A 57,671-nucleotide genomic window follows, 5' to 3' on the forward strand; every position below is an offset into this window, starting at 1 on the left:
GGCCATCCCCGGTGAGCCGCACCGAGGTGAAAGCGCCCTCGCCGGTGAGGCGGCGCACCTTCCCGGAGGCCACATCGATGGCGAACACCGGGGAGTCACCGTCCTCGTCGGCCACGGCGTAGAGCGTCCCGGCATCGGGGCTGAAGGCCACCGGCGTGCCCCAGCGATCCCAGTCAGGGGCAAGTTCCCTACTCTCGCCGTCCTCCCCGACCAGCCACAGGCGCTTCACCGGAGCGGTTTCCGGGGTGGAGCGGGTGATGCGTACGCACGCGATCAACTGGCCATCACGGGAGATGACAGGACTCGTGAACTCGTCGGCGTCGTCGGAGGCAACCATCCGGCGTTGCCCCGTCGTCACGTCGATGACCGCCACGGACAGGGCCACCTCCGCGACTCCCCGCGGTGAGGCCCAGCTTGCGGCGAGCCTCTGACCGTCGGCGCTCAGCGACAGCGTCGTCTCCTCCAAGGCACGTCCCACATCCCCGGTCAGCGGTTCGCAGCCGCCGTCGAGATCCAGAACCGCGAGCCTGTCGGCTACAGGCCCCAGATCGTGGTCCCAGTATCGAACCGGGTAGCTGTCGTGAAGGATGGCGGTCACCTTGCGTTCGCGGCGGGCCTTGCGTGTGGCGGCGTCGGTCTCGTCGTCCGCGGCACCGATATGGGCCGGGGTACGGGCGATCACCGTGCTGGAACCGGTCGCGGCGACGACCCCGTTGAACCCTCCGGAGCGACGCGCCACCGGATAGGCTTCACCACCTGCGGCTGGCAGCAACCAGACCACACCGTCGTCCTCCTCCGGTTTCGTCTCGTCGGTGCCGGGCACGGGTCGTTTCGAGCCGAACAGGAAATCCCCGTCCGCGGTGAAGGCGCCGAAGCTCTCGCCCTCCTCCGAACGGGTCAAACGCCGCGCGGGTCGCTGGCCCTCGGGATCGAGTTCCCACCACGACGACCGGTAGCCGGTGTGTTCCCGGTTCTGGTGGGCGACGGAAACCACCACCCGTCCCTGCGGGGAGATCTCCAGCGATCCCAGCCTCGGCAGGTTGGTGTAGGCATCAAGATCACTCCATGCATTGGTCATTTTCTTCTCCGATCTTGCGCAGCCAGGTGGCTGCCAGGTCCACCCAGGAAGCCACATTGACCGGCAGCGATTCCCGGTCGGCGCTGCACAGCTCGTCGGCGATCGACAGGCCGTGCCGGCCCCACTGGAAGTGGTGGTATTCGAACGGTACCCCGGCCTCAGCCAGCGCGGTGACGAAACGCAACGACTGCGAGGGCGGCACCACCTCGTCCTGACCGGTGGTCCACACGAAGGCGGGCGGGGTCTCCCCGGTCACCGCCGAGATGCAGTCCACACGGGCCGCGGTACGCAGGATCTCCTCGTCACCGTCCACCCAGTCGACGCTGAGCGCCCCGTAGCAGATCACGAGCGCGTCGGGTCGCGGACCGTGACGCAACAAGTCACCCCGACCGGTGGCCTCGTACTCGGCGCGTTCGGCTGCCAGCAGATCGTCGCGGTTCCAGTGGGTGCCCAGCAGTGCGGCGACGTGCCCGCCCGCCGAGAACCCCAGGAGGTTCACCTGCCGTGGATCGACACCCAGCTCGCCGGCATGGGCGCGTATCCACCGCACGGCCTGTGCCGCGTCGACGGCGGGGTTGGGATAGGCGGCGTGTTCCCGCAGCGAGTAGCGCAACACGAACACGTTGAATCCGCGACGCAGGAAAGCAACCGCCACCGGATCAGATTCGCGTTGCGACAGCATCATGTAGCCCCCACCCGGGGCGATGATCACAGCGGGCCGGGGATGCTCCAACGGGGTCGGTTGTTCCTTGAGAGAAGGAGCATCGAAGAGGACCGCCTCCAGGGTGGCGGATCTCTCCTGGTTCAGATCAACGGTGACATGACGCATGCGCATCATCGTATGACCCTCAGGGCGCTGACCTTCCAGGAATTCAGCGCCCAGAGCACGCACCTCGTGCAGTGCAATCGTCAGAGGACCGCCGCGAATGTCCCAGACATCTTCTACCCCGCGTCTTCATTCCACGACCTCCGGGAAGTCCTGTGTGTAGCCGAGGAACAAGAACCTGGAGTCAGCCAGCACCGACAACAGTTCCTCCCACGCACCGGTTTTCTGTCGATACAGCAACTTCAAGTCCTCGACCAGCACCGGAGTTGGCTCCGCGGTCCGAATGAATCCCAGCAGTCGAGCCCCGATCCCGAAAAGCTCGTATCCGTGCGTCAGCATCCGCCGGGCGATGGCCACGGTACCGAACGGGCCGATATCGCCGTCAAAATAGCCGTTGGGGATGTTTGCCAGCAGATCCACCGGATCACTGGTCGGCAGACACTGGACGACGTGAGTTTCCTCCAGGATTGCCTCAGAATTCCGTTGGATCCTCACCAGCGCCGACACGACGTCTTCGTCGATGTCCAGTTCCTCCCCAGCGCTGTCGAACCCGACCGCCCGGTCGGGGTCGCTCAGAACGTCGCGGATCAGTTTGAACCTCGCCACGTCATATGCCCGAAGCTGCGCGGGGTCCTCATCCTCAGGGACATCCAGGGTCAGTTCATCGTCCATGTCGTGCTTCTCGACGGCGTGCATGGACGTATAGACGCACTGGTCGAGGGAATCCAGGCTCAGGAAACACTTCCCCGTCCGCCCAGCGGCCACGTTCCGGAAAGCGTCGTACAGCTCGGCGAAGGTCAGCGGATCATCGATGTACGCGACACTGAAGGTGTCGATCTGCTGACGATCTTCTGCGGGTAACAGAACAATTTCCACAGCCTACCTCCTCCACAGGGTCCTCACTGCTCCAATCGAACGATCCGGGGCAGCGTATCAAGCCCACTCTCCCAACCCGTTCGCGTGGTCGCAGCACATGATCTCGCTCGCAAGACCTGCCCCCTCCATGGGGAAGAACGAAGGCCATGTTCCTTTCACCCGGCGGTTTACCTCGTGACCTTGCTGACAGGACTCGTCGTATACAGCTACATGCCCGGCGTTTATGAGCTGAGCAGCAGGGCCACCGGATCGGACTCGCGTTGCGACAGCATCATGTAGCCCCTGCCCGGGGCAATAATCACCGCCGGCCGGTGACATGGCGCACGAACTCATCGTAGGGCCCGGGAAACCCAAGCCTCGAAAACCGTTGACGCTTCCAGTTTCCTTCTTGATCACCGAATCCAGCGCTCTTATGTAGGAAATACTGGGCCCATGCAATCGAGGATGCCACATCTTGACGACCAAGAGGGTCGCAATGATTCCTCACAGAAGAACACAAACACTGCTCCCGCTCTTCGTGTCCATCGAATTGTCCTGCCTCATGCTGATCCCCGAGCTGCATGCCCACAAAACCCTCATCGCCGTGCTACTGCTCCTGTTCCTCGCGCTGGCTCTCGTCGGGTGATGCGCACCAGGGAGGATCACCCGGATCCCGCACCGTGAATCCTGCTCGCAGTCAGCTCCTCCTCCGCGAAACCGTCACCAGCCATGACCCCCTGGGCGACTACCATTCCCGCTCAGAAACAGGACCGGACCACGAGCAGCAAGAGCGGAGGCAGTGATGACAGCAACGGATGCGATGCATCGGACACGTGTGAAGAAAGCAATCCCGTGGCGCTGCGGTCGTCTGCCGCGGATCGCCGTGGCAGCAACCTGCGCATCGCTCCTGGTCGGCTGCTCGGCAGAGCCTGTGGCGAATTCCCTGGCACCACACGCCATCACGGAGGCCTCACACACAGCCACTCCCAACGGGCTACCCGATTCGTCGCCCTCCCCCTCACCCACGCCTGACGCGATGAAATGCCGAGCGAAGGCGGATTCCCTGACCACCGAGCAGCAGGCGGGACAGTTGTTCATGATCGGGGTGAGCACCTCCGGGTTGGACGACAAGACCCGCAAAGCCATCGAGTCGGGAAGCATCGGGGCCGTGGTGCTGCTCGGCAACAGCACCGAGGGCGCCTCCCGGATCAGCGCGATCACCTCCGAGCTGGGAGAGATACAGTCTTCCGGGATGCCGCTGCTGATCGCCGTCGACCAGGAGGGTGGTCACATACAGCGCCTCAAGGGACCGGGATTCAGCGACATCCCGAACGCCGTCGAGCAGGGGTCGCTGGCGGACGGCCAGTTGCGGAGCCGAGCCCAGACGTGGGGCACGGAGTTGGCGGACGCAGGTATCCACTACGATCTCGCGCCGGTCGCCGACGTGGTGCCCAAGGACAAGCAGGACAGCAACGCGCCGATCGGGAAACGCAACCGCAACTTCGGCAATGACGCCACCGCGGTGAGCAGGTCGGTGGTGGAGTTCACCCAGGGAATGCAGGACGCCGGAATCGCGACCTCCCTGAAACACTTTCCCGGGCTGGGTGAGGTGACGGTCAACACTGACCACGGGGTGGCGAAGGACAGCGACATCACGGCCGATGGCGAATCCCTGGAACCGTTCCGCAAAGGTATCGAGGCCGGAGCTGATTCGGTGATGATCTCGTCGGCGATCTTCACCCGGATCGACCCGGACCAGGAGGGGGTTTTCAGCAAGAAGATCGTCACCGACATGCTGCGTGGCGACCTCGGCTTCCAGGGTGTGGCCATCAGCGACGACCTGGGCGCGGCGGTCGCCGTGGGGAATGTCAAACCCGGCGACCGGGCCGTCCGGTTCTTCGCAGCGGGTGGGGATCTGCTCATCAACGCCGATCCGTCGCTGATGGACGAGATGCTGAAGGCCACCATCGCCTGGGCGGCTGAAGACCCAGGCAACGCCGATCGTCTGGCCGAATCCGCCGGTCGGGTGCTGGCGCTGAAGGAGTCGGCGGGGCTACTGACCTGCGAGTGAGTTCAGGTCCCGAGACCCGGTTCCCCACTCGGCGAACCGGGTCTCGTGGTCCGCGGCCAGCCGGGGCAGGTCGGCCCGAGCCCGCGACATCGCACACCGCCCGTCGACCGCAGGGGTCCCCTCCTCGGCCCAGTACCGGGACGCCTCCGCCGTCAGATGATCGGGCAGGCGTCCCGCCGCATTGACCACCCGCCACCACGGCACCCCCGGCCCGGCGGAGGCCATGACTGCCCCCACCCGCCGGGCAGACGTGCCCACCAGCTCCGCGATGTCACCGTAGCTGACCACCCGCCCAGCAGGTATGCACTCCACAGCGCACAACACCCGCTCGATGGTCAGTTCGACGGCTGCATCCGGCATCGAGCAGGTCTTCTCCCGCCTCAGGAATGCCGTGCGAGGCGCTGCTCCAGCACGGCCCGGAGTTCACGCACGATGAGATCGATCTCGTCCTCGGTGATCACCAGCGGGGGCGCAAACCGGAGGGTCTGGCCGTGGGTGTCCTTCACCAGAATGCCGTGATCGAGGAGATCCAGGCTCACGTCCTTGGCGGTGCCTATCGAAGGATCGATGTCGACGCCAGCCCACAGCCCAGCGCCCCGAACCGCGGTCACACCGTGACCGACGATAGTCTCGAGTCCGGCGTGCAGGCGCTCGCCCAGCTCAGTGGAGCGACGCTGGTACTCGCCGGTGGCCAGCACGTCACAGACAGCCGACCCGATGGCGCACGCGAGAGGGTTGCCACCAAAGGTCGATCCGTGCTGGCCCGGCTGCAGCAACCCGAGGATCTCGCGGTCGGCGATCACCGCTGACAGCGGCACGATGCCCGCGCCCAGGGCCTTGCCGACGGTGATGATGTCGGGCTCGATACCCTCGGCCTGGAACCGGAACGTGGTTCCGGTACGGCCCATACCGGTCTGTACCTCGTCGCAGATCAGCAGGACGTTGTTCCTGCGGGTGAGTTCCCGCACTTCGCGGAGGTATCCCGCCGGCGGCACGATGATGCCGGCCTCGCCCTGGATGGGTTCCAGCAGCACGGCGACGGTCTCGGGTGTGATGGCCTGCTGCAGGGAGTCGACGTCACCGAAATCGGCGAGCCGGAACCCGGGGCTGTAGGGGCCGAAGTCGGCGCGCGCGGTCTCGTCGTCGCTGAAGCTGATGATCGTTGTGGTGCGGCCGTGGAAGTTACCGTGCATGGCGATGATCTCGCCGCGTTCCTGCGGTAGTCCCTTGACCTGGTGACCCCACTTGCGGGCCACCTTGATGGCGGTTTCGACCGCCTCGGCGCCGGTGTTCATCGGCAGGACCATGTCCTTGCCCGCGAGGCGCGTCAGTTTCTGGGCGAACGGACCGAGCCAGTCGGAGTGAGCGGCCCGGCTGGTGAGGGTGAGCCGGTCCAGTTGGCGTTTCGCGACATCGATGAAGGTGGGGTTGCCGTGCCCGAAGTTGAGGGCCGAGTAGGCGGCAAGGCAGTCCAGGTAGCGGCGACCGTCCACATCCGTCAGCCATGCGCCGGACGCCTCGGTGACGACGACGGGCAGCGGCGAGTAGTTGTGTGCCGCGTAGGTGTCGACGAGTTCGATGGCGGTGCGCGTGTTCTCGCTCATGGCGTGATGGGTCACGGTATTGCCTTCCAGAATTTATCGCCGGGTATTGGGTGACGTCCCGGCCGGGTTGTTCTGCTCGAAGTGCCTTGGGCGCTGAGCATCGTGCGAATGGTGCAAGGACCAAACGCTACCACGGAAGCTGGCAGGCATCTTCGGGACCGGTGAAGCAGGGACGCTGCTCGGCCTTTGCCCAGGGTCCGCGAGCCCTCCTCACATCCTGTTGTTCGCAGCTGGTTCACTCCCTGGGCCAGTGCCGCCCGCACGTGTGACGAACCAGCCTCCGACCGCTGCAAGCAGGGCCGTCAGGGCGAAGGTACTGGAGAGTTGCATTGCGATCTCGGGCACCGTGAACCCGAGCGCGACCACCGCGACCACCGCGACCAGGGTTGCCCAGGACAGAGCCACCGGGAAACCCGTGGACGAGGGATTGCCGTCGCGGACGGCACGGCGGCGCAGCGCCAGGTGCGAGACGATGATCCCCAACCAGATGACGATCATGGTGGAGCCGACCATGTTCAGCAGGAATTTCAGCACCTCCTCCGCCCAGAAGTAGTTCAGTGCCGCCGCGATAAACCCGAGGAACGAGGTGGACAGCACGGCTGCCACGGGCACGCCGCGAGCATTCGTGCCACGCATCATCGCAGGCCCCATACGTCGCTCGGCGAGCGAGAAGATCATGCGCGACCCGCCGTAGAGATTCGCGTTGAGCGAGGACAGCAGCGCGACGACGATCACGATCCCGATGAGTGCCGCGATGGCGGGCAGTCCCGCCGCGTTCAAGACCGCGACGAAGGGCGCTTCCTTGAGGGCGGGGTCGTTCCAGGGCAGGGCGAGCAGCATGATCGTCACAGCACCCATGTAGAAGATGAGGATGCGCCACAGGATCGTGTTGACGGCCTTCCTGATGCTGCGTTCCGGGTCGGCGGTCTCAGCGGCGGCGACAGCGACTATCTCCACGCCCCCGAAGGCGAAGATCACGACCAGCAGAGCCGATGCGACTCCCTTGAATCCGTGGGGCATGAAGTCGCTTCCCAGCAGGTTCCCCCACCCGGGTGAGGGCGCTGGAGAGAAGCCGAGAAGGAAGGCCATTCCGAGCACCAGGAAAACCGCCACGAAGGCGATCTTGATCAGCGAGAACCAGAATTCGAATTCACCGAAACTTCCCACCTTGAACAGGTTGATTCCCGTGAAGACCACCATGATGATCAGCGCGAATCCCCACTGCGGGAAACCGGGGACGAGCGTATTGAGGTATCGTGCCGCCGCGGTTGCCTCGGTCGCGACCACCAGCCCCATCTCGATCCACCACAACCAGCCGATCGCGAATCCGGCGGCGGATCCGAGGGCCTTGTCCGCGTAGTAGGAAAACGCCCCCGGGTTCGGGTCTTCCGCCACCATCTCGCCGAGCATGCGCATCACGGCCAGGACGATCGCCCCGGAGATCACATAGGACAGCAACACCGCGGGTCCTGCCGTCGCTATGCCCTCACCGGACCCCACGAACAGCCCGGCTCCGATGGCTGATCCGAGGCTCATCATCACGAGGTGACGGGGTTTCATCGCGACCTTCAGGTCGCCTTCCGGAGAGGACACCGGGTTTCCTCCTACATCTTCTGCGTCGCCTTCACGAGTCGTGTGAACAACGCGGCTCACTATGTCACATCCGGGACCTCTGACCTCCGATCTCGCCCGCGACGAGACCCGACCACACCACGGGACCCCGGTTCAGGGCCGCCTCCACGCGATATCCTCCGTTCGACCGTCACAACTGGAGGAGCTTTGCAGGACTGGGTGAACAATGGTCTACTCGCCGCGATCATCGGAGCCGTGGCATTCGCGGCGCTGTTCCTGCCAGGCCTGGTCTGGCAGTACCGCCGCTTCGGTCGGCTGAGTTTCGCCCGTCTGCTCGGGCTCGCAGCGGTGTGTCTCTACGCCACCGCACTGCTCACCTACACCCTCCTGCCGCTGCCGGAGCGTTCCGTCGAGTGGTGTCGGCTCCACGCCCAGGGAATGAACCTGCAGCCGTTCGCCTTCATCGACGACATCCGCAAGGCCGCGCCGGGACGTTCACTGCGAGGTCTGTTGACCAGCTTCACGGTGCTGCAGGTGGCCTTCAACGTGGTGCTGTTCGTACCGTTCGGGGTGATCCTGCGCCGCTATTTCAACCGCTCCGTTCTCGTCACAACCCTTCTGGGGGCGGGCACCAGCCTCCTCATCGAACTGACCCAGCTCACCGGCTTGTGGTTCATCTATCCCTGCGCTTTCCGGACCGCTGATGTGGACGACCTCATGACCAACACCCTCGGCACCATCCTGGGAGCGGTCCTGGCTCCGGTGCTGCTGTGGTGGATGCCGCGCGCCCACCAGCTGGCGCAGGACAGGCTGACTCCGCGCCCGGTGACGATGTGGCGACGCTGGATGGGCATGCTCATCGACGCCGTCCTCGTGGCCCTGGTGGCCGGGACCACCACGGTGGTCCTCCGCGCGGTGATGATGCTGTTGCTGAGGGATGCTTCCGAGGAGTGGATCCCGTTGATCAGTCCTGTGGCCTTTGCGGTGGCGACCATCGCGGTGTTCGTCTGGCCTGCCTGGAATCATCTCGCCGCATCCGTCGGGCAGACCGTGGTGTGGCTCACCCCGAAGTGGCGCAACGCGGACGGCACCCTGCACGATGGTTCCCGTTTCCGTCGGGTTATCAGGTCGCTGGTGGTGCCCGCATCATTGCTGATCCCGATGTGTCTGGCCCTCTTCTTCACTTCCTCGCCTTTCATCTGGTTGCTGCCCCTGGTGGTGCCGCTGTCCCTGGTCATGGTTCCGTTCACCCGCACCCATCGCAGCCTGTCCTGTTGGTTGACCGGCGCACAGATGGTCGACATCCGGGCGGAAGAAACCGACAAGGCCCTCCCCGTCCACTGAACTCCCCGGTCGGGGCATTTCTCCCGGTTGCGCGGTATTCAACGCCCGCAGCAGCCCATCCGTCGAACCGAAGAGGAGCCAGCATGAAAGCGGCCACCCACTCCCCCAAAGCCGCGACGAGACCCGCCTCCAGATGGCGACTTCGCGGGGCCACAGCCCTGATGGGTGCGGTCCTGTTGACCACGTCCTGCTGGGGAACGGGATCCGAGACGCCATCGTCGGCCCCCACGGTCCCGTCATCACCCGAGTCCTCTCCGCCGCTGACTCCCCCAGCCCAGATCACGACCACCTGGGAGGTCACGGTTGCAGGGTCCGGCCCTCTTCTCGAGGCTCACGAGGGCCTGGTGGTAGCTCCGGACCTGGCCGCGGGCGGCAGCAAACTGAGAATGCTCAACTGGGCCGATGGCTCCGAGGTGTGGTCGGTCGATGTCTCCAGCGACCTCGCCGGTTTCGACATCCTCAGGAAAGTACCCGACACGCCGCCCGGGCAGGTGGCGATGTGGGCCGAATCTTCCCAGCAGCAAAGAACCCTTTTCGTCTACAGCACCACCGATGGCAGCCTCATCGGTCGACTCGATGAAGAGCCCGAGCGCTACCTGGCCATGGCCGCATCGGGCGCGATCTACGAGATGGACTCGTCCAATGAGGGCACCGTCCGAATCAGCCGCGCATCTTCCGTCAAGGAGGCACACACCAAGCAGTGGTCCTTCGACCTGCCTGAGGAGGACCGGGAATGGTTCTGGGTGAGGGAACACGACGGCGTGACCGATTTCTGCGTCGACGGACAGGCCGGCCCCGTCCACGAGTACGCCTGCTATCTGAGCGTTCACACCGACGACGGCAGCCCGGTGGTGAAGGACGGGGTGCGGTACCGCTCGGCCTGGGTGGGCAACGTCCTGGCAGGACGGAAGAACGACGGGCCGTTGAAGGGTTTCGACCAGCAGGGCAAGGAGCTGTGGACGGTCGAGGTCGAGGACGGTTATCCATTGGGTTGGGGAGACGACCTCATATACGTCACGGAGGGGATGGAGCGAAGCTTTGTGGGCCTGGACCCGGCGACGGGGAAAGAGCTCTGGCGCAGGGATTGGGACGGAGGTCCCTGGCTCGCTCCGGTCTTCGACAGAACCCCCTCCCCTCAGGACGGTCCCCTAAGCGTCGTCGTTCCGTCCCCTTCCGTACGGACGGGGGTTCTGGACCCCAAGACCGGGAAGCTCGATTTCGTGGACTATCAGATCGCCGAAGCGCGCGAGGTCATTCCAACCCTCGGGGGCGCCCTGTTGATCTCGACGGGTACTAGCGACGTCTCTTCCTGGTTTGCCGTGGATCCCGGAAAACCGGGCACCCTGTGGGATGACGTCCTGAAGAAATACGACACCTACGACACGCTCAACGGTCATCTGGTGGCCTCCAAGGGAGATCGAATCGCCCTGCTTGCGTGACGACCTCAGCCGGTTGTGTCTTTGCGCCAGCTCCGAGGCCTGCTCGCGGGCAAAGCGGAACGCGCCGCCGTATCGGCCAGCGGGTCCTCCATCAGGAAATCCACGATGTTCACGTGCTCGATGCCGTTGCGGCTGCGGGAGACGGGGTCCATGCTGACCACGGTCTTGGGGTGGTTGTCCGGGATTGATTCCAGGACCCCGAATTCGCGTTCTACTGTCGCCTCGTCGGCGAGAAGGTAGCTGACCTGGATGTAGCGTGTCGCCGTGCCACGCTGGGCGATGAAATCGACCTCCCTGGAGCCGCGCCATCCCACATGAACCGTGCAGCCTCGTGAGCGAAGTTCCTGGTACACGATGTTTTCCAGCGTCAGTTCGATGTCCGCACGATTGTCGAATCCGAGAGCGGTCCGAAGCCCCTGATCCACCACGTAGTACTTCTCGTCCGCTCGAAGCGTCTGTTTCCCGACGACATCGAATCGCGGCACCTTGTCCACCAGGTATGCCTCGGCACAGTGCTGCAGGTAGTTGAGGACGGTATCGACGCTGACCGCACGCCCTTCGCTTTTGAGATACCTGCTCACTGACTGCGCCGAGAAGGTGCGCCCCACGTTGCCCACGCAGTAGCGCAGGATGCGGCGGAACATGTCGACGTCGCGGATCGCGAAATGCTCCAGCACGTCCCTGACCACCACGGTGTCGAGCAGGCTGTCGAGGTATTGCACCGAGGCCTGGGAATCGAGGTCGAAGTATTTCAGGAGTGGGAATCCGCCCAGGACGAGGTAGTGCTCGAAGAGTTCCCGGGTTTCGGCGCTGGAGACGCCGTGTGGGCGGTGCAGCTCGACGAACTCCCTGAAGGACAGGGGACGGATCGGGAACTCGACGAACCGGCCCGCGAGGTGGGAACTCAGTTCGCTCGCGAGCATCGTCGAGTTGGATCCGGTGAGGTAAAGGTCGCAGTTCCAGTCGACCCGCAGCGCATTGACCACGTCTTCCCATCCCGGAACCTGCTGCACCTCGTCCAGGAACACGTAGGCGCGGGCCCGCTTGTCGGGCAGGCACGCAGCCAGATGCTCCATGAGCGCCTGCGCGGTGCGAATGCTCAGTCCCTCGCTGGATTCGAGATTGAGCCGGACCATCGAGGCCCCGGGGTTCTTCGCAACCACCTCGTCGGCCAGCATGTCCAGCAGCGTCGACTTTCCGCAGCGCCGCACCCCGGTCAGGATCTTCATGACCGGAACATCCACGAAAGGCCGGATCCGTTCCAGGTAGCGGGGACGATCAACGATCCGTTCCACAGCAACCACCGTCCTCTCGTTGTCGATCATAGTCGACAAAACACACCTCCAGTCCTGGTTTGTCGATCATGATCGACAACTTGCCTGGACGGATCAGTTCCGGGGAGCTGTCCGGAGATGCGACAAAGAAGACAACCGAAGCAGTAGCCAGGACATGGATGGCCAGCCGTATCGCCAGTGGGGAAGCTCCTCTGGCGTGGTATCCGGGTCGGGCGGGATACTGGTACCGGTTCTACACGGGTGCTCGGTGGAGGGCGGAGCTCATGGCGATGGCGAAGCAGGCCGAGTTGGTGGACGCGCTGGCAGCCGTCGCGGTCAGCGCACTGAGCGAACCCCTCGGAGCGATTGGGGTGAGCGCCGCCGGCGAGCTGGTGAAGCTCCTCCGGAACGCCCGGGGTCGAACGTCTGAGGAACGGGAGCTGCGGAAACAGGTCCGGGAAGCGATCAGCGCTTGGGCCGAGGGCGAACGCCTCGACCCCGACGTCGTGGACCGCGGGCTGGGGTGGGCGATCGAGTACGTTCAGGCAGCCGGATGCCAGCACGAATTGATCGCCGACGCGGATTTCGACCCCAGGCGAGCAGCCGAGGCCGTGCTCACGCAGGCCAAGGCGAGGGATAAGCATTGGGGAACGGACCCCGAGTACGGCGTCGCAGAGCGTGCCGTGCACATCACCTATAACGCACTGTGCCCGAAGCTCAAGGCCGAGGGCGGTGTGGTTCTCGCGGCGATCCAGGCGTCTCGGAACGAGATACGCGGCAGCATCGACCAGTTGCGCGAGGACCTGCTGGGAGTAGCGAACAGACATGAACTGAGCGAATACTTGAAAAACCAGATTCGGGACTGGGATTACTCGCCGTGGACTCAAGGCCGGGAGTGGACCCAGGATCGGCGACCGTCGCAGCTGGAGCGGACGCTGGAGATCGAGGACGAGCACAAAACCATGTCCCCGGCAAAGGCCTTGGAAGGGGTCTGGCTGTTGACGGTGCTGGGCGGCCCGGGCTCAGGTAAAACGTGGCTCGCTCGGCGCATCGCGCGTGAGGCCGCCGAGACGGCGCTGGAGCAGCTCCGGGACCCACGGGTGGATCCCGCGTCGGTCGAGCTTCCCTTGTTCACCACGGTGGCCGAGTGGATCAAACGGCACGAAACCGGCTTCGAGGGGCTGGTCGAGGCGGCGCTTCCACATGAATCGCGGGAGAAGATTCGCCGGCTGGTCCTAAGCCCGGGGGCGCGGGTGTTGGCGGTGGCGGACTCCCTGGACGAAGGCGTCTCGGTTAACAGCGCCAGGACGTTGCTCAACTCCTTGACAAGTACGCCGGGTCGGCGGTTGGTGGTGACGTCGCGGCCCGAGGCGTGGCACAGCGCGGCCGCAGGCCTGCGTGCAACGCAAGACACCCGGGTCGGTACCCTCACCGAGCTGCGCTATCCCAAGGATGTCCACGGCTACATCAAGGCCTGGTTTACAAAGAACCCGCCAACGGCCCAGCATCTGATCCGGCAACTCGAAGAACGACATGAACTCCGCACCACCGCGACCAGCCCGCTGCTGCTGACTTTCTACTGCATGCTGACCGAGCAGGAACCGAATCAGGAGTTGCCGAGACGCCGCCGGGAACTCTACCGAACCATCATCGACCTGCTGCTGGCCGGAGGCTGGGCGACGGCGGCGGAGCACGTCAACACGGACGCATGCCGCGCAATCCTGCAGCAGTGGGCCTGGGAGGCCGTCAAGGACGCGGTCACTCCCGCGGGGCTGGGTGTTTGGCCCGAGACGATCACGACGAACCGCACCACGCCCAACGTGTCGACAGCTGTGGAGCGTGCCCTTGACAATGTCGCACCCAAACAGGAGCACTCCCGCTCCAGCTTCTACGACCACGAATGGGTCAAGCGCCGGTTCCTGCACCGCACCCTGTGGGAGTACCTAGTGTCCGAACACATAGCCACTTTCTCAGCCACCAAGGCGGCAAAAGCGCTGCTGCCCCACATCTGGTTCGACCCGGAGTGGCGAGTCACCCTACCCATGACCGTCGCCGCCCATAGAAGGCGCAGCAAGCTGGTTGATCTACTCTGGGCCTACCACTCGGATAGCCCAACCCCAGCCCAGAAAGTAGTCAACGGTCGTCTCAAAGAACTCGTGCTGGAAGTGGCCGCCCAGACCGATCCGGAAGACTGGAACAAGGCAAACCGAGCCCGGGTTCGAACCCTGAGAAACAGGTTCGCGTCCTACCACCTCGACCTGATCACCAGTTCCGCTCACTGGGGTAACCCCAACCGCACGGAGGCGATCATCGCAGCACTACCCAACACTAACCCGAACAGGATTCCCTGCCGAGTCCACATGCTCTTGGAACTGGAACCAACCGAAACAGAACAAACACAAGCCCGCCACACCATCACCACAGCACTAACAATCGAAACCAACCCAAGGGAACTCAACTACCTAATCGAAGCATTCTTGAAACTGAACCCAACCGAAACAGAACGAACACAAGCCCGCCACACCATCACCACAAAAATCCCCAACACCAGCCCATGGGGGATCAACGACCTAATCGACGCACTGCTGAAACTAGACCCAACCGATACAGAACGAACACAAGCCCGCCACACCATCACCACAGCACTAACAATCGAAACCAACCCGGAGAAGGTCAAGTATCTAATCAACGCACTGCTGAAACTGAACCCAACCGATACAGAACGAACACAAGCCCGCCACGCCATCACCACAGCACTAGCACTCGAAACCAACCCGTGGGGGGTCAACAATCTAATCAACGCACTGCTGAAACTAGACCCAACCAATACAGAACGAACACAAGCCCGCCACGCCATCACCACAGCACTAGCACTCGAAACCAACCCGTGGGGGGTCAACAATCTAATCAACACGCTGCTGAAACTGAACCCAACCAAAACAGAACGAAAACAAGCCCTCCACACCATCACCACAAAAATCCCCAACACCAACCCATGGGGGATCAACTACCTAATCGACGCACTGCTGAAACTGAACCCAACCGAAACAGAACGAACACAAGCCCGCCACACCATCACCACAAAAATCCCCAACACCAACCCATGGGGGATCAACTACCTAATCGACGCACTGCTGAAACTGAACACAACCAACACAGAACGAACACAAGCCCTCCACACCATCACCACAGCACTAGCACTCGAAACCACCCCAAGGGAACTCAACTACCTAATCGAAGCATTCTTGAAACTGAACCCAACCAAAACAGAACGAACACAAGCCCTCCACACCATCACCACAGCACTAGCACTCGAAACCAACCCGTGGGGGGTCAACAATCTAATCAACGCACTGCTGAAACTAGACCCAACCAATACAGAACGAACACAAGCCCGCCACGCCATCACCACAGCACTAGCACTCGAAACCACCCCGTGGGGGGTCAACAATCTAATCAACGCACTGCTGAAACTAGACCCAACCAAAACAGAACGAAAACAAGCCCTCCACACCATCACCACAGCACTCCAACTCCCCAAAACCACCCCAAGGGGGGTCAACAATCTAATCAACACGCTGCTGAAACTAGACCCAACCAAAACAGAACGAACACAAGCCCTCCACACCATCACCACAGCACTCCAACTCCCCAAAACCACGCCAAGGGGGGTCAACAATCTAATCAACACGCTGCTGAAACTGAACCCAACCAACACAGAACGAACACAAGCCCTCCACACCATCACCACAAAAATCCCCAACACCAGCCCATGGGAGATCAACGACCTAATCGACGCACTGCTGAAACTGAACCCAACCAACACAGAACGAACACAAGCCCTCCACACCATCACCACAAAAATCCCCAACACCAGCCCATGGGGGATCAACGACCTAATCGACGCACTGCTGAAACTGAACCCAACCAACACAGAACGAACACAAGCCCTCCACACCATCACCACAGCACTAACAATCGAAACCAACCCGGAGAAGGTCAAGTATCTAATCGACACGCTGTTGAAACTAGACCCAACCGACACAGAACGAACACAAGCCCTCCACACCATCACCACAACACTCCCCCACGCTGACTCAAGGGTCCTTTACCACTTAGTGGGTCTTCTGCGTCAGCTCTGCCCGGTGCACAATTGGCTTGCGGCGCTCGGCATTGAAGGCACATGATCGCGACGTACCCACGAGCGCCGACTATCACTGATAACATCCGCCATTGATCGGGCAGGCTGAATCCTTACAACGCACACCGCCCCTAGCCTCGTCGCGTCGCGGACCCACGGCATGTAAGCGCCGTCCGTACAGGCACTCACATACACACAACGATTTCAGCGGATTGCCCTGGAGGACCGGTGACGCCGACCATCGAAGCAGGCGAACACACCGATGACACGTCGCTTCACGACTCCCTACAACCCCATACGCTCCAACTCGCCTGAATCGGCATTCACCTCGGTCTGAATTAGTCGCAAACACCACCCGAGAGCCGTATTTCGCTATGGCCCGAAATGCCGAAGGATCTCATGGAACCCACGCGACACTGTCACATGCGACCCGGTCCGAGATTCTCACCTACCTCAAGGACAAGGGCTACGCCTGCGCCGGCCAGATCGCCGAGGACTTGGGCATCGCCAACTCCATGCTCTCCGGTCGCCTCACGATCACAAAACCGCGTGACTGCTCGTCTCGCGCCAACCTGGCCACCATCGAGGACCTCATCGTGTCCCTACAAACGCAGTAGATGGTCAGGAATCGGTTGGCCAGGCTCCGTTTTCCAGACGTTCATCTCAGGGAAGTGGTGTGTGAGGGCCACCCACCTTCATCCTCGAGAACCACGTGAACATCATCGCTACCGGGGCGACGTCCCAGCACCACAGTGGAGACGAGGAATCGCTGGTCGTAAAAACCGACTATCCACGACCAGCGATCGTTGACGGGATCACTCCCCCGCCAGCAGAGCCTCCTCAGCCTCCTTCGTCCAGCGGCCATTCTTCAGCTTCGCCGCGACGTGCGGGAGCCTGGTCTCCAGCTCGGCCAGGCGGATCAGGCCGAGGTCGTGCAGCGACGGGAAGACCATGATCTTTCCTCCCGAGGTGCGGTTGATGACTGAACCGATGGCGTCGGCGAAGCCCGCCATGCCGGTGATGGCGTCGAGGGAGATGGTGGTGTCGATCACACCGTCCTCGATCTTTCGCAGCACCGTGCGCATGTCCGAGACGTCCGAACCGGAGGTGCCCAGCATGAACACGCGGCGCTCGATGATGCCCTGGAGGTCGAAGTCACCGAAGGTGCCCGCGGGGATGCCCGCGAAGGCGTTGACGATCGCACCCTCACCGGCTAGATCGACGGCCTGCGAGACCAGCGCCGGCACCGGCACCATGCAGGACAGGTGGGTGTAGCCGGGTTTCAGTGGGGCGGCGCTGGTGTTGACGATCTTCAGCGGCACCTCCCTGGCCTCGGCCACTGGCCCCACGACCCCGCGCAGATGCTCCAGGCGTTCGTCGCTCACGTCGGTGCCCGTGACGGTGACGCCCGGCACCCCGGAGGTGACGGCCCGCATGGTGTGCATCTGCCCCATCGGACCGGCGGCCCCAATGATCGCCACCTTGTCGCCGGTGCGCAGCTCACCCGTCGCGGGAATCCAGGCGTAGCCGTCGGCGGGATCGTCGCCGGTGGTGCCGCAGAACCGGATGAAGTCGTAGTGCACGCGACCGATGTCCAGGCTCACCGTGCGGTCGATCCGTCCGCCGCCCAGCACGACGCACAGCACGCCGCGCGTGCCGAGCAGCTTCGCGCAGGCCTCGATCACCTCGGCATCGGAGCAGAAACAGACGATGTCGTCGAAGGTCTCCCCGCCCAGCCCCGCGACCTCCTCCGGATCGGCCAGCACCGTCTCCGCTGGTTGGTGCTGCGAGGTGAGGGCGCCGAGGTCACCGTCGCCGACCACCAGCAGCCGACCACCGTCGGCGACGTGATTGCGCTCCGCCCAGGCGTAAGAACCCTCCACGGTGGCCCACGGCTCGATCAGCCCGACGGCGGCCGCCGACGGCCCGTCAGTGACGTGGATCAGGAACTCCTCACCCGACGGCGAGACCACGCAGCGTTCGTCGATGACGACGTACTCCTGCAACGCACCCTCGAAGTTGTAGCCGAAGGCACCATTCGATTTCGGCGTGCGCAGGTGCTTCCAGTCGGCCTGCACCAGCACCCGGTCCCCCACCGTGAAGTGCGTCACCCGTTCCCCGACAGCGATGATGCGACCCACCGGTTCATGACCGGGCACCGTCGCCTGCCCGCCCGGACGGTAACCCGGGATCTCGGCGAGGGCCTCGGGAGCGATCCCCGAAATCACCTCCGCCTTGCGCGGATGGGAATCGAAGGCGTGCAGCAGTTTGGTGTCGCTGAAACAGATGCCGCACGCCTCCACCTTGAGCAGCATCTGGTGGGGCCCCACCTCGTCGACCGGTTTGGCGGGGTTGAGCACGAACTCGTCGACCCCGACGATCTGAATGGCGTGCTGGGTGGCGGGAATGTCACTCATGTTTCTTCCTTCGGTTTCTCGGGTTCAGGCGCTGAGCATGACCTGGCCGCCCGTGACAGGCACGGCCTGGCCAGTTTCATAGGCCTGTTCGACGATGTAGTAGATGGCGCGCAGCACGTCGATGCCGGTGGTGCCGCGGCGCATCGGCACCTTGGCCTCGTAGAACGCCCGCACGTCCTCGATCGTTGTCGCACCGGGTACCTTCCCGGATTTGAGGTACTGCACAAACAATCCCCGGTCAGGGTCGGACCACAGCGGGCCGTCATAGAAGTTCCCGGGGCACACGGCGTTGACCTTGATTCCGTGTTCGACAAGTTCCAGCGCAAACGACTGCACCAGACCGATGCCACCAAACTTGGAGCCGGCGTAGGCGGCGTTCTTGTTGGAGCCGACAAGCCCGGATTTCGAATTAATCTGGATGATGTCGGTGAGCCACCCGGGCGCGGCCTCGTGCTGGCGCACCAGAAGACCGCCCAGGTGTTTGGTGACGAGGAAGAACGCGACGTAGTTGATGTCAGTAGAAAGCCTGAAAGCGGAGGCATCCTGTTCCAGCACAGATCCGGCGCGCACGACCCCGGCGTTGGAGATCACCAGATCGAGCCCGCCCGCGACCCGCTCCACCTCGGCGACCATCGCGGCGACGGATTCCTCGTCGGCGACGTTCACTGTGATGGGGTGGGTGAGGTCCGCTCCGAGCTCCGCACACTTGGCGGCGGCCCCGTCGCCGTTGAGGTCGGCGATGAAAACGAAACACCCCTGGTCGACAAGGCCCTTGGCGATTTCCGCGCCGAAACCCTGCGCGCCGCCGGTGACCAGGGCGACGCGACCGCTGATCTCGCGTTCACCGCGCGGGGTGGCGGTGACCTCGTAGGTCTCCTCCTCCAGCCGTACCACCACGGGCAGTGAGACGTCGGCGGGGATGGTGGTCTCGTCGAGGACGATGGTGGCCTCGGCGTCGCTGGGGCGCACCAGGACGGGGCGGTTCAGGGCGGTGAGGAACGCTCCCCTCACCTTCGGGGCATTGCTCATGATGGTCTCCCGGTTTCAGGTTTCACAGTCTGGGGGCGGTGGCGGCGAGTTCGGTGGCGTCGGCACCGTCTGCCAGGGCGCGGCCGAGGGGGGCGAACGCGGCGATGCGGGCGGCGAGCCGCTCTGGTCGTGGCCGGCCCTCGCCGAGGATGTGCAGCGACGGGTCGACGGAGGTCAGGGCCTCGTGGGCGACGAGCGCCCAGGTGGCCTCGTTGAGTGCCGCGAACCCGGGATCCCGCAACTCGGGACAAGTGAACGACTGCCGGGGCTGGTTGATGTCCACCCCGGAGATCTCGTACATGCCGTGGCGGGTGGCGAGGTCGTGGATGCGGCGCAGCTGCTGGGGTGTGTTGCGGGGTGGCATGTAGGTGACGGCCCGCAGTCCGCGGTCGGCCATGGCGTCGAACAGTTCGTCGAGGTAGTCGTCTTCGAACTTCTCGGCCTTCTTGTCGCCGGTCGGCGAGGCGGAGACATCACCGAGGTAGGCGTAGGTGGCGATCGCCCCGACGGAGTCGGCGAGGGCCACCACCTCCTCGGCGGTCGGGCATTCGTCGGCGGTGGGTTGGATGTAGATGCTGGCCAGGTATTCGGATTTCAGCACGCCCAACAGGTCGTAGGTCAGGTGCGGGTTGTCGGCATCGCCCAGGACGCCGGCGAGTTTCGCGGGGACGTCGATGCCCATGCCCTGTAGCCCCGCGACCAGGGCTTCACCGCGACCGAAACCGTCAATGAGGGCATCGGCCATGGCCGCCAAGAGGTGGCGTTCGGTGATGCCGCCACCGGTGGCGTACTGGGAGCGGGCCACCATGTCGGCCTGCGAGTCGAAGGGCGCCAGGCCGAGGCCGGTGAGGATGGAGTTCGCGGCTTCCGCCATCGCGAGGGTGCGTTCCAGCCGCGCTGCGCGCCGCGGGGCGAGCCACGCATCCACCTCCGCCCTGGCCGGGGCGGGGACTGCCTGCACGGTCATGTAGGCGATCCCCGCGGAGTCGGGGTTGTTGAGTTTCCTGGTGGCGAAGGGGCCGCCGGGGTCGAAGAAAGCGCGACACTCGAACCCCGTCACGCTGCCCATTCCGAGGATGCGGGTGGCCTCAGTCATCTCGGCGGCGGCAGCGATGGAGTCGTGATCGACGGAACCGACCACACGCAACCCGGCGCGCCTGGCGCCCAGGGCCGCACCGGAGGGGGTGTAGGGGCTGAAGGAATAGCAGGTGTGGATGTGGTTGTTGGATTCCACCACCCAGTCGGGGAAGGACTCCTGGTTGGCGACCACCCGCAACGCCGCCAGCCGTTCCTCAGGCGAGATCCCCGGGTCATTGATCTGATTCATGAGTTTCCTGTTCCTCCTCTTCCCCATCGCTTCCCCTCTTCCCCATCGCTTCCCCAGAACTCGTCGAGCCGGTTCTGCCTTTCTCGACGCTGGTTGAGCCGACCCGCGAACACCGGCTCAACCAACGTCGAAAGGTGGGGTCAGAGCCCTTCGCGGGTGCGGCGGGCCAGTTCGGCGGTGGTCTGGTTGCTGATGGTCACGTGACCCGGCAACGGCAAGATCCGCTCGTGAACCGCGTCAACCAGCCACTCGGGCTGCGGGAAGAACTCCTTCTCCAGCTCCGCCGCCGGGGTGATAGCGTTGCGCGACCCCACCACCGTGACGGGCGCATCGAGGTGATCGAACGCGATGCTCTGCACCTTGGCCGCGACGTCCTGCAGGAAGGAGCCACGCTCCACCGCATCGGAGCTGAGCAGCAGCCGACCGGTTTTCTTCACCGACTCGACCACCGGATCGAGGTTCAGCGGGGCGACGAACCGCAGATCGATGACCTCAGCCGACAGCCCGTACTTCGACTGCAGGATGTCGGCGGCCTCGAGGGCCCGGTACAAGGTGGCGCCGAGGGTGGCGATGGTCAGGTCCGAGCCCTCGCGGCAAACCACCGGTTCCCCTTCCGGAACCTCGTAGTAGCCCTCCGGGACACCACCGGGCTGGAACTCCTCGGCCTTGTCGTAGAGCAGCTGGGACTCGAAGAACACCACCGGGTCGGTGCCGCGCAGCGCCAGATTCATCATGCCCTTAGCGTCGTAGGGGGTGGCCGGGTAGTAGACCTTCAAACCGGGCATGTGTGCACACAGCGCCGACCAGTCCTGGGAGTGCTGGGCACCGTACTTGTTGCCGACGCTGACGCGGATCACCAGCGGCATCTCCAGCAGACCCGCGGACATCGCCTGCCATTTCGCGGCCTGGTTGAAGATCTCGTCACCCGCACGGCCCAGGAAGTCGCAGTACATCAGTTCCACCAGCGCACGACCGCCGGAGAGGGCGTAGCCGACACCGGCGCCGACGATCGCGGCCTCCGAGATGGGCGAGTTGAACAGGCGATGGTAGGGCAGCAGCTCCGTCAGGCCACGATAGACGGCAAACGCGCCACCCCAGTCGCGGTTCTCCTCACCCCACGCAGCGAGCGTCGGGTCGGTGGCGAAGCGGTGCGCCACGGCCTCGAAGATCGCATCGCGGTAGGCGAAGGCCTTGTTCTTGGAGACCGGTTTGCCGTTTTCGTCGCGGGCGGTACGGATCTTGTTCTTCAGCGCCTTGACGCGCGGGTTCTCGGCTAGCGGGGTGAGCAGCTGCGGTTCCTCTTCCGACAGCTTCTCCTTGGTGCCGTTGCTGTACATCACCGTGTCGATGAAGTCCATGTGCACGCGCGGGCTGAGGTCCTCATCGCGGGTCGCCAGGGCGATCACCTTGGTGAGGCGCTCGTCGAACCTCTGCTGAATGGCGTCCACGTCGGCCTGGGTGAGCACCTTGTTCTTGATCAGGTAGGCGGCGTAGTTCTTGAGGCCGTCGTGCTTCTCCCACAGCTCCACCTCCTCACGGGTGCGGTAGGAGGATGCGTCCGACGGGGAGTGCCCGGAGAAGCGGTAGGTGATGGTGTCGGTGAGCACCGGTCCGCGACCCGCGTCGAGGAGTTCACGTTTCCGGGCGACGGCGTCGGCGACGGCGAGCGGGTTGAGGCCGTCGACACGTTCGGCGTGCATGGCCTCCGGGTTCACGCCCATACCGACGCGCGCCAGGATGTCGTAGCCCATGGTTTCGCCGGAGGTCTGCCCACCCATGCCGTAGAAGTTGTTGAAGAAGTTGAACCAGATCGGCGGATTGCCCTCCACACCGTCCTTCCACAGGGTGCGGTACTGGTCCATGGCGGCCAGCATCATGGATTCCCAGACGGGGCCGCAGCCCATGGATGCGTCACCGATGTTCGCGATCACGATGCCTGCCCGGCGATTGATGCGCTTGAACAGCGCCGCTCCGGTGGCGATGTCCGCGGAGCCGCCGACGATGGCGTTGTTCGGCATGGAACCGAACGGGGTGAAGAAGGCGTGCATGGAACCGCCGAGGCCGCGGTTGAAACCGGCCTTGCGGGCGAACGTTTCGGCAACGGCACCGTAGAGGATGAAGTTCTCAGCGACATCGGCCAGGTCGTCGGCGGAGACCTGCTCGGCGAAGGAGAGGGTCTCGCCGTCCAGGAATTCCTTCATGATGCGTTCCAGGTCCGCGGCATCGAGTTTGCGGGAGGCGGAGAAACACTTGGCGAGGATCTCGCCGTGGCTGCGGTGGGATCCGAAGACGAAGTCATCGGCCCCGAGCTGCGAGGCCTGCCCCACCACGGCGGATTCCTGTCCGATGCTGAGGTGCGCGGGGCCGCGGTGGTTGTACTCCACACCGTTCCAGGCGCCGGTGGTCTTGATGGAATTGAGCATGGTCTCGAAAGAGCGCACGGCGATCATGTCGTGCAGGATGTCGATGAGCCCCTGCTTGCCGTAGCGTTTCAGTTCCGCCTTGAAGTTGGGTTCGTAGGCGTTGACGGGGATCTCGGGCGCCGTGATGACGCCCTTGGCACGCACGTTCGTCGGATCGACGATGAGTGAGCGGGTCATAGTTTTGTTGTCTCTTTTCCTTGTCGATCAGGCCTTGGCCGCCCAGGCGGCCTCGCGGATCAGTTCACTGACTGTGGGATGGGGGAAGACGAGCTGACGCAGGTCGGTGAGGTCCAGTTCGGTTTCCAGCACGGCGGAGGCGCCCCAGATCATCTCGGCCGCATAGCTGCCCAGCACATGAATGCCCAGCACCTGGCGGGTCTCGGCGTCGAGGATGAGTTTGGCCAGTCCCGGGGCCTGGAGACCGTTCTCGGCCACGAACCGACCGGACATGTAGCCGGGGACGCTCGCGGTGATAACGTCGCGGCCCGCCTTCCTGGCCGCGGTCTCGGTGAGTCCGATGCCGGCGCACTCGGGGGCGGTGTAGACAGCCCACGGGACGGTGTGCCAGCGCATCACCTCGCCGCGGCGGTGGGCCTCGGGGTCGAGGATGTTGGCGGCGGCCACCTCGCCCATGCGGTAGGCGGCGTGGGCCAGCAGGCTGCGACCAGTGACGTCCCCGATCGCCCACACGTTCGGCAGGTTGGTGCGCATCCGGTCATCAACGACCACTCCGCGACCGGAGTACTCCAGGCCGGTGTTCTCTGCACCCCAGCCGTCGACTGCGGGCCTGCGCCCGACGGCCATCAACACGTAGTCGGCCTCGACGCTCTCCTCGGCGCCGTCGGCGGTGGTCCAGTTCACCTTTCCACCGTCGATGGATGTGACCCGGCAGCCAAGTTTGAAGGTGACGTCCTTCAGGGCCTTGCGGAGCTGCGCGGCCACGTCGTCGTCGGCGAAGGGGACGATCTCGGGCAGCATCTCGATGACGGTGACCTGCGTTCCGAGCATGGAGTACAGCGAGGCGAACTCCACCCCGATGACGCCGCCGCCGATCACGGCCAGGCGTTCCGGAATCTCCGGCAACGAGAGGGCGCCGGTGGAGTCGATGACCAACGGGTTGTCCTTGGCGCCGGGGATGGGAGGCATCACGGGCACCGATCCGGTGGCGAGGATCACGTGGGTGGCGGTGTGGGTGGTGCCGTCGACGGTGACCTTCCCGGGGCCGTCGAAGGTGCCGTGGCCGTGCACGACGGTGACCCCGGCCTTCTTCTCGGTGGCGGCGACCCCGCCAACGAGGGTGGAGACCACCTTGTCCTTCCATTTCTGCAGGGCGGACCAGTCGACATGGGCGCCGTCGATCTTCACCCCGAACTGGGCTCCGTGACGGGCGTGGTCGTAGGTCTTGGCAGCCCCGAGAAGGGTTTTGGTGGGGATGCACCCCACGTTCAGGCAGGTGCCGCCCAACGAGGCGGCCTCGACGAGGAGCACCTTCTTCCCCGCGTGGCCGAGCCGCTCGGCGGCGATGTAGCCGCCGGGGCCGCCGCCCAGCACGATGACGTCATGGTCGGTCATTGTTCGTCCTCTCAGCTCAGGGCGGCCAGTTCGATGTTCTCGAGGAAGGCCACGAGGTCCTGCAGGAAACGGGCCGCGTCGGCGCCGTCGATGACCCGGTGGTCGGCGGTCAGCGACAACCCGATGCGCTGCTCGACGCGGACCTTGCCCTTCTCATCCGCGTAGGCGCGCGGGAAGATGGCGTCGACGCCGAGGATCGCGGTCTGGGGCACGTTCAGCAGCGGGGTGAAGTGTTCGATGCCGAAACCACCCAGATTGGAGACGGTGAAGGTGGCCCCGCCCAGCAGGTCGGGGCTGATGCTGCCCTCGATGGCCTGCGTGGCGAGGTCCTTGCAGATCGCGGAGAATTGGCCGAGGCTGAGCTGCGAGGCGTTGCGCACCGTCGGGACGAGGAGGCCGCGCGGGGTGTCGCAGGCAAAACCGAGGTGGACCCGCTCGAAGGTGGTCAGCACGCCGTCCTCGAGGTGGGCGTTGTGGGCGGGGTGCTTGGCGGCGGTCCTGACGGCTGCGAATCCGACGAGGTCGCCGATGGTCACCTTGTTCAGGCCGAGCGCCGGGTCGGAGTTCTTCAGCTTCTTGCGCATGTCGAGGAGACCCTGGGCCCGCGCGGTAGTGGTGTAGGTGAGCTGCGCGGAGCTGGCCAGGGAGTGCATCATCCGCTCGGAGATCACCTTGCGGATACCCTTCAGCGGGGTGCTTGTGCTGGGTCCGGGGAAGTCCGGGTCGGCTCCCACGACCGCCCCGGGGGCCGGTGTCGGCTCGTGGGTCCCCCCTGCCGGTGCGGCGGGGGCGGCGAGGTCGGCCTGGCTGACGCGGCCGCCAAGCCCGGTGCCCTCACCCGCGACCGCTCCGGCCCGGGCCGCCGCCCTGGTGGTGGTCTCGGCGACGGCGGCAACGTCGCGTGCGATCACGCGACCTCCGGGGCCGGTGCCCGCGGGAACGGTCGCGATGTCGATGCCCTCTGCGGCGGCCAGGTTACGGGCACGCGGACTGGAACCGCGGCCATCACCGGCCACGGAAGTGCTGGTGGACGCCTGCACCGCGGGCTCGGCGCCCGCGACGGCGGTGTGTTCGGGGGTCTCCTCCTGCGCGGCGCCGAAATCCACCTCCGCGAGCACGGGAGCGGGATCCTCACCGGGTTCCCCGACCACGAGGAGGGGCTGCATGACGGGGACATCGTCGCCCTCGGCCCACAGCAGCTTCAGTACGGTTCCGGACGCGGTGCTGGGCACCTCCATGGAGGCTTTGTCGGTCTCCACCTCACAGAGGATGCCGTTCTCGGCAATGGTGTCGCCCTCCTTGACCAGCCAGGACACGATGAGACAGGACTCGACGCTGTTCCCGAGGGCCGGCATGACTATGACGGTTGCCATTTGGTTTCTCCTAGACGATGCGAACGTTGGTGTGTTCCTTGAGGGCCTCCACGGCATCGTCGGGGAGACCGGAGTCGGTGATGATGCCCGTGATGGCATCCAGCGGTAGGAAGGAGACGAACCCCGCCTGCCCGAACTTGCTGGAATCGGCCACCAGCCAGGTCTGTTCGGCACGCTCCCGCATGGTGGTGGCCACCTGAGCGCCCTCGACGAAACGCGTCGTCAACCCGCGTTCCGGAGAGAAACCGTCGGTGCCGAGGAAGGCGATTCGGGTATTGAAATCGGCAATAGCGCGCTCCGCGAGGGGGCCGACGAGGGATTCCGACTCCGGTCGGAACACCCCACCCGCGAGGATGATGTTCAACGCAGGATTGGCGCGAGCATTGTTGAACACCAGCGTCGAGTTGGTGACGATCTGCACCCCTCGCCTGTTGGTCAGGTGCCGGGCGATCAACGCCGCAGTGGTGCCGGCCTCGATCATGACGGTGTCGTCGTCGCTGATCAGCTCTGCCGCGGCCTGTGCGATCTTCTCCTTGGCCTCCACGTTGACCTGCTGCCGCTGCAGGATTCCTTGAAGAGTGATGGGCCGCGCCCCGCCACGGGTGCGCACCAGCATGCCCTGTTGTTCAAGGGTGCGCAGATGGCCGCGAATGGTCACCTCGGAGACCCCGAAGTCGCTGGCCAGGCCGGAGACGCTCAGCCGACCATCGTCGGCCAGCTTTGCGAGGATCGCGCTCTCGCGTTCTGTGCGTTCCACCGCCATCGCTAGACCCTTCCGTTTACTTACGAAACCCTTTCGCAAGACCTACGATACCCGATCGTTTCTAGCCGTCAAGAAGCAGTAACGCAGATCGCCTACACCCTTGTCCACCCCCACACACCTCCCGACAACGACGAACATCGGAACCCACCCCCGCTCGCCGCGAATCAATAAAGCCTCACCGCACGCGAAGGAAAACCCTCAACCCCACCCGAATCCACCCATCCTCAGGAAAGCAGCACTGCACGCAGGGAAAAACACTCAGGACACCCTCTAAACGCTCGGTGATTCGACTGCTCCACTACACGCGAGGAGAAAGCGCCTCACAATAAGTTACATGCACGAAAGTTAATTCACCGCCCCTTCAAGCATCCTCTGACTATGGGTTTACCGAGCGATACCCGATCGCGAACAAGCCTCACGCCTGAAGAAACGGTCTGCAGCACGCGCGAGAAACACTCACCCCAGCCCATACACCCGGCACGCTGAATAACCGAGAGGATGACAAAACCGCAATGTAAACCCGAAAGCCCCTCAATCCTTCAGACACCCTCCTCCAATACACAAGATCCGGGGCGCATGAGGTATGCTCGCGACCGGCAAAAGTTAACTACACCCACCCCTCACAACCCGAAGTTTCCCAAGGCGATATCAAACAACAACTTCACCAGGAGGCTCTGTGTCCTCGCCACGCCGTCCCCGGCGCCGCCGATCAAAAGTTGATTTATCAACTGTCAATGCCAACACCGAACTAGCACTTGTCGACGACCTCGCTCCTGAGGAGCGTCGAGCCTCGACCTCGGGTCGCTACTCCCCGACCCTGCTCCTGGTGGCCCTGCTCGCCTCGATTGGTGTGTTCGCCTATACGGCTTTCATCCTCACCCCCGCTTTCAGGGGTGATCTCATTCCTTGGCTCATCGTCATGACATGCGAGCTGATTCTCATTTTCCAGGCTTCCATGGCCCTGTGGACGATGCTCTCGGGCTATGGCCGCCAACCCAGCTACAGATTCCAAACTGCCCAGGCCAAGCTGTTCAACCCGCAGCTCAACGCCCGCATGAGGATCACCGCCGACCCCACGAAGTGGCCCATGTACCTGAATGATCGCCAGGTCGACGTGGATGTGCTCATCACGGTCTACGGCGAACCACTGGATGTCATCGAGACCACCGCCCGGGCAGCCATGGCTATGCACGGCCGCCACATCACGTGGATTCTGGACGATGGAGATTCCGACGAGGTACGCGACTTGGCCAAGAGCCTTGGCTGCCGCTACGTGCGTCGCCTAGGCAGCTCCGGCGCGAAGGCGGGCAACATCAACAACGCGCTGTCCGTCGCCAAAGCTGAGTTCTTCGTCATTTTTGATGCCGATTTCGTCGCCAAACCCGATTTTCTCTACGAGACGGTCCCATTCATGGAGGACTCGAACGTGGCCTTCGTGCAGACCCCTCAGGTCTACGGCAACCTCAACAACATCGTCTCCCGTGGCGCGGGCTTCATCCAAATGGTCTTTTACCGCTTCATCCAGCCGGGCCGCAACGAGTTCAACGCCGCTTTCTGCGTTGGCACCAACGTGTTGTTCCGCCGCGTCGCGGTCAAGGACATCGGCGGGATCTACACCCAGTCCAAGTCTGAGGACATCTGGACCTCCATCCTCATGCACGAGAGAGGCTGGCGCTCGATCTTCCAGCCCAAGGAACTCGCCATCGGCGACACCCCCGACACCATCGAGTCCTACAGCAAACAGCAGCTCCGGTGGGCCACCGGCGGGTTCGAGATCCTGTTCACGCACAACCCCCTCAGCCCACGTCGGCGTCTCCGCATGGACCAGCGAATCATGTACTTCGCGACATGCACCTTCTATTTCACGGGTATAGCCCCAGGCCTTCTCATGCTGGTCCCGATCCTGGAGGTTTTCTTCGATCTACGCCCCGTGACGCTGGCAGTCAAATGGTACGAATGGGCCCTGTTCTACCCCGGCTTCTATGGCATGCAGATATTGCTGGCGGCGGTGATCGCAGGTACCTTCCGCTGGGAGGTCCTCCTGCTGGCAGCGAACTCTTTCCCGATTTACATCAAGGCTTTCTTCAACGCCTTGCTCAAAGTGGACACGAAGTGGTCGGTAACCGGCGCGACCGGCGGCAAGGCATCGGCCTTCAACTTCATGATGGTGCAGGTCTGGGCATTCGTTTTCATGCTTGGAACCTCCATCGTCTCGATCTATCGGGACTACTCCATGGGACACGTCAACATCGCCACGTTCTGGTGTCTTTTGAACACCTTCTTCCTTGGCGCTTTCGTCGTGACGGCCTTCTTGGAGAACCGGCAGAGGAAGCGGGAGCAAAATCTGGATGACACCCAACCCAAGCGCGAGCTGGCACCATCCGGCCCCCTCGGTCCTGACAAGCAGCTGGTTTCGGAGGCCAAGCACCCCGAGGCCTTGGATGCAGAAGCCATTCTGGACGCCCAGGTAGCCAAGGGCGCCCTTGCCGAGAACCCCGAACTTCCCAACCGAAAGGGCTGACCCGTGTCCTTCCTGAATCGTCTCAAACTCTTCCTCGGTATCGTCCTGGTCATCCTCGTCCTCGGCGTTCTGACCTTGCTGTTCAACCAACGACAAAACCAGGTGACCAGCATCGCGGCCCGCGTCGAGGCCCCTCGCACGGTGATAGCCTCCCCGTACTCCGGTGTGGTCAAGGAGCATTACAAGAATCCCGGTGATTCCGTGTCGACTGGCGAAAAACTCTTCACCATCAACAGCAACCTGAACGACATGATAAAGCTCGGGATAAATCCCACCAGCACCGATGCCTACACAGTGGAAATAGACTCCGGGACCGTCACCTTCAAGGCCACCGTCGACGGCTACCTGGACAATTTCACGGCAGTCAAGGGCAGTTATGTCAACAGCAACGAGCGCTTGGCGGAGATCGTCGCCAGCACGAACAAGACCGTGGTGGCGACGTTCCAGCTCAATCCCTCCGACTACGGGCGAATTGAACACGACGCTCCGGTTGCCATTCACCTGCCGGACGGCCAGCGCGTGGAGGGGCAGGTCATGGGCGTCAACATCGGCACTGATGAGGAGACGAAGAAGACCATCACCGAGGTTACGGTCTCCAGCGACAGACTCCAGGAGGAGGATCTCACGCTGCTCACCCGCCGCAACACACCCGTCACCGCAGTCATGAGCCTGCGCGACGACGGGATTCTGGCCGGCCCCACACAGACGTTGCGGGAGTTCCTCGTGAAGATCGGTCTGCGGTGAAACGCTACCTCAAGTATCTCCTGGCCCTGATCTGCCTGATCGCGATCATCCTGCTGATCAGCAGATGCTTGGGCGAGCCTTCACCCAAGCCTCCGACACCGACACCGACGGGCAAACCGACGAGTGAGATGTCCGGCGAGGCCACCGCCCTGGATGCAGTGGATCAGCGCCAGGGCAAGGATCTCGACCCCGCCCGACTCGCTGAAGATCTCGTGCCACCCACCAACCGATGGTTCTCCGGGATGGTCTTCGGCCCCGAATCCCTGCCGGTGTATCCCCTACCGCTGAGTTTCCAGCTGAAGGCCACCGGGTTCGATTTCGGGCTGCCGGAGGTGAAATCCACTGAAAAAACCCTGTTCGGTGGCCACCGGCCCGAGGTCTCCGTAACCCTGCCGGGTGTTGAGGGCTGGCAGGTGGTGGCCTACGACACGGTCACCGTCGTCGCGGAGGCGCGGGACGCATCTGGGCCCGTGGGCCGTGTCACGCTGGCCCAGGGTTCCCCCCAGATCACCTTCACCGCATCGAGGTCGGTGACCCTGGAAACCTCCCCGCTGCCCGACCACTTCGCCCTGACCCCCGACCCCGGTTCCGGGGCCTCCCAGCTGCAGCTCGCCGAGGGACAGGCAGCGACGTGGGTCGCCGTCCCCGACGGGATGTCGAAGGCGGACCTGCTCGACAAGATCCACCCCGTGACGTCGTCCGAGGCGTCGTGGCAGGTCAGCGATGACAAGGTCTCCACAACCATCGGATGGCACACCGCCGATGGGGCCCCCACCCTGGTGTCCGCCATGCCCCATCAAACTGCGGACGCCGCCCAGGATTGCCAGCTGGGAACCTACAAGAGCGTCTACGGCACACTCCAGCTGTGCCTGACGTCGTCGGTGACCTGGAACACCCCGAAACAGCCGGCGCCGGCGACCTACGACCTGGGCGGCCTGGACGAAACCGCCCGCACGAAACTCATCACACACCTCGAGGCGGACGTGCAGGGCCTTCCGGCCTATCCCGCCGACACCTACTTCGCCGGGAAGGCAATGGCCCGGGATGCCCAGCTCATGCACCTGGCGAAAACGCTGGGGCGCGATGACCTGGCGGCAACGGTCCGCAACCGGCTGGTGCCCGAGCTGAAGACGTGGCTGAACCCGGCGGGATGCGCTGATTCGAAGGCCGACCGTTGTTTCTTCTACGACCAGACAAATCACGGCATGGTCGGCCTGGTGTCCACCTTCGGCAGCGACGAGTTCAACGACCACCACTTCCACTACGGCTACTTCCTGCACGCGGCGGCCCTCGTCGCCATGGACGACCCGAGCCTGCTCCCAGAGTTGTCACCGGTCGCAACCCTTCTGGCCTCTGACATCGCCCGCCCGATGGGCTCGGAGAATTTCCCCGCCATGCGCGTCTACGACGTCTACGCCTCCCACTCATGGGCCTCCGGCACCTCACCGTTCGCCGACGCCAACAACCAGGAATCCACCAGTGAAGCCGTTGCGGCCTGGATGGGACTTCGCCTCTGGGCAGAAACCAGCGGCGATCAGGCCTTGGCCGACCAGGCCACCTGGATGCAGTCCAGCGAGGCCGATGCTGCCTTGAAATACTGGTTGAACTTCAACGTCGACGATCCACTCTACGCACCGCTCGACCACAGCTACCTGCCCTTGAACTTTGGCGGCAAGCGTGATTTCGCCACATGGTTCTCCGCTGATCCGGAAGCCGGTCTTGCCATCCAGGTTCTCCCCGTGACCCCAGCCTCAACCTATCTCGGGGTGGACCGCACCAGGGTGGCGACCAACGTCGACGAGGCTTTGACCGCCGACACCTTCAACCGCACCTACGGGGACCTGTTGCTGGCCTACTGGGCCCTATCCGGACCGGATGCCCGGAAACAGGCGATCGACCTGGCAGAGACGGTTCCCATTGACGACGGATTCTCTCGCTCCCTTCTGCTGGCCTGGCTGTATGCCCTGAAGGAGTGAGAGGTGTGGTCACACAGCGCTGCTGAACAGTGGATGCAGCGGTGACGGGCCGGCGTTAGGGTGTGCGCCATGGACATCCTGTTCGACACGGCCAATCTCGACGACATCGAGCGGCTCACCCCGATCTACCCCGTCACCGGTGTGACCACCAACCCCACGATCCTCAAGGCCGAGGGCAGGGTTGACTTCTACGAGCACTTCCGCCGGATCCGCGAGATCATCGGCCCCGACCGCACCCTGCATGTCCAGGTTCTCGCGAAGGACACCCGCGGCATGATCGATGACGCCCACAAACTGCTGGACAGGATTGACGACAAGGTCTACCCCAAGATCCCCACCACGGAGGCCGGCATCGCTGCCATGCGACATCTGAAGGCCGAGGGGGTCAGGGTGACCGCTACCGCGATCTACTCCAAGACCCAGGGATTCCTGGCAATCGCGACCGGGGTCGACTATCTGGCGCCCTACTACAACCGGATGCAGTCGCTCGACATCGACACCCGCGGCACCCTGGAGGCCCTCGCCGGTTTCATCCGTCGGTTCGACGCCCCCAGCAAGATCATGGCGGCGAGCTTCAAAAATGTCTCCCAGGTCTCCCACGCTCTCGAAGCGGGCGCCGATGCTGTGACGCTGTCACCGAAGTTGCTGCGCGTCGCCCTGTCGGCGCCGGGAATCGAGGCCGCAGTCGACACCTTCATAGACGACTGGGAGAAGGTCTACGGCACCCGATCGCTGCCCGACTGAGATCGTCACGACCGCCCCGACGAGGAATCCCCCTGGTTTTCCGTTTCCCCGGAAACACCGCCCTCGTGTTGGTAGCGTGTCCGGGTCCGTCCTGAGAGGGGATGGTGAGGGACGCGCGCCGGCTGAGTTTCGGTGCGCATGGACGAAGGAAGTCTGAGATGAGCTCGAAGTTCTTGTTGTCGGTGGTGACGGCACTTGCCGTCTCGGCGATGGCGCTGTCAGCGTGCGGAGGATCGGCGCAGAATGCAGCAACGCAATCAGCCAGCGCCCCGGATCAGTCGGTGAGCGCCACCTGCGGGGCCTTGACCGTGACCCAGGGATGGTATGGCGACAACCGTGAACGACTGGATGCCATGATCAAGGAGATCGGGACGTGCACCGGTGATGGGGACGTGGTGAATGGGGCCCCGCTCGCGCTGTTTGACTGGGACAACACCGTGGTCAGAAACGACATAGGTGACGCCACCACCTTCTGGCTGCTGGCCAACAGCAAGATTCTGCAACCCTCCGACTGGACACAGGTCAGTTCTTTCCTGACACCAGCAGCGGTGGAGGACCTGACGTCGTCCTGCGGTTCGCTTGCCGAACCCGGTCAGCCCCTGCCCACCGGTTCCGAGGCAGGAACGGCCTGTGCGGACGCGATTCTCTCCGCCTATTCCGAGGGCACCACCACGCGCGGGGAGAAGGCCTTCGAAGGCTTCAACGCCAGACGCATCGAACCCCAATACGCCTTCGCCGCCCAGCTGCAAGCCGGGTACACCGACGAGGAGATCGCCGGGTTCGCGTCCCAGGCCCGGAAACAGAACATGGCTGCCGAGGAGGGAACCACCCAGAGGGTCGGGTCCAAGGATGTGACGGGCTGGGTTCGGTACTACGACCAGATCACTGATCTGATCAAAACGCTGAAGGAGAATGGTTTCGACGTGAGGATCATCTCGGCTTCCGCCGAACCTGTTGCCCGGGTGTGGGCCGAACCCCTGGGGTTGACCGACAACAAGGTGATGGGCGTGGCGATGGCCCATGATGGCGACCGGATCACCGCGTCCCTGATGCCCTGCGGCGGCGACGAAGCGAGCATGCCCTACATCGAGGGGAAACGCTGCCGGGTGAACCAGGACGTCCTCGGCATCACCGGCCCCGATGCCTTCAAACCCGCCCCGGAGTCGCAGCGCCAGGCCTTCAGCGCCGGGGACTCCGACACCGACGTCTCGTTTCTGATCGACGCCACCACGCTGCGCCTGGTTATCAACCGGAACAAGACCGAGCTGATGTGCAACGCCTACGACAACGAGGACGGCAAGTGGCTGATCAACCCGATGTTCATCGAACCGAAGGGCCAGAAAACCGACCCCTATCCATGTTCCACCAACGGCGAGATCCTTCCCGACGGCGGAACCGGACCGCTGAAGGACATCTCGGGCAACCTGATCGAGGACCAGCAGGACACGGTTTTTGGCGGTTGAATCGTGGGGTCATTCGGCTCCTCGTTGCCTGGCGTATGTGGCCGGCGTGATTCCGGTGGCCGATCGGAAGTCGCGTTGGAAATGGGCCTGATCGGAGTACCCGAGGGATGCGGCCAGATCGGCCAGGGCCGCATCCCCCAACAGCTGCCAGGAGGCCTCGTGAAGTCGTCTGCGGCGGATCAGCCATTTCGGTGCCAGCCCGATTCTTCTCACCGCTAGGCGTTGCAGCGCGCGTTCGTTCATGCCAAACCGTTCACAGATCTGGGAGACCCGTTGGATGGTGGGGTCGTTCTCGACGGTGCGGACGATGGTGTTCACCGCAAGGCCCTCAGGATCCACCGGGGTCAACCTCCGCAAAGCGGTCTCCATCACCGCGACGGCGGATTCTCTGGCTGCTGGATCATCGGGGTTGGTCATGCTGGCCCGGATGTCAGCAACCAGTCGAGGAACCTCCGTCAGGGTGGAGTCCTGAAGCGCGATCTGCCCATCGACCAGGGTCGAGACGTCCGCCCCGAGCAGCTGACGTCCCGCAGCAGGTTGCAGCATCGCTCCGACAGTCCAGCCACGACCGGTGAGTCTCTTGGTGGCAAGTCCGCTGGTGGGGCCGACCAGGCTGGCGTGATCGGCGGCGACCGTGATGAGACAGACCGGGTATTGCAGGACCCGTTGGATCGACTCTCGTCCGGGAGCGAGATCCCACACCGGCACCCAGAAACGTCGCACCACGTCCGCCAGGCCAGCCCGGGGCGCGAAGCGATACACCGGGGGGCTGAAACCATGGTCGTCGGCGAGATGGGCCCGTTCCAGGAAGAACGTGTCGTATTCGTTCAATACTTCCTCCCTCCCCACGAGCACACTAGCGTTCATGGATACCCGGATCACGCAGTTCCTCGGCCACGTCGACACCTTCACTCAACGAATCGCGAACCTCCACACCGACCATTGGGAGAACCCAAGTCCCTGTGAGGGATGGACCGCGAAAGATGTCCTCGACCACGTCATCGGCACCCAACGCGACATCTTCAGCAAACGAGGTCTGGACCTGGGACCTCGCCCAGACGGAGCACCACAGGAAGCCTGGGCCGCGCACGCAGCCGCCGTGAGGTCGGCGGTGAACGACGAGGAAACGCTCCTGGCCACCTACGACTCTTTCTTCGGACCGACCACCCTGGCCGACACGCTGCTGAGCTTCTACTGCTTCGACCTGATCATCCACGCCTGGGACATCCACCAGGCGACCGGAAACGACCTCAATCTCACATCCGCAGAGCTGGATCTCCTGGAAACCTACATCCGGTCATGGGGTGAAGTCCTGTACCAGGAGGGAATCTGCAAACCTCCCGTCGAGGTTCCAGACGACGCAGACCGCCAAACCCGCATCCTGGCCCTGACAGGTCGCCGCCGCTGACGCGTACTCCGCCCGAGGCGCCGAGTCGTGAACTTGGAAGATCACATCGGGAAACAGATTGAATCGCATTCGCTGACCCCAGCAGGCGGGGTGGTTCTCACGAAATTTGGAGGCTTGTACACAGTCTCTCCGAAACTGGTTGAGCCGGACCGCGACGAAGGAGCAGTCCACCTCGAAACCACCAGAGCCCGCCGCAATTCCCTGGACACGACCACCGGGGGTTTCGAGGCGGCCGGCTCGCGGAGTGAGCAGGCCGGTTCAACCGGCTACTGTCCCTCGAGACCTTGGCCACACCCCCTCGTCAGAGGATTGCGCTGACCGACGCCCCAGGGGGTCGGCAAAGTCGGTTTAGGTGGTTGTTTGGGTGAGTAGCTTGATGGCGCGTTTTGGTTGTCGTGATAGGGACCTGGTGGTTGAGGCGATGGCGGCTTGGACGCCGTAGGCCAGTCGGATGAGGCTGATGGCCAGGTTGCGCAGGGCGGCCATGATCTCGGGGCCGTTAGCGGTGCGCAGCTGGTGGTGGTCCTCGTCGAAGACCATGTCTCTGACCCAGTGGAGCCGGTTCTCGATTCCCCAGTGCCCTTGGATCCAGGCGGTGACGGTCTCGGGCTGGGCATCAGTCATGGGTAGAGAGCAGACCAGGTAGACCACCTCCACAGTCGTCGTCTTGGCGCTACCGCTGCTGTTCTTGCCTGTGTTCCTGCGATTCTTGGTGGTTCGGGTGCGCCGGACCTGGATCACCTGAGCCGCCCCGGGGAAGTCCACCCAGGCGGGAGCCTCGACCGCTTTGACGGTACGCCGCACCCGCCGCCCACGCGAAGTGTCAACGCTTGAGATTGACGGAACGTTCTTCCAGGGCAGCTTCTTGAGCGTCCTACGTACACCGGGCTGGTTGTTCTTGACAGTGAGAAGATAGTGACCACCCTGATCGTGGATCCAGTGAGCGGTGTCTACCTGGGTGTGCATGGCGTCGGCGGTGACCACCGCCCCGTCCAGGTCCAACGGTTCGAGAAGCTCCCTGAGCGCCGGGATCTCGTTGGTCTTGTCCGCCACCCGCGCCTGGGTCAGGACCGTGCCGGTGGCGTGATCCAGGGCTGAGAGGAGATGAGGCGCCGGGTCCTTGCTGGTACGGGCCCCACGCATGGTCTTGCCGTCCACCGCGATCACCCTTCGACCGGCGACGGTGCCGGTACGTGTACAGAACCAGGACCTCAAATGGGTGTTGAGGTCTGCGGGGTCCAGGTCCTGGAGCACCCTGCGGATGGTGGACTCCGACGGCAGGGCCTGGCCCGCCTCCAGGCCCAGGGCCTCCAGGTCGGTGGCGGTCAGATCGGTGGTGTGCTCCCATATCGCCGTCAGGCTGCGACACCCGGCCATCACTCCGGTCACGGCCAGTGACAGCACCGTGAACAGGCTGTGGCGTACTCCCCGCCGATCACGCGGGTCGTCCACGTTCTTAAGAACCTCGACCAGGGGCTGGCGTGACAGAACGGTCGTGGTGGAAGATGACATCAGCGCGGGCTCCCAGGACGAAAGGGATGACTAGACACCACTCATCGTCCCTACGGGGCCCGCGCCCCACCTCAACGACACGCCACCCCTGTCAACGCTCAGCCGCCCTCACCCACCCACTTTGCCGACCCCCTGACCGACGCCCCACCTGTGAATAAGCCTCCATGTTTGTGACGGTGGAGGTCTATTACCATATCGATTCGCTGGATGCGGAGTATCCATATGACATTGTGACCTATGGTTTCAGGGTATGAGGAGGTGCGATTGTGCGGGTAAGTGATCTGGTGGGCGAGGGACATGAGTGCGCAGTGCGAGTCCTGCTCCCAGTCCGTGGCGCCGCGGGGCAGTGGCATTTCTGGAAGGACGTCGTCGATTCCGTAGAGATTGACGGGGAGGTGTATTGGGAACAAATCTGCGACAGAGCCCCGAAGTTGATGGATGCTCCATACGGGGACTTGTCCGACCAGACAGCAGCGATGCTCGTTGATGCTCTTGCGCAGGGACGGGACGGTGAATGCTACTTCGCCCTCTGGAAGGGTCACGGGGAGAACAGTACCATGACGAGCGCACCCTTGGACGTGCCCGCTTGGGTGCCGCCTCTCGTGCGTCACCTGTCGTTGGCCCCGGACAGCATAGGCGATCTTCCAGGCATCCCGCGGGATGTTATTTTGATCCACGAGCCACTGTCATGGCTTACCCGCGATCTCCCTGTACTAGTGCAGCAATGCCCGCTGATGATCCTGCCCCACGACCGCAGCTTTGTCGCGGCATGTCCGATCTACCACGACTCGGTGTATATCGGCTGCACAACGATACTGAGAGATTCCCTACTGGCCGCCGAGCTCGACAGTTATCCGATCAAACTCAGCAGCATGATCCGCGGGACCATTGATTGGCAACCCCCGGACCTAGTGACCTGGCGTTGAGGTGAGTTTACGTTTGCGGTCGATTTTGGCGAGGATTTCGTCTGGGATTTTGGTCCAGACAAACGAGTGTTTTCGGTTGTTCCAGCTGCTAATGAATTCGCAGATCTTGCCGATCAACTCGCGGACTGAAACGAAAGTACCGCCTCGGATGGCCTGACGCTCGATGATGCCGAACCAAACCTCAACCAGGTTCAACCATGACCCCGACGTCGGGGTGAAGTGGACCTTGATACACGGGTTTACTCTAAGCCAGTTGCGGACCTCGACTCGCTTGTACGCGGCGTAGTTGTCCATCACCAGGTGTAGTTCCAGCTCCCGGGCAGGCACGAGCCACATGCGTGAGGAAACCGAGGAACTCTTGGTGGCGGTGCCGGTCCTTGCAGAGCCCGGTCACCTTCCCAGTGACGATCTCCAGGGCAGCGAACAAAGTGGTGGCACCATGGCGGACGTAGTCGTGGCTGCCTGGCTCGTTGTGACCAGGTTCCATCACACACACCTTCTGGATGCGATCCAACGCCTGGACCTGGGACCTCACCCAAACGGAACACCACAGGAAGCCTGGGCCGCACACACAGCCGCCCTGAGATCGGCGACAAACGACGAGGAAACACTCCTAGCCACCCACGACTCCTTCTTCGGACCGACCACCCTGGCCGACACGCTACTGAGCTTCTACTGCTTCGACCTGATCATCCACGCCTGGGACATCCACCAGGCGACCAGAAACGACCTCACACTCACATCCGCAGAGCTGGATCTCCTGGAGACCTGCATCCGGTCGTGGGGTGAGGTCCTGTACCAGGAGGGAATCTGCAAACCTCCCGTCGAGGTCCCCGGCACCGCTGACCGCCAAACCCGCATCCTGGCCCTGACAGGTCGCCGCCGCTGACCAGATCCGCACAACCACCCAACGAGCACAACAGCAAACCGATGCGCCGGATGCGGAGTTTTCCCGTATCCGGCGCTGCGTTTTCCACTACCGGCGTTCCGGCTCTCCCCATGTCATCAGGCAGGTCTTTCTCGATCGCGCTTCGACCACGTCGCAATTCCAGAAGACCGTTGCGCAGTCGACAATTCGCCCCAGCCACCGGCCTGAATCCGCTCGCCAAAGGCACCACAGACTTCTTCTCCGGAGAGTCTTTCTTGACTTAACATTCGTCAAGGCTTAGCGTCAAAACTTAAGACCGCTGTTCGTATTCCGACGCGAGGTTGTTCAACGTGAAAAAATTCCGAAATTCAATTACTTTGGTGGCTAGGACACTTGTGGTGACCACGGCCCTACTGGCCACGTCGTCCCTGGCGCTTCCCGCCACAGCGGATGACGACACAGATCTGGAAACCACGGATGTGTCGCCAGTCGGTATCGATTCCTCCGGAAATCCCCTGTCATGGCACCCCAACAATTCCGAGGCCGCCAGCTCGGCGGATTCCGAGGACTCCGTTGCCGGACACGAGTCAGATTCAGCAGAATCCGCACCAAGCAGCGTCATCACAGGGGACGGTCGGATGCAGCTCACCGACACCACCTCCTATCCGAACTCGGCCATCGTCTACATCACCAAAGATGGGAAGACCCACTGCACGGGATGGATGATCTCGGCGGACACACTGGTCACTGCTGGGCATTGCGTGTACAGCTTCGAACGCGAGGAGTGGCTCTCAGGACTGGAGTTCAGCCCTGGAGCGAACGGCTCAGAACGCCCGTTCGAGACTGCGAAGGCAGCACAGACCTGGACCGACACATCCTGGGTGAAGAAAGGAAGCCCTCTGCTCGACTGGGGAGTGGTCAAGCTCGACAAACAGCTTGGAGAGCGCAGTGGCTGGTTCGGTTTTACCTGGCGTCCCGGAGAGTACAAGGACGTCAAGACCGAACTACGTGGATATCCAGATGACAAGAACCCGGGAGAACTCTGGGGCATGAGCGGAACGGTGGCGGTGAGCCGGGGCAACCAGCTCTGCTACTCGATGTCCACCCATTCCGCCCAGAGCGGATCCCCCCTCTACATGCCCGACGAGGCCCTCGTGATAGGAATTCACGCCTACGGGAAAGGCCCAGGACGGTTCACCAGCCGCGAATGCCCCAGCCAGTACAACGCTGGGACGAGAATCACCAAAGGACTCTTCGAACTATTCCTCGACCTGAGATCCCGGGCCAGCGCGGAATAGCCCCAGCCGAAGCAGGCCCACCAGGACCGCCGCATCAACCGGTGGGGCAGCATCGTGGCCTTCACACGGGAGGGGGAGAACGCGCTACAAAAGTCCCCGGAGGACCTCCGCTTTCCTCCCCGACATCCTGACCGAGCGACCCTCTCGGCACCATCGCGTTAAACGAGTCGATGACCCAGCTGAGCACCGCCCTGGAGAAGCACCGTGACCCGACCAGGAAGGCGAGAGGCAGGAAAGACACAGAACTGCGACGGTGATGTTCTCCGGGTCTCGAGGCCCCACCGTTTCTTTGACACGGATGCACCACAGCCCCGGAAGAAAAGGGATCAGAGACCCTTGCAGGGAAATCACTGACCCCGGAGCTCGGCAGGCTCAACACGCACTTATTTTGCGGACAATCTGAAAGACCTAATACAATAAACCGACTTCACCGGTCGCTATGACCGGATGCCCTGAAAGAATGGCAAAGATGAAGTCTGTGAAGTCTTGCGATTTCCAGCAGAAAGACAGTGGGGGTTGATGATATCGTCGCAATGGCGCTTGACAAGGTGGGATGCACGGCGGGGGTTCTACCCAGGAAGCCGGAATTTCGCTAGTTCACTTCGGCCTTCAAACCCACAACTCCTAGAAGCGTGGTCCCAGAAACCACACCCATGTCCCACAAGCAGGTACTCGGCACGAAACTGTGATCCGGACGTGACCACTGCTCCCGGTCAGGGTGACATCCCACCTCATGTGAGCAAGAACAGCTGAAGGCGAGGTGCCTTGATGGTCGTCATGTCCACAATCGTGGCCATTCTGATCCTCTGCCGGCTGCTCTTGAAGCATCTAGCAGCGCAATCTAAACACCCCAGGGGGCGGATTGGTGTATGGATGATGAGGCTCTGGAACATGGCCCATCTACCCATGGTCGAGTGGTCGCTTTCTCAGCTGCCACGTCGGTCCTTCGAGAACATCTTGGACACCGGTGTCGGCAACGGCGCATCAACGGCGCTGCTCCACAGCCGGTTCCCCAGGAGCAGAATCATCGGGATCGACATCTCAGAAAAAGCCATCGCAGAAGCTGGGAGAAACAGAACCGCCAACGTCTTCTTCGATGTGAAAGACGTCGAGGACACGGGCTATCCAGGAGAGTCCTTCGACTTGGTATGCGCTTTCCAGACCCACTTCCACTGGCCCTACCTGGAGAATTCTCTGCGCGAGTTGAGGCGTCTCATGGCCGATGATGGGCTGTTGATCATCGCCTGCGAGCAGAAAAAGATCTCCTACTTTCTGCCTCGTTTGGAGCAGGATGACGATCTGCGCTCCTGGTTGATTGCCCTGGACCTGAACCTGACACAGACGGTGAGAAGAGCAGGCTGGGTCGCGTACCTGGTCGAGAAATTTCCCCGGCAATCCGCACCAGCAGCAGAGAAGGTTTCCCGTGAGCTATTCCTCCCTGCTCGTGGATTCCCTGACTCCAGCCTACGGTGATCCCTTGAACAAGACACAAGCACATCCACGGCGGCGACGCGGGATCCTCTCCACTGTTCAGCAACGTCGGGGAGGATCCCGATCACCCGAGATCGATAGATTTCTTCGGGCCCAGAAATCTACAACAACGGCAACCGCATTCTGACCGTGGTTCCCCGGCCCTGGATGGAGCTCAGTTCGCAGGAGCCGCCGAGCCTACGCAGCACAGCCGCCACCATCGGCAGCCCCAAACCGTTGCCGGGAATGTGCCGGACCTCTGTGGAGCGCGCCAACTCGCCCCAGACTTGGTCCACCTCGGAGGCCGGGATGCCGCGTCCCGTGTCAGAGACGTCCACCACCACGCGCCCGCGTTCCTCCAAACCGCGCACCTCCAGCATCGCCCCTGGCGAAGAGTACTTCACAGCGTTACTCACCACGTTGTAGATGGCCAGGAACACCAGGTCACGGTCACCGCGTACCGGCGGCAGGGGACGTGGGGCCCGCGGAAAGGCCACCACTACCTCGCGGTCACCGGGCACCACGGTCTCGATCACCTCGGCGACCACCTCCGCCACGTCCACCGGCTCGTCGGCCACCGGATAGGAGTCGATCTCACTGATCTTGCGAAGCTCGGCAACCAGCGAGGCCAACCGATCGATCTGCACGCGCATCGACTCCGTAAGTGCCGGATCCCGCACCTCGCCGAGCCCCACACGCAGGGCCATCAGGGGGTTCTTCAGTTCGTGGTCAAGGCGTCCCACAAAGGTGCGATGAGCCTCCCGCGCCTCCGCTCTGATGCCCTCCACGGCCTCCTTGACAGCTCTGGTGTTCCTAGAACGGTGCCATCTCAGCACCAGCACCACGATCAGCACAACCGCTCCCGCGAGCAGCGGCAGTGCCCACAGTTCAACACCCACCTTGAACATCTGGGTCGCTCCTGCGACCCGCATCCCGACAGCCAGAAGCACCCCCATCACGGCGATCACCCAGGGCCACACTGGTTTTCTCACGCGACGCGCACCTCGGGATGAAAGCGATACCCGACACCTTGGACGGTGTCGATGACCTCGAGCCCCCGCGCCCCCAGTACCTTGCGAAGCTCGGCAACCCGATGATCGACGGCGCGAGTGGTGATAGCGAATTCCACCCCCCAGACCTGTTCCAGGAGATGATCGCGGCTGAAGGTCTCTCCGTGGTGGACCATGAGGTATTCCAGCAAGGCAAGGGCTTTCGGGGTCAACTGCACCGTCTGCCCCCGCGCGGTGACCGTTTTGGCCAAGCGGTCGAGTTCCAACCCGCCGCCCCGGATGCGCGAGGCGTGGGTGAGAGTCCGACCCAGCTGGCCCCGTCGTAGGACCGCCCGGATCCGAGCTACCAGCTCGGCGGGATCAAAGGGTTTGTTGAGGTAGTCATCGGCCCCCTTCTCGAGGGCGTCGGCCCGGGTTCCGGACTGTCCGACACCGGTCAACAGGATCACGGGAGTCCAGTCCCCTCCCCTGCGCAGCCTGGCCAGCACCTCCCGCCCATCGGCACGCGGCATCAACACGTCCAGGACGATCAGATCGGGATGCTGTTTCTCGACCACTTCGAGGGCCGCCACGCCATCGGCTGCGGTGAACGCGACAAACCCCGCCCGCTCCAGGGTGCGGGCTAGGTGGTCGCGGATCATGAGGTCGTCATCAACGACCAGGACCGAGCTCACGAAAGGCTGTTGTCGCTACCCGTGTCGTTCTTCTTCGCGATGCCCTGGGATGCGATAGTGTTGCCGCTGCCGCTGACCGTGACCTCGTCGAGGTCATCAGTGACATTGAGGCTGTTGCCGCTGGAGGTGATCTCCACGTCGTCGAGTTCCTGACCGGTGACGGAGTTGCTGCCGCCGGAAAGGATCACCTTGTCAGCGGACTCGAAGGTGACCTGGTTGCCGCTGCCGGTGATCTTGATGGTGTCGCAGTGTCCACTGAGGGTCACCACACCGTTGCTGGTGGAGACGTTCGGGTCCCCGACGCAGGGCTTGTCGTCGCTGTCGCCCTTGTTCTTGCCGTCGTTGTTGTCACCGGTGCTGCTCTTGTTGTCAGAGCCGCCGGCGCTCGCGGTGGCATTCGTGTCGTTTCCGTTGCTGGTGGTGGCCACGTTACCGGCGGATGGGGTGTTGGTTGCGCCGGCTTGGCTGGTCGAAACTGCCTGGGTGTTCCCGGCAGGTTTGGTCTCGGCACCGGCGGAGCAGGCGCTCAGACCCAGAACCGTGATGGCGGCCGTGGCGATGGTGATGCGGATCAGGGTGGTCTTCATGATGTCTCCAGGGTGTGACTGGTTTAAGGAGCAAGCGCATTGTGTCGGGTGAAAGATAGTGCGAGAACGCCCACCCATCCAAAACCGTGACCGGTCACGGATGAGTAGTGTGCCCGGAAGGTCAGTTGACGGCGTTCCCGGTGCCGGTATCGCTGACCTTCCCGACAGTTCCGGAGACCGTGACGGCATTGCCAGTGCCAGAAATGGTCACCTCATCGACGTCACCGCTGGAGACGACGCCCGCCCCGTCTCCGGTGATCCTGAGAGACGTGATGTCACCACCTTTGACGGCCACCCCTGTCCCCTCGATGATCAGCGTGTCCACCCAGTCGTACTCGACAACCGCCCCTGCACTTTTGATGACGATGGAATCGCAGTGTCCGGAAAAGCGGAGCACGGCGCCGGTTTCCTGCACCACCGAATCCTTGTCGCAGTCGGCGGAGCGGATGCTTCCGGCACTGGCGGCGGCCCCTCCGGGACCGGCGGTGACACCAGGAGCAGAAACCCCGCCGGGACCGACCGTGACACCAGGAGCAGAAATCCCACCGGAACCGGTCTTGGTCTCCTCGGAAGATGTGCTCTTGCTCTCCGTCTGCTGGGTGGCCGGGGAGTTCGTCTGCGCCGGAGCCTGCTGGGAGCTGCCGGCGTTGCCGGAAGCATCCTGCGGTGTGGCCTCCACACCCGCGGTGCAGGCGGCAAACCCGAAGCTAGCGACGGCCAGGGCGGCGATGGCGGTGCGGGTGAGGATGGTCTTCATGGCTACTCCTTGGAGGAACGTGTTTCTCGCTTGATGACTCAAGCTTGTCGGTTTCGGACCTCGCACGGCACGTTCGTCGCAGGATTGCGACAAACGCTGCACCGGCTTGCGGACGCGATGACCTCACGCACCCACCGATCTCCCGTAGGCTCCCCTACATGCATGGCGAGTACAAGGTCCCGGATGGAAAACTGGTGGCGGTTGACCTCGAGGTGGTCGACGGAAAACTGTCACAGGTGGTGGTCTCCGGGGATTTCTTCCTGGAACCCGACGAAGCCCTCGACGACATTGTCCGAGCACTGACCGGCCTGCCCCACAACTCTTCGGTCGCCGACCTGGCCACAGCCATCAACTCCTGCCTGCCGAAGGACGCGCGACTGCTCGGTTTCACCCCGGAGGCCGTGGGCATCGCAGTGCGCCGTGCGCTGGGGCATGCCACGAACTGGGACGACCACACCTTCGACGTCATCGGTCCGGTCACCCTCGATCCGCGCCTGCACGTCGCCCTCGACGAGGTGCTGGCGGCGCGCATGGCCCGCGGCGAGATCGGGCCGTCGCTTCGGATCTGGGACTGGGACCAGCCCCTGGTGGTGATCGGTTCCTTCCAGAGCTACCGCAACGAGATCGACGAGGAGGGACGTGAACGCCACGGCATCAATGTGGTGCGGCGCATCACAGGTGGTGGCGCGATGTTCATGGAGCCGGGGAACTGCGTCACCTACTCGCTGCTGGTACCAGGCTCCCTGGTGGAGGGCATGAGCTTCGAACGCAGTTACGAGTTCCTCGACCAGTGGGTGATGGGAGCCCTTGCAGAGCTGGGGGTGAAGGCTCGTTACGTGCCGTTGAACGACATCGCCTCGGACAAGGGCAAGATCGCGGGTGCGGCGCAGCGCCGGCTGACCAGCGGTGTGGTGCTGCACCACGTGACGATGGCCTATGACATCGACGCCGACAAGATGCTGCAGGTACTGCGGATCGGACGGGAGAAGCTCTCGGACAAGGGGACGAAATCAGCAAACAAGCGCGTCGACCCGCTGCGTTCGCAGACCCGCCTGCCCCGTGGCCAGATCATCGACTCCTTCCTGAAGCACTTCGAGTCGCGCTACTCCACCCGTCGTCGCGACTACACCGACGGCGAGCTCACGGCTGCCGCTGAGCTGGTGGAGAAGAAATTCGCCACCCCGGAGTGGACCCATCGCGTTCCCTGACCCGGTGGGGGTTTCGGCAGGACCGTGGACTTCCAGGGACACCCAGTATCGCTTCACGACACCCCTTGTGGCCGGTGAGTCTGGTCTCAGCGCAACCAGAACGTAAAGTGTTGTGAACGATGTCCAATCGTGCCGTCAGTTCAGGAGACCGGAGCGGACATGGTCACAACACGAAATGGGAATACGAACAACCAGGATCCGGCCCCGGCTCCGTCACCCAAGCGGGAGGTACTCGGGGAGGCCTCACAGCCCGTCGTGCCACGAAAGTCGTCGCAGGAACAGGAGGCCCTGCTACCCGCTCCCCGGGACAGGGCATCACTCAAAAGCGCTTGGCCGGAGTCCCGGAAAAGCGCCTTCCCACCCGTACCGTCCCCCTTCGCACCGCCGCCGGCTCTGTGGCCGGAGCTGACCGGGGCGACAGCTCCCCAAAGATCCCTCTCCACCATCCCGAAACGCCCCGATACCAGTTCGGGTGCCTCACGTTCCGAATCGCCCGGTTCTCTGGCTGACCCGATAAGGCCCACTGACCGGATACCTCTGAGCTCCGCCGGCGAGCGCACAGCGATCCCGGCATCCCCACCGGCGCATCGGGCTGACGACGATGACGAGGAAGAACCGCGGCGTGGGACGTTGACCGATGCGACCCCGGCCTACGTCTCATCGTCATTTCTCCACTCCCCGGACAAGGCGGTGCGGCCTTCCCGGGAGCACGGGCCGGCCATCTCGGTGACACATCCGGTGGAGGGCCCGGACCCACATGAAAGTCCCACCGAACCACCGCTGGCCCCCAGCCCCGGGGAACCCGCGGGGACCCGACCGGGTGATCTCGCGGGGGCAACCACATCCGCTCCTCACAACACGCACGTCGGAAGGCTTCAGCCACGCGAGACATCAGCCCCGTCACAGGACGATGAGGTATTGCACACAGCACAGCAGGCCGTAGAACCTTCTCCCCCCAGGGAAACACCATCAGGGACATCTGAACCGATCACCACGCCACTACCTGGTGGCTCACCTGAACGACCTGTCCATCCCGTGACCGGACCAGCCCCCATCCTCGGGGAACCACCAGCGGACTCGCTTCCCACCCCGGATCCAGAATCCTCGAGACACGAGCCGGAACCCGCCGGAGAGGATGACCACACGGTCAACGCCAACACCTATTCACAGATTCGCAGCATCTCCCGAGGCCACTGGGGACTTACCTTCCTGTCCAGTCTCGGGATTCTCGTTCTGACAACGATGCTGGTCATCGTCACCTCCTCGGTCCAGCAGTTCACCGTTTTCGGGGGCCTGCCGAATTCTGCTGCCCTGCTGGAACAGATCACCCGCACGTGGAAACAGCTCGCGACCGATGAATTCGCCCAGCTGCTGGCGATCATGCTTCCAGTGCTGCTCGCCCTCCTGACCCCCCTCTACATCGCCTTCTCGATTCAGGGCAGCCACAGCCCAGACCGGGACGACCACGTGACGAACGAGCAGGTCGCCCTCCAGCAGATGCGAGAGGGGATCGTCCTGATGCTGGCAGGTCTGGCTGGGGTGGCGATCACCCTGGCAATTCCCTGGCTCACGGAACGCGCCCCGCTCTTGCTTCCCCTACCCATCGGCGGGGTGTTCACCTGTGGATTCATGATTGCGATCCGGAGCCGTTCGCTGGAAAACGAACGGATGCGCCTGGCACGCTCCACTCAGCAGGAGGCGGCCCTCACCCGGAAGAATGCGGAGGCAACCGAGACCCGCATCAGGAAACTGGGAAAAGACCGTGACCATCAGCACAAGGAGAAAGGGCAGGACGAGAAAAGAAGAAGGACCAACCGGAACAGGGCCTCACGGGAAGCGCTTCTGCGTCACACGCGACAACAGCTGCTGACACGGCATTTCATCGTCGCCACCCTCCTTGCCAGTCTGAGTCCGATTCCCCTGACATGGCATCTCGCGCACAACGTGACCACGGTCTGGGAGGTTGTGTTGTTCTACGTCCCGACCGTCCTGTGGATCAGGTTCTTCTGGGGTTACAGTTTCACCCTGATGCGAAAGGATGTGTTGGCCGAGGCCATGAAGCCTGGGAACAACCGCCTTGCCAGGCTCGGCGCATGGCTGATGCGCACGACATTCGAGCTACAGGCCACCTTCATAGCCCTGGGACTGACCATCCTGGTCTTCGTAAGACTCCCGGGGCTGTCCGACCTGCCGTTCATCGTCGCGTGCACGATCTGCTGGCATCTGGTTCTCGTGGCCATCCGCTGGTTGTACCAGCAACACAGCAGGACGGGTCGCGGCATTCGGCAGATGGACCGCCGCTTGAAACTGCTCAGGCTACGGCGAGAGGTTGCGGAGCTCCGCGCGGGTATCGGCACCCCTGATCCCATGTAGTTGATCTAAGCTCGGGGCGTGTACGTGGCGAAACATTTCGAGATTCCCGACGACCACCTGACCGAGCTGCTCAGCCAGGTACGGGCTGGCAACCTCGTGACGGTCCACGAATCAGGACCGCAAGCAACCTTCGTGCCGTTCCACCTAGAGACACACGAAAGCGGATACGTGCTCGTGACACACCTGATGCGCAACAATCCGCAGGCCGTCGAGCCCATCACCGGTCCAGCGCTGGTGATCCTCGACATCGACGACGCCTACGTCTCCCCGACCTGGTACGCCACCAACAAGGACCTCCCGAACGTTCCCACCTGGGACTACATCACCATTCACATCACCGGGAGAATCCATATCACCGCCGACCCCGAGACCTCCCTCGAAGCAGCCCGTGAACTCACCTCGCGAATGGAACCGCCCGAAGTGCTGGAGGCCGTCGGCGAGGAGAAGCTGCGCACAATGGCGCGGGCAATCGTCAGGGCTGACATTGTGGTGGAGAAGATCCAGGGCAAGGCGAAGGCCAGTCAGAACCGCCACCCCGACGACGTCAGCAGCCTGCTGGCCCACCTGGAGCACAAGGGTGAGACGGAATTGGTGAAATACCTGAGGCAGGTCGCACTCCCCCACGCCACCGAACGTTTCGGAATGATCCACGACCTGCGGGCAGGCCGGTCTCTGCCCACCAACGCTACCGGGCGGAAAACCCACGAGTAGGAGAAACCTCGTCCCCGTCATCGACAGAACCGATACGGGAAGAACCACCGATGGCATCCGTCGGATACGAACACCGAACAGGAACAGCGATGACGTGGCACGATAAGGCCCGGCAGTGGCTGCGCAGCTTGTTCGATACATCCCAACGCTTTGACGTCGAGGTGGTCCGGGAACGAGGCTGGGGATCGATCTGGACGGTCACCACGGACACGGGTCGCCACTGGTTCAAAGCCGCCCACCCCGCGTTACGAGGCGAAGCAGCGTTGCGGCAGGTGCTGGAACGCCACGCCGGTGAGCATGTAGTACCAATGACAGCGGTCCATCCTGGAACTGGTTGGTTCGTCACCAAGGATCAGGGGGCGACATTGGCCGCCGGGGAAATAACGAAGGATTCCCGACACCTTGCGGAACTGGCTGTCGCTGCGGGACGGATTCAGCAGGCTGTACCCGTCGAGGATCTGACGGCGCTGTCCTTGGAACTGCACCGGCCTGAGGACGCCGTCATCAATCTCGACCATGTCCTGGCCTGGTTCGCTCGCCTGCCCGCAGATCACCTGGCCCACATCGATAGCGCAACCCGCGTGGATGCGCTGCAGGCGATGGAGCATCAGGTGCGTTGCTGGTCGTCGGTGGATCCAGGCCTGGGTCTTGCCATCGACCACAACGACCTCCATCTCGGTAACGCCTTCCCCGGTCCGGTGATCTCCGACTGGGGCGACGCGGTCATCAGCCATCCGTTCTGCACGATGCGGACGGTCTTCTTCAACGCGACGAGCATCGGTGCAGATACTCGGATCATCGAGGACGCCTACCTGAGGTTGTGGGGAACGCCGGCTGATCTGCGAGAAGCGCTCCACGTGGCGACCCGACTCGCCGTGTGTCAGCGTCTGCGGATGTGGTGCCTGCTGGACGATCCCGACCTGGTGGCCACGTACAACTCCTACATCATCCCGATGATCCACGAGATCGGCAGGCGGCCCACTGTCCCGTGAAACGAATCAGCTCCTCATGGCATCCGGGATAGGCCGCGACCAGACCCTGTGGAATTCCGCCAACGGAACACTCAGCAAACCGGTGACGTTCGCCTCCAGAGGCTCGATGACCTCACCGAGCCGCGTCAACGGGACACGGTTCTCGCGGCACAACGACTCCACCCGCTCCACCGATGACTCGGGCATGGTCACCAGTGCCCGGGCTGCCGACTCGCTGAACAGCTGCACCGTCGGCTCCTCACCCGGCAGCGTGATGGTGAACCCGAAACCACCCTGCAGCGCCGACTCCACCAGGCTCACCGCAAGGCCCCCCTCGCTGATGTCATGGGCGGAACGCATGAGTCGCTCCACAGCCGCGTCGCGGATCACCCTGGCCAGCCTGGCCTCCGCTCGCAGATCCACGCGCGGCGGAACACCACCCAGGTGCCCGTCGTGGACGGCGTCGGCCCAGATCGAGCCCGACAGCTCCTCCCGTGCCGATCCCAGCAGCCAGATCCCGTCACCGGCCTTCGCGAACCTCGAGCGCAGGCGCTTCGTGACGTCGTCGATCACGCCCAGCACACCGACGGTCGGGGTGGGAAGGATCGGGGTTCCTCCGGTCTGGTTGTACAAGGAGACGTTACCGCCCGTGACCGGGATGCCCAGTTCCTTGCAGGCATCCACCAGGCCGAGGATGGCTTCGACGAAACTCCACATCACCTCCGGGTCCTCGGGGGAACCGAAGTTCAGACAGTCGGTGACCGCGACCGGCTCCGCCCCCGTCACCGCGACATTCCGGTACGCCTCAGCCAGCGACTGCTGCGCCCCGACGTACGGGTTGAGATAGGTGAAACGCGAGTTTGCGTCGAGCGCGAGCGCGATACCCAGCCCCGTTTCCTCGTCGATCCGCAACATCCCGGCGTCCTCGGGCTGCGCCAGGACGGAGTTCCCGCGCACATACCGGTCGTACTGGTTGGTTATCCACGACTTGTCGGCGATGTTGCTGTGCGCCATCACCTTCATCCACGCGGAGCGCACCCCTTCGGGGGAGTTGTCCCGCGGCAGGTTCTCCGCGACATCGGCGTTGACCTGGTCCAGCCATTCCGGGCGGCGGTAGGAGCGGTGGTAGGTGGGGCCCTCGTGGGCGACGGTGCTGGGATCCACGTCGACGATGCAGTGGCCGTGCCAGTGAATGATGAGCCGTTCGCCGTCGGTGACCTCGCCAATGACGGTGGCCTCCACATCCCATGTGCGGCAGATCTCCATGAAACGTTCCACGTTCTTGGGTTCCACCACCGCCATCATGCGTTCCTGCGACTCGCTCATCAGGATCTCCTCAGGAGCGAGGTTCGGGTCACGCAGCGGCACGAGGTCGAGGTTGATGGACATACCGCTGTTGCCTGCGGAGGCCAGTTCCGAGGTGGCGCAGGAGATTCCCGCGGCCCCGAAATCCTGGATGCCGACGATGATGCCGGCCTTGAACAGCTCGAGGGTGCACTCGATGAGCAGCTTCTCCATGAAGGGGTCGCCGACCTGCACGCTGGGGCGTTTCGCGGGGCCGGTCTCGTCGAAGGTCTCGGAGGCCAGGATGGATGCTCCGCCGATGCCGTCCCCGCCGGTGGCAGCGCCGAAGAGGATGACCTTGTTGCCGACCCCGGAGGCGCGAGCGCGGTGCAGGTCCTCGTGTCGCAGCACCCCGACGCACAGGGCGTTGACGAGTGGATTGCCGAGATAGGTCCTGTGGAACTGCACCTCACCGCCAATGTTCGGCAGCCCCAGGCAGTTGCCGTAGCCACCGACTCCCGCGACGACACCGGGCAGGACACGGCGGGTATCGGCCTCGTCGAGCGGCCCGAAACGCAGCGAATCCATCACGCCGATGGGCCGGGCCCCCATCGCGAGGATGTCGCGGACGATGCCTCCAACCCCGGTCGCCGCCCCTTGGTAGGGCTCGACAAAGCTCGGATGGTTGTGGGATTCCGCCTTGAACGTGACGGCATACCCCTGCCCGATGTCGACGACACCGGCGTTCTCACCGATGCCCGCGAGAAGCGGGCCGCGCGGGGTGTCCTGGCTGAGTTCGCCGAACTTCTTCAGGTGCATCTTGGAGGATTTGTAGGAGCAGTGCTCCGACCACATCACCGAGTACATCGCCAGCTCGGCGCCGGTGGGGCGACGACCGAGGATCTCCCGGATGCGCGCGTATTCATCGTCCTTCACGCCGAGTGCCGCGTACGGCTGCTCCAGGTCGGGGGTTTCCAATGCATGAGCCACGGTGTCTGCCACGGGATCAAATCTATCGGTTGAAACCTCGATTTCGCGGGATGCCCCAGCCGCGGCATCCATGATGATGGATCGAAGTTCATCGGTGGCTCGACTGCCACCTGCTGCTGCCCTATGGTGGTGCCGGGCGCCGTCTCGAAGCCGAGCCGCCGGAAGGAGCCATCCAGGACATGACCCAGCCGACCCATTCCGAGGAGTTCTGCGAACGCTGCTGGAGCTTCGACCCGCTGGCCGACACCCGCCGCGACGACGACCCGCCGCTCGATGTCATCACCTCGGGCACCATCTTCTTCGACATCATCTTCGCGGGCCTGCCGCGCATTCCCGAACCAGGCGAGGAACTATGGAGCACGGGGCTGGGATCCTGCCCGGGGGGCATCGCAAACCTGGCGACGGCGCTGGCCCGGCTGGGGTTGCGCACGGGCCTGGTGGCGGGTTTCGGTGACGACGCCTACGCGGACTGGATCTGGGAAACCCTCCTGGAGCAGGAACACATCAACCTGACCACCTCACCCCGCTACAACGATTTCCACACCTCCTTGACGGTTGCCGTCACCGTCGAGGGGGATCGCGCAATGGTCACCCACGGCCACGAGCTACCGGAGTCGTTGTCCTCCCACATCCTGGCAGCAGCGGCGTCGCGCACCGCGGTGGTCGATCTCGGCGGCGAAACCAATTGGTGGGACGAGTTGAAATCACGCGGCACCATCCTGTTCGCCGACATCGGTTTTGACACCTCGGGTCGTTGGGATCCCGCAGATCTGCGGCCGCTGCGGTACTGCAAAGCGTTCACTCCGAATGCGGTGGAGGCCATGGCCTACACCCGAACGGACTCCCCCAATCTGGCGGTGCGTAAACTCGCCGAACGCGTTTCCCTCGCCGTGGTGACCGACGGGGTCGGCGGAGCCTACGCCATCGACCAGGACACGGGCGAGGAGGAGTGGTGTCCCGCGGTGGCGGCCACGGTCACCGACGCGACGGGTGCGGGGGACGTGTTCGCCTCGGGGCTGGTGCTGGGCTGCCTTGCGGGCTGGCCGCTGGAGCAGCGCCTGAAGTTCGCCTCGTTGACGGCTTCTCTGGCGGTACAGCAGTTCGGCGGTTCCCTGGCCGCCCCCGGGTGGGGGGACATCGCGGACTGGTGGCATTGTCTGCGCCGCAGGGCCACCGCGGGGGACCTGAGGGCCGCACACATAAGCCGTGACTACGGTTTTCTCGATGACCTCATCCCCCGCCACCAGGTGCACAGCGTCCGGAGGGCCGAAGCAACCTTCGCCAACCACTCGGACCTGCCCAACAAACGACAGTGACATGGGTGCTGCTGGCGCCCCCGACGGGACTCGAACCCATACTGGAGCGGGTTTAAGCCGCTTGCCTCTACCGATTGGGCTACGGGGGCCTGATCAGGCCAGCAACTCCAAGGCTATTGCGTCGAGGATGTCTGTTTCGCTGATACGAATTTTTTCCTCCGGAATCCGCGAAATCGTCTCGTCGAGAATCAACGCCCCGGCCCCGATCACCCCGGCGCGCAGCGGCTGCATGCAGGGTTCCTGCTCTATGAGCTCCACCGGGGTGGTAAGCCAGTGCCTCGTCACCGCCTCGACATCACCGCGTTCCAGTACCAGGCCATGTACCGCCTCACGGGAGTAGCTCTCCAGTCCGAGCACCCGGGCACCGATGCTGGTGACGGTTCCCGCCACTCCGACCGCACCTGCAGCTGCCGCGAAGTCGATTCCGGAACCGTCCAACAGCTCACCGACGAAATCCCGGGCTGCCTTCTGCTCCTCCGAAGTCGGCGGATCGGTACGCAGGAAACGCTCCCTCAGCCGCACCGCACCGACATTGAGGGAAATCGAATGCAGGATCGTTCCAGCTCCGTCCGCGAGCACCAGTTCCGTGGAACCGCCGCCGATATCGATGACCAGGGTCGGTGAGGCCACGTCCAGGGCACAGAGCGCACCCGCACTGGACAACCGTGCCTCCTCCTGGCCAGGGATCACATCCACCCCCACGCCCAGGCGTTCACGCACCCCATCGACCAGCAGCCGCCGATTGGAGACGTCGCGGGCGGCGGAGGTCGCGACGAAACGCACCTTCTCCGCCCCATGGTCACGAACGATCCGGGCGAACTCTTCACACACCGCGAAGGTCCGGGCCAGTGCGTCGGGATGGAATTCTCCGGTGGCATCGACCCCCTGTCCGAGACGCGCCAGCCGCACTTCACGCGCCAGTTCGACAGGGGCAGCGTGGCTTCCTGAGAGCACGAGCAGACGGATGGAATTGGTGCCACAGTCGATGGCGGCCACCGTCATGCCGGTTCCTCGCAGCAATTCTCGCCCACCCGTTCACGAACCAGGGCCAGGGCCTCGTCGCCGAGGGGATTCACCCCCGTCCCCGCTGCCAAGGCGTGCCCCACGAGCACATGGAGGCATTTCACCCTGGTTGGCATGCCGCCCGCCGAGATGCCCTCAATCTCCGGCACGACGCCGAGGGCGGTGCGATCGGCAAGGTAGGCCTCGTGGGCCGCCCGGTATCGTGCGGCGAGGTCCTCGTCCTCACCGAGCCGCCGGGTCATCTCCGCCATCAACCCGGAGGCCTCCAACGACGAACAGGCAGCGACATAGCGCGGATTGGTGAGGTAGTAGACGGTCGGGAAAGGGGTGCCGTTGTCGAGTCTGGGAAGGGTTGTGATGACCCCGGGCCGCCCGCAGGGACAACGCCACGCCACCGCGACCACCCCCCGTGGAGTCCGTCCCAACTGGGTTTCTATCACCTCGAGATCAGCGGAATTCGGGGCCTCCCCCACAGGTTCCGGGGTGCGCCCGGTGTTGGTGTTCACGATTCCTTACTTCTCCTCCGCGGGCGCATCGGCCACTCCGACGGTTCCCCACATCTGCTGCCACCACATGCCGGTGCTGGGTTTGGTGGGGGCCAAGACGGTGGAGTCACCACCGATGGGTTTGCCATCGGCTCCGATCACCCGATACCCGGTCTCCCCCGGAACGACCCAGCCGAGCCGGGTCCTGGCCTCCGCCTTCACGAAAGCAGGGTCCTTCCAGCGCGTCAGCTGGTCGTCCAGGGTCGCGATCTCCTGCTTGCTCTGGGCAATCTGCTGCTGCAGTATCGCCAGCTCCCTCGCCTGGGCGAAGTAGACACGCAGGCTCTGCGCGAGGGTGACCACCAGGGCGGCCATCACCACCCCCAAGATCAGCAACCGCCACGTCATCCCGAGCGCACGTTCGGAGGAGGATGGCCGGGGGCGTTCCTCCGTGGCCTGAGCTACAGCCTCCGCCTCCAGGGGGCGCGTGCGGGACCGTGCACTGGAAATCCGCTCACCTGGACGAGCAGCGGTCCGGGACCGCGGTGAACCACGTCCCGGACCACTGTGTACGGATTTGTTCCTGGGATTACTGGGCATACGACCAGTGTTACCGATGCGTGGGAGGCATCAGCCCTTGAAACGCGGGAACGCAGAACGTCCGGCGTAGACGGCTGCGTCGTCCAGGTTCTGCTCGATGCGCATCAGCTGGTTGTACTTGGCGACACGGTCGGTGCGGGCCGGGGCGCCGGACTTGATCTGACCGCAGCCAAGAGCGACTGCCAGATCAGCGATGGTGACGTCCTCAGTCTCGCCGGAGCGGTGCGACATCATGGTGCGATATCCGGCACGATGGGCCAGCTCGACGGCATCGATGGTCTCGGACAGTGAACCGATCTGGTTGACCTTGACTAGCAGGGCGTTGGCGACACCCGAGTCGATGCCACGGCCAAGCCTTTCGACGTTGGTGACGAACAGATCATCGCCAACGAGCTGGACCTTGTCGCCGAGGCGCTCGGTCATGGCCTTCCAGCCGTCCCAGTCCTCCTCGTTCAGCGGGTCCTCGATGGAGACCAGCGGGTAGGCCTCCACCAGTTCGGCGTAGTAGTCGATCATTTCCTCGGAGGTCTTGTTGGCACCCTCGAACTTGTAGACCCCGTTCTCGTAGAACTCGGAGGCGGCGACGTCGAGAGCCAGTGCGACCTGCTTGCCGGGTTCGTAACCGGCCTTCTTGATGGCCTCGACGATCAATTCAAGAGCCTCGCGGTTGGAGTCGAGGTTCGGCGCGAAACCACCCTCGTCGCCCAGGCCGGTGGACAGACCGCGATCCTTCAGCACCTTCTTGAGGGCGTGGTAGACACCAGCCCCCATCTCGACGGCCTCAGTGAACGACTCGGCGCCGATGGGAGCGATCATGAACTCCTGGATGTCCACGTTGGAGTCGGCGTGCGAACCACCGTTCAGGATGTTCATCATGGGAACGGGCAGGATGTGTGCGTTGGGGCCACCGACGTACTGGTAGAGAGGGAGCTCCGCCTCCTCCGCTGCGGCGTGGGCGATGGCCAGGGACACACCGAGGATGGCGTTGGCACCGAGCTTGGCCTTGTTCGGGGTCCCGTCGAGCTCGATCATGGCGAGGTCAACAGCGCGCTGCTCGTTGGCCTCGAAACCGAGGACTTCCTCGCTGATGACATCGAGCACGTTCTTGACGGCGGTCAGGACGCCCTTGCCAACGTAGCGTTCGCCGCCGTCACGCAGTTCGACGGCCTCGAAGGCACCCGTGGAGGCACCGGAGGGGACGATGGCGCGACCTGCCGCTCCGGAGTCGAGGATCACCTCGACCTCAACGGTGGGATTGCCGCGGGAGTCGAGGACCTCGCGGGCGTCAATGAACTCAATGATTGCCATGGGGCTTGCCCTTCCTTGAAATGAAGACCATAGGGTGTCCTTCCCGGCCCAGCTTATCCAACGCCTGCACAGGGGTCACCTCCCAAATCGCCATACACGGACGTTGGGAAACCCGGTCACCGGCGTTTGGAGACCTGGGCCACGAGTTCGCGACTGCACCCGATGGCCTTCGCCAGGGCACCGTAGGACCATCGTTCGGAATCTTCGTCACGCAGCTGACGGATCAAACGGTCCCGCTCGGCCCTCAACCGTGAGGCGTGGCGTTCCGCCTCAGCCGCCTGCTCGTGGAGCTCCCGGGCGCGAGCCGCCGTGAGGTCGGACACCCCCCGCGAACGC

The 57,671-nt window shown here is 63.6% G+C and carries 48 protein-coding genes and 1 tRNA gene (2 of these 49 running past the window's edge); 21 read left to right on the forward strand and 28 right to left on the reverse strand.

Going from position 1 to position 57,671, the window contains the following annotated elements; all coding sequences use genetic code 11:
* The 3 genes from V7R84_RS06400 to V7R84_RS06410 all read right to left on the reverse strand — a co-directional run.
* Positions 1-1,078, reverse strand: partial view of an alpha/beta fold hydrolase gene (locus tag V7R84_RS06400; RefSeq protein WP_338573245.1) — the 5' portion only. Its footprint begins 908 nt before the window's first position; the window shows 1,078 of its 1,986 coding nt (coding positions 1-1,078); it begins with the start codon at positions 1,076-1,078; its stop codon lies beyond the left edge, outside the window.
* Positions 1,059-1,907, reverse strand: a complete 849-nt coding sequence (locus tag V7R84_RS06405) for an alpha/beta hydrolase (protein WP_338573248.1) — start codon at positions 1,905-1,907, stop codon at positions 1,059-1,061. Before V7R84_RS06405 ends, V7R84_RS06400 begins: the two co-directional genes overlap by 20 nt.
* 126 nt (positions 1,908-2,033) lie before the next feature.
* On the reverse strand, positions 2,034-2,780 hold the full coding sequence (locus V7R84_RS06410; RefSeq protein ID WP_338573251.1) for a hypothetical protein: 747 nt from the start codon (positions 2,778-2,780) through the stop codon (positions 2,034-2,036).
* 454 nt (positions 2,781-3,234) lie between these two features.
* Between V7R84_RS06410 and V7R84_RS06415 the strand changes: the two genes are divergently transcribed.
* Both V7R84_RS06415 and V7R84_RS06420 read left to right on the forward strand, forming a co-directional pair.
* The gene (locus V7R84_RS06415) at positions 3,235-3,405 is read left to right on the forward strand and encodes a hypothetical protein (protein WP_338573252.1); all 171 of its coding nucleotides are present in this window, start codon (positions 3,235-3,237) and stop codon (positions 3,403-3,405) included.
* A gap of 156 nt (positions 3,406-3,561) precedes the next feature.
* A complete protein-coding gene (locus V7R84_RS06420; RefSeq protein ID WP_338573253.1) occupies positions 3,562-4,830 on the forward strand; it encodes a glycoside hydrolase family 3 N-terminal domain-containing protein in 1,269 nt (422 codons plus the stop codon).
* On the opposite strand, the gene V7R84_RS06425 is transcribed toward V7R84_RS06420, so the two are convergent.
* The 3 genes from V7R84_RS06425 to V7R84_RS06435 form a co-directional block, all read right to left on the reverse strand.
* Positions 4,813-5,190, reverse strand: coding sequence for an MGMT family protein (locus tag V7R84_RS06425; RefSeq protein WP_338573255.1), 378 nt, complete (start codon positions 5,188-5,190; stop codon positions 4,813-4,815). The two genes, V7R84_RS06420 and V7R84_RS06425, sit on opposite strands and share 18 nt — an antisense overlap.
* A gap of 20 nt (positions 5,191-5,210) precedes the next feature.
* A complete protein-coding gene (rocD, locus tag V7R84_RS06430) occupies positions 5,211-6,434 on the reverse strand; it encodes an ornithine--oxo-acid transaminase (protein ID WP_338573257.1) in 1,224 nt (407 codons plus the stop codon).
* Positions 6,435-6,644: 210 nt separating this feature from the next.
* A complete protein-coding gene (locus V7R84_RS06435; protein WP_412728112.1) occupies positions 6,645-7,994 on the reverse strand; it encodes an amino acid permease in 1,350 nt (449 codons plus the stop codon).
* Positions 7,995-8,213: 219 nt separating this feature from the next.
* Here V7R84_RS06435 and V7R84_RS06440 point away from each other — a divergent pair, with 219 nt between their 5' ends.
* Positions 8,214-9,350 carry a VanZ family protein gene (locus tag V7R84_RS06440; RefSeq protein WP_338573262.1) on the forward strand — a complete coding sequence of 379 codons (1,137 nt, stop codon included), beginning with the start codon at positions 8,214-8,216 and terminating at the stop codon, positions 9,348-9,350.
* Positions 9,351-9,433: 83 nt separating this feature from the next.
* On the forward strand, positions 9,434-10,789 hold the full coding sequence (locus V7R84_RS06445; protein WP_338573263.1) for a PQQ-binding-like beta-propeller repeat protein: 1,356 nt from the start codon (positions 9,434-9,436) through the stop codon (positions 10,787-10,789).
* Positions 10,790-10,794: 5 nt separating this feature from the next.
* On the opposite strand, the gene V7R84_RS06450 is transcribed toward V7R84_RS06445, so the two are convergent.
* Positions 10,795-12,114 carry an ATP-binding protein gene (locus V7R84_RS06450; RefSeq protein ID WP_338573266.1) on the reverse strand — a complete coding sequence of 440 codons (1,320 nt, stop codon included), beginning with the start codon at positions 12,112-12,114 and terminating at the stop codon, positions 10,795-10,797.
* A gap of 38 nt (positions 12,115-12,152) precedes the next feature.
* Between V7R84_RS06450 and V7R84_RS06455 the strand changes: the two genes are divergently transcribed.
* Together V7R84_RS06455 and V7R84_RS06460 are read left to right on the forward strand one after the other, a co-directional pair.
* The gene (locus V7R84_RS06455) at positions 12,153-16,250 is read left to right on the forward strand and encodes an NACHT domain-containing protein (protein ID WP_338573269.1); all 4,098 of its coding nucleotides are present in this window, start codon (positions 12,153-12,155) and stop codon (positions 16,248-16,250) included.
* Between the two features lie 328 nt (positions 16,251-16,578).
* Positions 16,579-16,821 carry an ArsR family transcriptional regulator gene (locus V7R84_RS06460; protein ID WP_338573270.1) on the forward strand — a complete coding sequence of 81 codons (243 nt, stop codon included), beginning with the start codon at positions 16,579-16,581 and terminating at the stop codon, positions 16,819-16,821.
* 198 nt (positions 16,822-17,019) lie between these two features.
* On the opposite strand, the gene V7R84_RS06465 is transcribed toward V7R84_RS06460, so the two are convergent.
* From V7R84_RS06465 to V7R84_RS06495, 7 genes are all read right to left on the reverse strand, one after another.
* The gene (locus V7R84_RS06465) at positions 17,020-18,621 is read right to left on the reverse strand and encodes an alcohol dehydrogenase catalytic domain-containing protein (RefSeq protein WP_338573271.1); all 1,602 of its coding nucleotides are present in this window, start codon (positions 18,619-18,621) and stop codon (positions 17,020-17,022) included.
* Between the two features lie 24 nt (positions 18,622-18,645).
* Positions 18,646-19,650 carry an SDR family NAD(P)-dependent oxidoreductase gene (locus V7R84_RS06470; protein WP_338573273.1) on the reverse strand — a complete coding sequence of 335 codons (1,005 nt, stop codon included), beginning with the start codon at positions 19,648-19,650 and terminating at the stop codon, positions 18,646-18,648.
* 22 nt (positions 19,651-19,672) lie between these two features.
* Entirely contained in the window at positions 19,673-20,977 is a 1,305-nt protein-coding gene (locus V7R84_RS06475) for a PHP domain-containing protein (RefSeq protein WP_338573275.1), read from the reverse strand.
* Between the two features lie 140 nt (positions 20,978-21,117).
* Positions 21,118-23,577: a thiamine pyrophosphate-dependent enzyme gene (locus V7R84_RS06480; RefSeq protein WP_338573277.1), complete on the reverse strand. Its 2,460-nt coding sequence runs from the start codon at positions 23,575-23,577 to the stop codon at positions 21,118-21,120.
* A 27-nt stretch (positions 23,578-23,604) separates the two neighbouring features.
* Complete coding sequence (lpdA, locus tag V7R84_RS06485) at positions 23,605-24,972, reverse strand: dihydrolipoyl dehydrogenase (RefSeq protein WP_338573279.1); 1,368 nt, start codon at positions 24,970-24,972, stop codon at positions 23,605-23,607.
* A gap of 11 nt (positions 24,973-24,983) precedes the next feature.
* Positions 24,984-26,345 (reverse strand): dihydrolipoamide acetyltransferase family protein, encoded by a 1,362-nt coding sequence (locus tag V7R84_RS06490; RefSeq protein WP_338573281.1) that lies wholly within the window; start codon positions 26,343-26,345, stop codon positions 24,984-24,986.
* 10 nt (positions 26,346-26,355) lie between these two features.
* Complete coding sequence (locus tag V7R84_RS06495) at positions 26,356-27,108, reverse strand: DeoR/GlpR family DNA-binding transcription regulator (RefSeq protein ID WP_338573283.1); 753 nt, start codon at positions 27,106-27,108, stop codon at positions 26,356-26,358.
* A gap of 676 nt (positions 27,109-27,784) precedes the next feature.
* Between V7R84_RS06495 and V7R84_RS06500 the strand changes: the two genes are divergently transcribed.
* From V7R84_RS06500 to V7R84_RS06520, 5 genes are all read left to right on the forward strand, one after another.
* The gene (locus V7R84_RS06500) at positions 27,785-29,629 is read left to right on the forward strand and encodes a glycosyltransferase family 2 protein (RefSeq protein WP_338573286.1); all 1,845 of its coding nucleotides are present in this window, start codon (positions 27,785-27,787) and stop codon (positions 29,627-29,629) included.
* A gap of 3 nt (positions 29,630-29,632) precedes the next feature.
* Positions 29,633-30,373, forward strand: coding sequence for an HlyD family efflux transporter periplasmic adaptor subunit (locus V7R84_RS06505; RefSeq protein ID WP_338573289.1), 741 nt, complete (start codon positions 29,633-29,635; stop codon positions 30,371-30,373).
* The gene (locus V7R84_RS06510) at positions 30,370-32,349 is read left to right on the forward strand and encodes a glycosyl hydrolase (RefSeq protein ID WP_338573292.1); all 1,980 of its coding nucleotides are present in this window, start codon (positions 30,370-30,372) and stop codon (positions 32,347-32,349) included. Before V7R84_RS06505 ends, V7R84_RS06510 begins: the two co-directional genes overlap by 4 nt.
* Positions 32,350-32,418: 69 nt before the next feature.
* A complete protein-coding gene (locus tag V7R84_RS06515; RefSeq protein WP_338573294.1) occupies positions 32,419-33,093 on the forward strand; it encodes a fructose-6-phosphate aldolase in 675 nt (224 codons plus the stop codon).
* A gap of 158 nt (positions 33,094-33,251) precedes the next feature.
* Positions 33,252-34,556, forward strand: coding sequence for a haloacid dehalogenase-like hydrolase (locus V7R84_RS06520; RefSeq protein ID WP_338573295.1), 1,305 nt, complete (start codon positions 33,252-33,254; stop codon positions 34,554-34,556).
* Positions 34,557-34,565: 9 nt separating this feature from the next.
* Here the strand turns inward: V7R84_RS06520 and V7R84_RS06525 are convergent, their stop codons facing one another.
* Entirely contained in the window at positions 34,566-35,387 is an 822-nt protein-coding gene (locus V7R84_RS06525) for a helix-turn-helix domain-containing protein (protein ID WP_338573296.1), read from the reverse strand.
* A 34-nt stretch (positions 35,388-35,421) separates the two neighbouring features.
* Between V7R84_RS06525 and V7R84_RS06530 the strand changes: the two genes are divergently transcribed.
* On the forward strand, positions 35,422-35,964 hold the full coding sequence (locus V7R84_RS06530; RefSeq protein WP_338573298.1) for a TIGR03086 family metal-binding protein: 543 nt from the start codon (positions 35,422-35,424) through the stop codon (positions 35,962-35,964).
* A 348-nt stretch (positions 35,965-36,312) separates the two neighbouring features.
* Here the strand turns inward: V7R84_RS06530 and V7R84_RS06535 are convergent, their stop codons facing one another.
* Complete coding sequence (locus V7R84_RS06535) at positions 36,313-37,476, reverse strand: ISAs1 family transposase (RefSeq protein WP_338571637.1); 1,164 nt, start codon at positions 37,474-37,476, stop codon at positions 36,313-36,315.
* Positions 37,477-37,784: 308 nt separating this feature from the next.
* Here V7R84_RS06535 and V7R84_RS06540 point away from each other — a divergent pair, with 308 nt between their 5' ends.
* Entirely contained in the window at positions 37,785-38,402 is a 618-nt protein-coding gene (locus V7R84_RS06540; RefSeq protein ID WP_338573301.1) for a hypothetical protein, read from the forward strand.
* Here V7R84_RS06540 and V7R84_RS06545 read toward each other — a convergent pair.
* A complete protein-coding gene (locus V7R84_RS06545) occupies positions 38,385-38,696 on the reverse strand; it encodes a transposase (RefSeq protein ID WP_338573847.1) in 312 nt (103 codons plus the stop codon). The genes V7R84_RS06540 and V7R84_RS06545 overlap by 18 nt on opposite strands.
* 40 nt (positions 38,697-38,736) lie before the next feature.
* Between V7R84_RS06545 and V7R84_RS06550 the strand changes: the two genes are divergently transcribed.
* The 3 genes from V7R84_RS06550 to V7R84_RS06560 all read left to right on the forward strand — a co-directional run bounded on the left by V7R84_RS06550 (position 38,737) and on the right by V7R84_RS06560 (position 42,041).
* On the forward strand, positions 38,737-39,291 hold the full coding sequence (locus tag V7R84_RS06550; protein ID WP_338573304.1) for a hypothetical protein: 555 nt from the start codon (positions 38,737-38,739) through the stop codon (positions 39,289-39,291).
* Positions 39,292-39,650: 359 nt separating this feature from the next.
* The gene (locus V7R84_RS06555) at positions 39,651-40,568 is read left to right on the forward strand and encodes a trypsin-like serine peptidase (RefSeq protein WP_338573306.1); all 918 of its coding nucleotides are present in this window, start codon (positions 39,651-39,653) and stop codon (positions 40,566-40,568) included.
* An 873-nt stretch (positions 40,569-41,441) separates the two neighbouring features.
* Positions 41,442-42,041, forward strand: coding sequence for a class I SAM-dependent methyltransferase (locus tag V7R84_RS06560; protein ID WP_338573307.1), 600 nt, complete (start codon positions 41,442-41,444; stop codon positions 42,039-42,041).
* 119 nt (positions 42,042-42,160) lie between these two features.
* Here the strand turns inward: V7R84_RS06560 and V7R84_RS06565 are convergent, their stop codons facing one another.
* From V7R84_RS06565 to V7R84_RS06580, 4 genes are all read right to left on the reverse strand, one after another.
* Positions 42,161-43,030 carry a HAMP domain-containing sensor histidine kinase gene (locus V7R84_RS06565; protein WP_338573308.1) on the reverse strand — a complete coding sequence of 290 codons (870 nt, stop codon included), beginning with the start codon at positions 43,028-43,030 and terminating at the stop codon, positions 42,161-42,163.
* On the reverse strand, positions 43,027-43,722 hold the full coding sequence (locus V7R84_RS06570; RefSeq protein ID WP_338573309.1) for a response regulator transcription factor: 696 nt from the start codon (positions 43,720-43,722) through the stop codon (positions 43,027-43,029). The genes V7R84_RS06565 and V7R84_RS06570 overlap by 4 nt, the downstream gene beginning before the upstream one ends.
* On the reverse strand, positions 43,719-44,309 hold the full coding sequence (locus V7R84_RS06575; protein ID WP_338573311.1) for a DUF3060 domain-containing protein: 591 nt from the start codon (positions 44,307-44,309) through the stop codon (positions 43,719-43,721). Before V7R84_RS06575 ends, V7R84_RS06570 begins: the two co-directional genes overlap by 4 nt.
* Positions 44,310-44,430: 121 nt before the next feature.
* A complete protein-coding gene (locus V7R84_RS06580; protein ID WP_338573313.1) occupies positions 44,431-45,066 on the reverse strand; it encodes a hypothetical protein in 636 nt (211 codons plus the stop codon).
* A gap of 158 nt (positions 45,067-45,224) precedes the next feature.
* On the opposite strand from V7R84_RS06580, the gene V7R84_RS06585 reads away from it, so the two are divergent.
* The 4 genes from V7R84_RS06585 to V7R84_RS06600 all read left to right on the forward strand — a co-directional run bounded on the left by V7R84_RS06585 (position 45,225) and on the right by V7R84_RS06600 (position 50,350).
* Positions 45,225-46,274 carry a biotin/lipoate A/B protein ligase family protein gene (locus V7R84_RS06585; protein WP_338573315.1) on the forward strand — a complete coding sequence of 350 codons (1,050 nt, stop codon included), beginning with the start codon at positions 45,225-45,227 and terminating at the stop codon, positions 46,272-46,274.
* Between the two features lie 1,035 nt (positions 46,275-47,309).
* Entirely contained in the window at positions 47,310-48,647 is a 1,338-nt protein-coding gene (locus tag V7R84_RS06590) for a hypothetical protein (RefSeq protein WP_338573316.1), read from the forward strand.
* Positions 48,648-48,665: 18 nt separating this feature from the next.
* Entirely contained in the window at positions 48,666-49,358 is a 693-nt protein-coding gene (locus tag V7R84_RS06595) for an FMN-binding negative transcriptional regulator (RefSeq protein WP_338573317.1), read from the forward strand.
* An 89-nt stretch (positions 49,359-49,447) separates the two neighbouring features.
* Positions 49,448-50,350: a hypothetical protein gene (locus V7R84_RS06600; RefSeq protein WP_338573319.1), complete on the forward strand. Its 903-nt coding sequence runs from the start codon at positions 49,448-49,450 to the stop codon at positions 50,348-50,350.
* 6 nt (positions 50,351-50,356) lie between these two features.
* Here V7R84_RS06600 and purL read toward each other — a convergent pair whose 3' ends face one another.
* A complete protein-coding gene (purL, locus tag V7R84_RS06605) occupies positions 50,357-52,615 on the reverse strand; it encodes a phosphoribosylformylglycinamidine synthase subunit PurL (RefSeq protein ID WP_338573321.1) in 2,259 nt (752 codons plus the stop codon).
* 167 nt (positions 52,616-52,782) lie between these two features.
* Between purL and V7R84_RS06610 the strand changes: the two genes are divergently transcribed.
* Positions 52,783-53,919: a carbohydrate kinase family protein gene (locus V7R84_RS06610; RefSeq protein WP_338573322.1), complete on the forward strand. Its 1,137-nt coding sequence runs from the start codon at positions 52,783-52,785 to the stop codon at positions 53,917-53,919.
* Positions 53,920-53,931: 12 nt separating this feature from the next.
* Here V7R84_RS06610 and V7R84_RS06615 read toward each other — a convergent pair.
* The 6 genes from V7R84_RS06615 to V7R84_RS06640 form a co-directional block, all read right to left on the reverse strand.
* Positions 53,932-54,008: transfer RNA gene (locus tag V7R84_RS06615), tRNA-Leu, on the reverse strand.
* 4 nt (positions 54,009-54,012) lie between these two features.
* Positions 54,013-54,921, reverse strand: coding sequence for an exopolyphosphatase (locus V7R84_RS06620; protein ID WP_338573324.1), 909 nt, complete (start codon positions 54,919-54,921; stop codon positions 54,013-54,015).
* On the reverse strand, positions 54,918-55,415 hold the full coding sequence (locus V7R84_RS06625; protein WP_338573849.1) for a DUF501 domain-containing protein: 498 nt from the start codon (positions 55,413-55,415) through the stop codon (positions 54,918-54,920). Before V7R84_RS06625 ends, V7R84_RS06620 begins: the two co-directional genes overlap by 4 nt.
* Positions 55,416-55,454: 39 nt before the next feature.
* Positions 55,455-55,835: a septum formation initiator family protein gene (locus tag V7R84_RS06630; RefSeq protein ID WP_338573325.1), complete on the reverse strand. Its 381-nt coding sequence runs from the start codon at positions 55,833-55,835 to the stop codon at positions 55,455-55,457.
* A 222-nt stretch (positions 55,836-56,057) separates the two neighbouring features.
* The gene (gene eno / locus V7R84_RS06635; protein ID WP_338573327.1) at positions 56,058-57,335 is read right to left on the reverse strand and encodes a phosphopyruvate hydratase; all 1,278 of its coding nucleotides are present in this window, start codon (positions 57,333-57,335) and stop codon (positions 56,058-56,060) included.
* Between the two features lie 116 nt (positions 57,336-57,451).
* Positions 57,452-57,671 carry the 3' portion of a hypothetical protein gene (locus V7R84_RS06640; protein WP_338573329.1) on the reverse strand. 68 nt of this gene lie beyond the right edge of the window, so 220 of the gene's 288 nt are visible here — the last part of the coding sequence; the start codon falls outside the window, past its right edge; the stop codon is at positions 57,452-57,454.

The organism is Arachnia propionica (genome assembly GCF_037055325.1).
Lineage (GTDB): Bacteria > Actinomycetota > Actinomycetes > Propionibacteriales > Propionibacteriaceae > Arachnia.

Coding starts and splice junctions, on each gene's coding strand:
- V7R84_RS06405 (WP_338573248.1), bottom strand. CDS start 1,907: ATGCGTCATGTCACCGTTGATCTGAACCAGGAGAGATCCGCCACCCTG.
- V7R84_RS06420 (WP_338573253.1), top strand. CDS start 3,562: ATGACAGCAACGGATGCGATGCATCGGACACGTGTGAAGAAAGCAATC.
- V7R84_RS06425 (WP_338573255.1), bottom strand. CDS start 5,190: ATGCCGGATGCAGCCGTCGAACTGACCATCGAGCGGGTGTTGTGCGCT.
- rocD (WP_338573257.1), bottom strand. CDS start 6,434: ATGAGCGAGAACACGCGCACCGCCATCGAACTCGTCGACACCTACGCG.
- V7R84_RS06435 (WP_412728112.1), bottom strand. CDS start 7,994: ATGAAACCCCGTCACCTCGTGATGATGAGCCTCGGATCAGCCATCGGA.
- V7R84_RS06445 (WP_338573263.1), top strand. CDS start 9,434: ATGAAAGCGGCCACCCACTCCCCCAAAGCCGCGACGAGACCCGCCTCC.
- V7R84_RS06450 (WP_338573266.1), bottom strand. CDS start 12,114: ATGATCGACAACGAGAGGACGGTGGTTGCTGTGGAACGGATCGTTGAT.
- V7R84_RS06455 (WP_338573269.1), top strand. CDS start 12,153: ATGATCGACAACTTGCCTGGACGGATCAGTTCCGGGGAGCTGTCCGGA.
- V7R84_RS06460 (WP_338573270.1), top strand. CDS start 16,579: ATGGCCCGAAATGCCGAAGGATCTCATGGAACCCACGCGACACTGTCA.
- V7R84_RS06465 (WP_338573271.1), bottom strand. CDS start 18,621: ATGAGTGACATTCCCGCCACCCAGCACGCCATTCAGATCGTCGGGGTC.
- V7R84_RS06470 (WP_338573273.1), bottom strand. CDS start 19,650: ATGAGCAATGCCCCGAAGGTGAGGGGAGCGTTCCTCACCGCCCTGAAC.
- V7R84_RS06475 (WP_338573275.1), bottom strand. CDS start 20,977: ATGAATCAGATCAATGACCCGGGGATCTCGCCTGAGGAACGGCTGGCG.
- V7R84_RS06480 (WP_338573277.1), bottom strand. CDS start 23,577: ATGACCCGCTCACTCATCGTCGATCCGACGAACGTGCGTGCCAAGGGC.
- lpdA (WP_338573279.1), bottom strand. CDS start 24,972: ATGACCGACCATGACGTCATCGTGCTGGGCGGCGGCCCCGGCGGCTAC.
- V7R84_RS06490 (WP_338573281.1), bottom strand. CDS start 26,345: ATGGCAACCGTCATAGTCATGCCGGCCCTCGGGAACAGCGTCGAGTCC.
- V7R84_RS06495 (WP_338573283.1), bottom strand. CDS start 27,108: ATGGCGGTGGAACGCACAGAACGCGAGAGCGCGATCCTCGCAAAGCTG.
- V7R84_RS06515 (WP_338573294.1), top strand. CDS start 32,419: ATGGACATCCTGTTCGACACGGCCAATCTCGACGACATCGAGCGGCTC.
- V7R84_RS06520 (WP_338573295.1), top strand. CDS start 33,252: ATGAGCTCGAAGTTCTTGTTGTCGGTGGTGACGGCACTTGCCGTCTCG.
- V7R84_RS06530 (WP_338573298.1), top strand. CDS start 35,422: ATGGATACCCGGATCACGCAGTTCCTCGGCCACGTCGACACCTTCACT.
- V7R84_RS06535 (WP_338571637.1), bottom strand. CDS start 37,476: ATGTCATCTTCCACCACGACCGTTCTGTCACGCCAGCCCCTGGTCGAG.
- V7R84_RS06545 (WP_338573847.1), bottom strand. CDS start 38,696: ATGGACAACTACGCCGCGTACAAGCGAGTCGAGGTCCGCAACTGGCTT.
- V7R84_RS06550 (WP_338573304.1), top strand. CDS start 38,737: ATGCGTGAGGAAACCGAGGAACTCTTGGTGGCGGTGCCGGTCCTTGCA.
- V7R84_RS06560 (WP_338573307.1), top strand. CDS start 41,442: ATGATGAGGCTCTGGAACATGGCCCATCTACCCATGGTCGAGTGGTCG.
- V7R84_RS06575 (WP_338573311.1), bottom strand. CDS start 44,309: ATGAAGACCACCCTGATCCGCATCACCATCGCCACGGCCGCCATCACG.
- V7R84_RS06580 (WP_338573313.1), bottom strand. CDS start 45,066: ATGAAGACCATCCTCACCCGCACCGCCATCGCCGCCCTGGCCGTCGCT.
- V7R84_RS06585 (WP_338573315.1), top strand. CDS start 45,225: ATGCATGGCGAGTACAAGGTCCCGGATGGAAAACTGGTGGCGGTTGAC.
- V7R84_RS06600 (WP_338573319.1), top strand. CDS start 49,448: ATGACGTGGCACGATAAGGCCCGGCAGTGGCTGCGCAGCTTGTTCGAT.
- V7R84_RS06610 (WP_338573322.1), top strand. CDS start 52,783: ATGACCCAGCCGACCCATTCCGAGGAGTTCTGCGAACGCTGCTGGAGC.
- V7R84_RS06620 (WP_338573324.1), bottom strand. CDS start 54,921: ATGACGGTGGCCGCCATCGACTGTGGCACCAATTCCATCCGTCTGCTC.
- V7R84_RS06630 (WP_338573325.1), bottom strand. CDS start 55,835: ATGACGTGGCGGTTGCTGATCTTGGGGGTGGTGATGGCCGCCCTGGTG.
- eno (WP_338573327.1), bottom strand. CDS start 57,335: ATGGCAATCATTGAGTTCATTGACGCCCGCGAGGTCCTCGACTCCCGC.